Source organism: Yinghuangia soli (assembly GCF_021502675.1).
Classification (GTDB): Bacteria; Actinomycetota; Actinomycetes; order Streptomycetales; family Streptomycetaceae; genus Yinghuangia; species Yinghuangia soli.
In genome coordinates this window covers 1-55,999 of the sequence record NZ_JAKFHA010000050.1, presented here as the reverse complement: position 1 = coordinate 55,999, position 55,999 = coordinate 1, and the positions used below count along the sequence as shown (strand labels likewise).

General features: G+C 72.2%; 42 protein-coding genes, 2 tRNA genes and 1 pseudogene. 40 read left to right on the top strand and 5 right to left on the bottom strand.

Going from position 1 to position 55,999, the window contains the following annotated elements; genetic code table 11:
* Positions 1 to 81 precede the first annotated feature (81 nt).
* A tRNA-Gly gene (locus LZ495_RS40765) sits at positions 82 to 155 on the bottom strand.
* A gap of 146 nt (positions 156 to 301) precedes the next feature.
* Between LZ495_RS40765 and LZ495_RS40760 the strand changes: the two genes are divergently transcribed.
* From LZ495_RS40760 to clpX, 5 genes are all read left to right on the top strand, one after another.
* Positions 302 to 377 (top strand) — tRNA-Pro (locus LZ495_RS40760).
* A 104-nt stretch (positions 378 to 481) separates the two neighbouring features.
* On the top strand, positions 482 to 1,843 hold the full coding sequence (gene tig, locus LZ495_RS40755; protein ID WP_235058289.1) for a trigger factor: 1,362 nt from the start codon (positions 482 to 484) through the stop codon (positions 1,841 to 1,843).
* Between the two features lie 291 nt (positions 1,844 to 2,134).
* A complete protein-coding gene (locus LZ495_RS40750) occupies positions 2,135 to 2,836 on the top strand; it encodes an ATP-dependent Clp protease proteolytic subunit (protein WP_372498716.1) in 702 nt (233 codons plus the stop codon).
* A 62-nt stretch (positions 2,837 to 2,898) separates the two neighbouring features.
* Positions 2,899 to 3,573: an ATP-dependent Clp protease proteolytic subunit gene (locus LZ495_RS40745; RefSeq protein WP_235058288.1), complete on the top strand. Its 675-nt coding sequence runs from the start codon at positions 2,899 to 2,901 to the stop codon at positions 3,571 to 3,573.
* 210 nt (positions 3,574 to 3,783) lie between these two features.
* On the top strand, positions 3,784 to 5,058 hold the full coding sequence (gene clpX, locus LZ495_RS40740; RefSeq protein WP_235058287.1) for an ATP-dependent Clp protease ATP-binding subunit ClpX: 1,275 nt from the start codon (positions 3,784 to 3,786) through the stop codon (positions 5,056 to 5,058).
* A gap of 99 nt (positions 5,059 to 5,157) precedes the next feature.
* Here clpX and LZ495_RS40735 read toward each other — a convergent pair whose 3' ends face one another.
* From LZ495_RS40735 to LZ495_RS40725, 3 genes are all read right to left on the bottom strand, one after another.
* Positions 5,158 to 6,009 carry a flagellar basal body-associated FliL family protein gene (locus tag LZ495_RS40735; protein ID WP_235058286.1) on the bottom strand — a complete coding sequence of 284 codons (852 nt, stop codon included), beginning with the start codon at positions 6,007 to 6,009 and terminating at the stop codon, positions 5,158 to 5,160.
* A gap of 42 nt (positions 6,010 to 6,051) precedes the next feature.
* A complete protein-coding gene (locus LZ495_RS40730) occupies positions 6,052 to 6,696 on the bottom strand; it encodes a hypothetical protein (RefSeq protein WP_235058285.1) in 645 nt (214 codons plus the stop codon).
* 120 nt (positions 6,697 to 6,816) lie between these two features.
* Complete coding sequence (locus LZ495_RS40725; RefSeq protein ID WP_235058284.1) at positions 6,817 to 7,533, bottom strand: hypothetical protein; 717 nt, start codon at positions 7,531 to 7,533, stop codon at positions 6,817 to 6,819.
* Between the two features lie 306 nt (positions 7,534 to 7,839).
* Here LZ495_RS40725 and LZ495_RS40720 point away from each other — a divergent pair, with 306 nt between their 5' ends.
* The 35 genes and pseudogenes from LZ495_RS40720 (at position 7,840) to LZ495_RS40545 (ending at position 55,583) form a co-directional block, all read left to right on the top strand.
* On the top strand, positions 7,840 to 10,464 hold the full coding sequence (locus LZ495_RS40720; protein ID WP_235058283.1) for a valine--tRNA ligase: 2,625 nt from the start codon (positions 7,840 to 7,842) through the stop codon (positions 10,462 to 10,464).
* Positions 10,465 to 10,611: 147 nt separating this feature from the next.
* A complete protein-coding gene (gene folC, locus LZ495_RS40715; RefSeq protein WP_235058282.1) occupies positions 10,612 to 11,991 on the top strand; it encodes a bifunctional tetrahydrofolate synthase/dihydrofolate synthase in 1,380 nt (459 codons plus the stop codon).
* A gap of 3 nt (positions 11,992 to 11,994) precedes the next feature.
* Positions 11,995 to 12,318, top strand: coding sequence for a DUF4233 domain-containing protein (locus LZ495_RS40710; protein ID WP_235058281.1), 324 nt, complete (start codon positions 11,995 to 11,997; stop codon positions 12,316 to 12,318).
* A gap of 96 nt (positions 12,319 to 12,414) precedes the next feature.
* A complete protein-coding gene (gene ndk / locus LZ495_RS40705) occupies positions 12,415 to 12,825 on the top strand; it encodes a nucleoside-diphosphate kinase (protein WP_235058280.1) in 411 nt (136 codons plus the stop codon).
* 353 nt (positions 12,826 to 13,178) lie between these two features.
* Positions 13,179 to 14,198: a rod shape-determining protein gene (locus tag LZ495_RS40700; protein ID WP_284701878.1), complete on the top strand. Its 1,020-nt coding sequence runs from the start codon at positions 13,179 to 13,181 to the stop codon at positions 14,196 to 14,198.
* 115 nt (positions 14,199 to 14,313) lie between these two features.
* Positions 14,314 to 15,303, top strand: a complete 990-nt coding sequence (gene mreC / locus LZ495_RS40695) for a rod shape-determining protein MreC (protein ID WP_235058278.1) — start codon at positions 14,314 to 14,316, stop codon at positions 15,301 to 15,303.
* 3 nt (positions 15,304 to 15,306) lie between these two features.
* Positions 15,307 to 15,810 (top strand): annotated as a pseudogene (mreD, locus tag LZ495_RS40690) (rod shape-determining protein MreD); the annotation flags it as partial.
* A gap of 93 nt (positions 15,811 to 15,903) precedes the next feature.
* Positions 15,904 to 18,147, top strand: a complete 2,244-nt coding sequence (gene mrdA / locus LZ495_RS40685; protein ID WP_372498717.1) for a penicillin-binding protein 2 — start codon at positions 15,904 to 15,906, stop codon at positions 18,145 to 18,147.
* Positions 18,144 to 19,409 (top strand): rod shape-determining protein RodA, encoded by a 1,266-nt coding sequence (gene rodA / locus LZ495_RS40680; RefSeq protein ID WP_235058276.1) that lies wholly within the window; start codon positions 18,144 to 18,146, stop codon positions 19,407 to 19,409. Before mrdA ends, rodA begins: the two co-directional genes overlap by 4 nt.
* 263 nt (positions 19,410 to 19,672) lie before the next feature.
* Positions 19,673 to 22,195 carry a DegT/DnrJ/EryC1/StrS family aminotransferase gene (locus LZ495_RS45165; protein ID WP_308268858.1) on the top strand — a complete coding sequence of 841 codons (2,523 nt, stop codon included), beginning with the start codon at positions 19,673 to 19,675 and terminating at the stop codon, positions 22,193 to 22,195.
* Between the two features lie 103 nt (positions 22,196 to 22,298).
* Positions 22,299 to 23,228: an NAD-dependent epimerase/dehydratase family protein gene (locus LZ495_RS40665; RefSeq protein WP_235058275.1), complete on the top strand. Its 930-nt coding sequence runs from the start codon at positions 22,299 to 22,301 to the stop codon at positions 23,226 to 23,228.
* Positions 23,229 to 23,288: 60 nt separating this feature from the next.
* On the top strand, positions 23,289 to 24,539 hold the full coding sequence (locus LZ495_RS40660) for a glycosyltransferase family 4 protein (protein ID WP_235058274.1): 1,251 nt from the start codon (positions 23,289 to 23,291) through the stop codon (positions 24,537 to 24,539).
* Positions 24,526 to 25,182 carry an acyltransferase gene (locus tag LZ495_RS40655; RefSeq protein WP_235058273.1) on the top strand — a complete coding sequence of 219 codons (657 nt, stop codon included), beginning with the start codon at positions 24,526 to 24,528 and terminating at the stop codon, positions 25,180 to 25,182. Before LZ495_RS40660 ends, LZ495_RS40655 begins: the two co-directional genes overlap by 14 nt.
* Positions 25,098 to 25,796: an acyl-ACP--UDP-N-acetylglucosamine O-acyltransferase family protein gene (locus LZ495_RS45160; protein WP_235058272.1), complete on the top strand. Its 699-nt coding sequence runs from the start codon at positions 25,098 to 25,100 to the stop codon at positions 25,794 to 25,796. The genes LZ495_RS40655 and LZ495_RS45160 overlap by 85 nt, the downstream gene beginning before the upstream one ends.
* Positions 25,797 to 25,855: 59 nt before the next feature.
* On the top strand, positions 25,856 to 26,095 hold the full coding sequence (locus LZ495_RS40645) for an acyl carrier protein (RefSeq protein WP_235058271.1): 240 nt from the start codon (positions 25,856 to 25,858) through the stop codon (positions 26,093 to 26,095).
* On the top strand, positions 26,088 to 26,852 hold the full coding sequence (locus tag LZ495_RS40640) for an SDR family NAD(P)-dependent oxidoreductase (RefSeq protein ID WP_235058270.1): 765 nt from the start codon (positions 26,088 to 26,090) through the stop codon (positions 26,850 to 26,852). Before LZ495_RS40645 ends, LZ495_RS40640 begins: the two co-directional genes overlap by 8 nt.
* Positions 26,849 to 28,276, top strand: a complete 1,428-nt coding sequence (locus tag LZ495_RS40635; RefSeq protein ID WP_235058269.1) for an AMP-binding protein — start codon at positions 26,849 to 26,851, stop codon at positions 28,274 to 28,276. The genes LZ495_RS40640 and LZ495_RS40635 overlap by 4 nt, the downstream gene beginning before the upstream one ends.
* On the top strand, positions 28,273 to 29,439 hold the full coding sequence (locus tag LZ495_RS40630) for a LuxE/PaaK family acyltransferase (RefSeq protein ID WP_235058268.1): 1,167 nt from the start codon (positions 28,273 to 28,275) through the stop codon (positions 29,437 to 29,439). The genes LZ495_RS40635 and LZ495_RS40630 overlap by 4 nt, the downstream gene beginning before the upstream one ends.
* Entirely contained in the window at positions 29,436 to 30,701 is a 1,266-nt protein-coding gene (locus LZ495_RS40625; protein WP_235058267.1) for an acyl-CoA reductase, read from the top strand. The genes LZ495_RS40630 and LZ495_RS40625 overlap by 4 nt, the downstream gene beginning before the upstream one ends.
* Entirely contained in the window at positions 30,698 to 32,032 is a 1,335-nt protein-coding gene (locus tag LZ495_RS40620) for a lysylphosphatidylglycerol synthase transmembrane domain-containing protein (protein ID WP_235058266.1), read from the top strand. The genes LZ495_RS40625 and LZ495_RS40620 overlap by 4 nt, the downstream gene beginning before the upstream one ends.
* Positions 32,029 to 34,110 (top strand): hypothetical protein, encoded by a 2,082-nt coding sequence (locus tag LZ495_RS40615; protein WP_235058265.1) that lies wholly within the window; start codon positions 32,029 to 32,031, stop codon positions 34,108 to 34,110. Before LZ495_RS40620 ends, LZ495_RS40615 begins: the two co-directional genes overlap by 4 nt.
* Before the next feature lie 19 nt (positions 34,111 to 34,129).
* Entirely contained in the window at positions 34,130 to 36,208 is a 2,079-nt protein-coding gene (locus LZ495_RS40610; RefSeq protein WP_235058264.1) for a DUF1616 domain-containing protein, read from the top strand.
* A gap of 64 nt (positions 36,209 to 36,272) precedes the next feature.
* Positions 36,273 to 38,303: a hypothetical protein gene (locus tag LZ495_RS40605; protein WP_235058263.1), complete on the top strand. Its 2,031-nt coding sequence runs from the start codon at positions 36,273 to 36,275 to the stop codon at positions 38,301 to 38,303.
* Complete coding sequence (locus LZ495_RS40600; RefSeq protein WP_235058262.1) at positions 38,300 to 40,351, top strand: hypothetical protein; 2,052 nt, start codon at positions 38,300 to 38,302, stop codon at positions 40,349 to 40,351. Before LZ495_RS40605 ends, LZ495_RS40600 begins: the two co-directional genes overlap by 4 nt.
* Positions 40,352 to 40,576: 225 nt before the next feature.
* The gene (locus LZ495_RS40595) at positions 40,577 to 42,691 is read left to right on the top strand and encodes a hypothetical protein (protein ID WP_235058261.1); all 2,115 of its coding nucleotides are present in this window, start codon (positions 40,577 to 40,579) and stop codon (positions 42,689 to 42,691) included.
* A 5-nt stretch (positions 42,692 to 42,696) separates the two neighbouring features.
* Positions 42,697 to 43,266, top strand: a complete 570-nt coding sequence (locus LZ495_RS40590) for a GtrA family protein (protein WP_235058260.1) — start codon at positions 42,697 to 42,699, stop codon at positions 43,264 to 43,266.
* Between the two features lie 40 nt (positions 43,267 to 43,306).
* Positions 43,307 to 45,232 carry a TIGR03960 family B12-binding radical SAM protein gene (locus LZ495_RS40585; protein ID WP_235058259.1) on the top strand — a complete coding sequence of 642 codons (1,926 nt, stop codon included), beginning with the start codon at positions 43,307 to 43,309 and terminating at the stop codon, positions 45,230 to 45,232.
* Between the two features lie 206 nt (positions 45,233 to 45,438).
* A complete protein-coding gene (locus LZ495_RS40580) occupies positions 45,439 to 46,719 on the top strand; it encodes a hypothetical protein (protein WP_235058258.1) in 1,281 nt (426 codons plus the stop codon).
* An 88-nt stretch (positions 46,720 to 46,807) separates the two neighbouring features.
* The gene (locus LZ495_RS40575; RefSeq protein WP_235058257.1) at positions 46,808 to 47,605 is read left to right on the top strand and encodes a TIGR03936 family radical SAM-associated protein; all 798 of its coding nucleotides are present in this window, start codon (positions 46,808 to 46,810) and stop codon (positions 47,603 to 47,605) included.
* Positions 47,606 to 47,797: 192 nt separating this feature from the next.
* Positions 47,798 to 51,292 (top strand): Rne/Rng family ribonuclease, encoded by a 3,495-nt coding sequence (locus LZ495_RS40570; RefSeq protein WP_235058256.1) that lies wholly within the window; start codon positions 47,798 to 47,800, stop codon positions 51,290 to 51,292.
* Positions 51,293 to 51,755: 463 nt separating this feature from the next.
* Positions 51,756 to 52,070, top strand: coding sequence for a 50S ribosomal protein L21 (gene rplU / locus LZ495_RS40565; protein ID WP_235058255.1), 315 nt, complete (start codon positions 51,756 to 51,758; stop codon positions 52,068 to 52,070).
* 5 nt (positions 52,071 to 52,075) lie between these two features.
* Entirely contained in the window at positions 52,076 to 52,330 is a 255-nt protein-coding gene (gene rpmA, locus LZ495_RS40560; protein ID WP_235058254.1) for a 50S ribosomal protein L27, read from the top strand.
* A gap of 90 nt (positions 52,331 to 52,420) precedes the next feature.
* Positions 52,421 to 53,863 carry a GTPase ObgE gene (gene obgE, locus LZ495_RS40555; protein WP_235058253.1) on the top strand — a complete coding sequence of 481 codons (1,443 nt, stop codon included), beginning with the start codon at positions 52,421 to 52,423 and terminating at the stop codon, positions 53,861 to 53,863.
* Between the two features lie 58 nt (positions 53,864 to 53,921).
* Positions 53,922 to 55,052, top strand: a complete 1,131-nt coding sequence (gene proB, locus LZ495_RS40550) for a glutamate 5-kinase (RefSeq protein WP_235058252.1) — start codon at positions 53,922 to 53,924, stop codon at positions 55,050 to 55,052.
* Between the two features lie 93 nt (positions 55,053 to 55,145).
* A complete protein-coding gene (locus LZ495_RS40545) occupies positions 55,146 to 55,583 on the top strand; it encodes a DUF8830 family protein (protein ID WP_372498715.1) in 438 nt (145 codons plus the stop codon).
* A 162-nt stretch (positions 55,584 to 55,745) separates the two neighbouring features.
* Here LZ495_RS40545 and LZ495_RS40540 read toward each other — a convergent pair.
* On the bottom strand, positions 55,746 to 55,999 hold a 254-nt coding region (locus LZ495_RS40540), incomplete at its 5' end, for an AMP-binding enzyme (RefSeq protein WP_443732567.1).

Below are 55,999 nucleotides of genomic sequence, written 5' to 3'. Positions count from 1 at the left end.
GGGCACGCAGCCCGGTTAGACCCCGAGCAACGAAACAGGCCCAGACCAGGGAAAACGTCCCTGAGCTGGGCCCGACTCGTATGGAGCGGATGACGAGAATCGAACTCGCGTAATCAGTTTGGAAGACTGAGGCTCTACCATTGAGCTACATCCGCATGTGTCGCAACGCACCGCCGGGGGCAGTGCGCGTGGTCCATAGAGTACCGGATCGCACGAGGCGCATGCGGACAGGCGTGCAACGGCGTCGTCAGCAGGCAGTGCAGACTGTACCGTGGCGTCCTCTAGACTCTTCCGAGCGCCACGGGGCGTAGCGTAGTGGCTAGCGCGCCTGCTTTGGGAGCAGGAGATCGGGAGTTCGAGTCTCCCCGCCCCGACCATGTGTCCTGGTGACGGAGACCCCCAGCGCACTGCCACACAAACGTATCGCCCGTATTCGATCTGGCCGGAAGTTCTCAGCCGCCCGCAACAAGGAGACCCAACCGTGAAGAGCGCCGTGGAGACTCTGAACCCCACCCGGGTTCGGCTCACCGTCGAGGTTCCCTCCGAGGAGCTCAAGCCCAGCCTCGATGCGGCGTACAAGAAGATCAGCCAGTCGATCACGGTGCCGGGCTTCCGCAAGGGCAAGATCCCCTCGCGCATCATCGACCAGCGCTTCGGCCGCGAGGCCGTCTTCGTCGAGGCCTTCGACGACATCCTGTCCTCCTCCTACGGCAAGGCCGTCGAGGAGAACGAGCTGCGCGTCCTGGGCCAGCCCGAGGTCACCGAGGTCACCGAGGTCGGCGAGCTGTCCAACGGCGCGGACCTGAAGTTCGTGGCCGAGGTGGACACCCGCCCGGTCATCGAGGTGCCCGAGTACGACGGCATCGAGGTCTCGGTCGACGACCTGGCGGTCGGCGACGACGACATCGCCGAGCAGCTCGACCAGCTCCGCGACCGCTTCGGCTCGCTCAAGGTCGTCGAGCGCGCCGCGGAGAAGGACGACACCGTCGTCCTCGACCTGGAGGCCAAGGTCGACGGCGAGGTCCTCGAGGACGGCGTCGCCACCGGCATGTCCTACGTGGTCGGCAGCGACACGATGATCGACGGCCTGGACGAGGCCGTGACCGGCCTGTCGGCCGACGAGACCAAGACCTTCAGCACCGAGCTCAAGGGCGGCAGCGGCGAGGGCCAGAACGCCGAGGTCACCGTCAAGGTCACCTCTGTGAAGGTCAAGGAACTGCCCGAGCTGGACGACGACTTCGCGCAGCTGGCGAGCGAGTTCGACACGCTCGACGAGCTCAAGGACAGCATCAAGGGCCGCCTGGAGCACACCAAGGCGCACGACCAGATCAACGACGGCCGCGACAAGGTCCTCGAGAAGCTCCTGGAGCTCGTCGAGGTCCCGCTGCCCGAGAAGGTCGTCGCCGAGGAGATCGAGCAGCGCAAGGAGCAGCTCGGCCAGCAGCTCTCGATGATGGGCGTCTCGCTCGAGAAGTGGCTCGAGATCCAGGGTCAGACCGCCGAGGCCTACGACGCGGAGCTCGAGGAGACCGTCGCCAAGGGCATGCGCGTCCAGTTCCTGCTCGACGAGGTCGTCAAGAAGGAGCAGATCTCGGTCAACCAGGACGAGCTGACCCAGCACCTGATCGCCCGCGCGCAGCAGTCCGGCATGAGCCCGGACCAGTTCGCGCAGCAGGTCATGCAGGCCGGCTACGTGCCGGTGCTGGTCGGCGAGGTCGCCCGCGGCAAGGCGCTGGACATCATCGCCAAGGCCGCCAAGGCCACTGACGCGTCGGGCAACGAGGTCGACTTGGCCAAGGACCTGCACGCGGACGACGAGGGCCACGAGCACCACGACCACTGAGCACCGCAGGTCATCGGCGGCCGGGCCTGACGCCCGGCCGCCCGTGCACGCGGGCCCGGCCGCAGCGATGCGGCCGGGCCCTCGTGCATACGCGCCTGCCGGACCGCCCCGGCCGGGCAGGCGCGGTCTAGCCCATCGGTGCCGCTTCCCGCCCGGAAACCGGACCGATGCGCTGTGGGCGAACAGCCCGGCGTCGGGGATGGCCACGGCGGATCAGCGCGTTAGGGTCGCTGTACGAGGGGACATCACCAGGCAGCCGAGCCGCACTTGGGCCGGACTCGCCTCGATCGGATGGCCCCGCAAGGTCGACTTCAGGACGGCTCGGGTTGCCGTCGGAAACGAGCAGGTGGATACGTGACGAATCCGCAGATCGTGACTCCGGGACTCGCGGTGCCCGCCATGCGCGCACCCCAGGGCGGTATGGGGCTCGACGACCAGGTCTACAACCGGCTGCTGCGCGAGCGGATCATCTTCCTCGGCGCACCGGTGGACGACCAGATCGCGAACGCGATCTCGGCGCAGCTGCTGCTGCTCAACGCCGAAGACCCGGAAAAGGACATCTCGCTGTACATCAACTCGCCGGGCGGCTCCGTCACGGCGGGCATGGCGATCTACGACACCATGCAGTTCATCAGCAACGACGTCTCGACCGTCGCGATGGGCCTGGCCGCCTCGATGGGCCAGTTCCTGCTGACGGCCGGTGCTCCGGGCAAGCGCATCGCGCTCGCCAACACCGAGATCCTCATGCACCAGCCCTCCGCGGGCCTCGGCGGTGCCGCCTCGGACATCCGCATCCAGGCCGCGCAGCTGCTGCGGCTCAAGAAGCGCATGGCCGAGCTGATCGCCGAGCACTCGGGCCGCACCTACGAGGAGATCGACCGCGACTCGGACCGCGACCGCTGGTTCACCGCGCCCGAGGCCAAGGACTACGGCCTCGTGGACCACGTGGTCACCAGTGCCCGCGAGGTGCCGAGCAACGGCAGCGCGAGCTGATCCGACGGGCCCTGCCCCGCCGCCGAGCCACCAAGCAGCAGTCCCGGAGGATCCTGATTCCCATGACCGACCTGTCGTTCCCGTTCCCCCGGCCCGACGCCCAGTCGCTGTACACCGGGCGCCCCGACGGCCGCTACATCGTCCCGCAGTTCGAAGAGCGCACCTCGCAGGGCATCAAGCGGTACGACCCGTACGCGAAGCTCTTCGAAGAGCGCATCATCTTCCTCGGCGTCCAGATCGACGACACGTCGGCCAACGACGTGATGGCCCAGCTCCTCACGCTGGAGTCGATGGACCCGGACCGCGACATCTCCATCTACATCAACTCGCCGGGCGGCTCGTTCACCGCGCTGACCGCGATCTACGACACCATGCAGTTCGTGCGCCCCGACATCCAGACGGTGTGCATGGGCCAGGCGGCCTCCGCGGCCGCCGTGCTGCTCGCGGCCGGCACTCCCGGCAAGCGAATGGCGCTGCCGAACTCCCGCATTCTCATCCACCAGCCGTACAGTGAAACTGGACGTGCACAGGTGTCGGACCTGGAGATCCAGGCCAACGAGATCATGCGCATGCGTTCGCTCCTTGAGGACATGCTTTCCAAGCACAGCAATCGTCCGATCGACCAGGTCCGCGAGGACATCGAGCGGGACAAGATCCTCACCGCCGAAGAGGCGCTGGCGTACGGCCTCATCGACGAGATCACCTCCCCGCGGAAGTCCCCCCGGTCGGCAGGATGACGGCGGGCATCGGCCGGTCGGGTGTGTCGCGACCGGCCGATGGACCCTCCCGCGGGGCCGCGTGACCGTACGAGCCGGGGGCTGATCCCCTCAAATTGACGGCGGAGCGGGCAAAACCGGGGGACGGGCGATTGCGGCGGGGTACCGTCGAAAGACCAGGCACCAGGTCCGGTTCTCTACACCGGAGCCCAGGCGAAGGAGATGCACCTCGTGGCACGCATCGGTGACGGTGGCGATCTGCTCAAGTGCTCGTTCTGCGGGAAGAGCCAGAAGCAGGTGAAGAAGCTCATTGCCGGTCCGGGTGTGTACATCTGCGACGAGTGCATCGACCTGTGCAACGAGATCATCGAGGAGGAGCTCTCCGAGTCCTCCGAGCTGAAGTTCGAAGAGCTTCCCAAGCCGCGCGAGATCTGCGAGTTCCTCGACGGCTACGTGGTGGGCCAGGAGGTCGCCAAGAAGGCGCTCTCCGTCGCGGTCTACAACCACTACAAGCGCGTGCAGGCGGGGGAGAGCGGCAAGGGCGGCGACGGCGTCGAGCTGGCCAAGTCCAACATCCTGCTGCTCGGCCCGACCGGCTGCGGCAAGACGCTGCTGGCCCAGACCCTCGCGCGCATGCTCAACGTCCCGTTCGCGATCGCCGACGCCACGGCGCTGACCGAGGCCGGCTACGTCGGCGAGGACGTCGAGAACATCCTGCTCAAGCTGATCCAGGCGGCCGACTACGACGTCAAGAAGGCCGAGACCGGGATCATCTACATCGACGAGGTCGACAAGATCGCCCGCAAGAGCGAGAACCCGTCGATCACCCGCGACGTGTCCGGCGAGGGCGTGCAGCAGGCGCTGCTGAAGATCCTCGAGGGCACCACCGCGAGCGTCCCGCCGCAGGGCGGCCGCAAGCACCCGCACCAGGAGTTCATCCAGATCGACACGACGAACGTGCTGTTCATCGTGGGCGGCGCGTTCGCCGGTCTGGAGCGCATCATCGAGGGCCGGGTCGGCAAGAAGGGCATCGGCTTCGGCGCTCAGATCCGCTCGAAGCGCGACATCGACACCGCCGACGCGTTCGGCGAGGTCATGCCGGAGGACCTCCTCAAGTACGGCATGATCCCGGAGTTCATCGGCCGCCTCCCGGTGCTCACCTCGGTCCACAACCTGGACCGCGAGGCGCTCATCCAGATCCTCACCGAGCCGAAGAACGCGCTGGTCAAGCAGTACCGGCGGCTCTTCGAACTGGACGGCGTCGAGCTGGACTTCGAGATGGAGGCGCTGGAGGCCATCGCCGACCAGGCGATCCTGCGCGGCACCGGTGCCCGCGGCCTGCGCGCCATCATGGAAGAGGTCCTGATGTCGGTGATGTACGAGGTGCCGTCCCGCAAGGACATCGCCCGCGTCGTCATCACCCACGACGTCGTGCTCAAGCACGTCAACCCCACGCTGGTGCCGCGCGAGATCGTCAAGCGCGAGCGCCGCGACAAGAGCGCCTGAACCAGGCCGCGGACCGCATACGTCGGCCCCGTACCCCGCGAGGGGTACGGGGCCGACGTATGTCCGTGGGCAGGCCGGGCGCCGCGTCCGGCTGCCGGTTCAGGAGGCCTGGCCCAGGTAGATCTTCTCGAGCTGGCCGATGGTGTACGCAGGCGTCCGCACGCTGCTGACGTACAGCAGGTGGGCGTCGTCGCCCCACATGCACGCGACCGCCTTCTCGGTGGCCCAGCAGCGCGCCTTGCCCGGCTGCCGCCACGTGACGGTCTGCTCCTGCGCCCCGGTCTGCGGGACGAAGTCGCGCACGAAGTCGGACGGGCGCACGGACTGCTTCGTGCCGATGAGCGCGAGCATGCTGTCCGGGTTGTTGCGGGTCCCGTAGACCGACAGCTCCACATCGGCGAAGTCCCGGGCGAACACGTCCCGGACATCCGCGACCACGGAGGGCAGGTCGGACTCGGCCATCGGCCGCCGGCCGTCCAAGGTGGGCGGCAGCGCCAGTTGCCGGGCCGTCGGCCGCGCGGTCCCGGTCGGCCCGGTCGGCGTGCCGGGCGCGCCCGAGGAACCGAACCTGCCGGAGGTCGCGGAGTTTGTCGGGGCGGCCTTCCCGCTCTTCTCGTCGTCGTCCTTGAGCATGAACACCAGGATCAGCGCGGCCGCCACCACCACGACCAGCGTGCCGGCGAGCGCGGCGATGATCGCGGTCCGCTTCGCCGACGGCGGCCGCGGGGCGTTCGGGAACTGGTAGTTCCCGCCGCCCGGACCGAACGGCCCTGTCGCGCCGTACGGGTTCGTGGGCCCGACCGCCCCGGTGGGACCTGTCGGCCCGGCCGGATACCCGGGCGGCGGAGGACCGCCGTATCCGGCACCGGGCGGCACCGAAGGCGGATACGGCTGCGGTCCGCCGCCCGCCGGACCCGGCCAGCCGGGCGGTCCTGCGTCGTTTCCTGTCATGCCGGCACCCTCCCCCTTGCCCCTTCCCCCACCCGGGGGCGGCTATCGCACCGCCGCGAGATCGACGCGCATGTCCCGGGTGAGCCGGGCCAGTTCGTCGATCGAGCCGACGTTGTCCGCGCCGGGCAGGGCGACCACCGAACCAACCGTATGCTCGTCTGCCCAGACGCACATGTCGAGCGTGAGGTTCTGCACCGGGTAGACCACGGGATGGCATTGCAGCACACCGCGCCCCGGCCCGGGGTCCGCGCGCCGGAACTGCGCGGGGTCCACACGGGCTTCGGAGGAACGCAGTTCGGCGTAGAACCGGTCGAGTTTGCCGGCCGCCGCCCCGGACCTCCGGTCGGCCGCCACCACCACGATCACGTCCGCGCGCGCGGCCCCGGCCCGCCCGTACGCGGCGGCCGCACCCCGGTCGTCCAACCTGCCGCGCACCTGCGCCATGTCGACGGTCTCGTCCATGCGCACCAGCCCGGCCGCAGCGGGCGGCAGCACCAACTTCGGGGCCTCGGCGTCCGTTTCGGTGGCCCGGCCGATCAGCGCGACCAGCCCCAGGACCAGCGCGACGGCCCCGGCGATGCCCAGCACCGCGACGAGGCCCCCGTGCCGCCGCGTACGGCTGCGGAGCCCGGCATCCTCCGCGGCATCCGGAGGCGGGCCCGGCGCGGCCGGCGGTTCGTGCGACACGGGCACCTCGGAAGACGCGTGCGGGCAAGGACCGGAATGTCCTTGCCCGCGCACCGTATCCACCCGGGGCCGCCGCGCTCCACCACTGCGGGCCGCGTGCCCCGGACGTATGACTTCTCGTTACTTCTCCAGGTCGCTGCGCATCTCGACGAGCTTCTTCGCCGCCGCGTCCGCGGACAGCTTGTCGAAGTACGCGACCGCCACCGTGTTCTTGTCCGCCCACCCGCAGATCGCCGCCGGGTACGCGTCCTGCGCCGGCATGCACTCCAGCGTGCCGCCCAGCGGTCCGGGGTCGTACGACTTCATGGCGGCGCCCTCGGGCACGCTGCCGCCGTCCAGGTTCACGTACTCGATCATGCCGCGGATCATGTGCTCGAACCGCTTGCCGTCCATCGCGGTGAGCCCGCTGACGCCCTCGAACAGCACCTCGCGGTCGCCGGTCGGGGTCTTGCCGTACGCCGCCAGCACGACGTTCATGCCCTCGCCGATGTCGCCCGGGTCGACCGGCACCGAGAGCATGTCCTCGGTCAGCCGCTCGTACCCGCCGGTGCGCGCCGCGGAGACCAGGACGCGGGGTCCGGCCGTGCCCTGCTTGGTCGGCGCCGCGCTGGTCGGCCGCTTCGTGGCGGTCGGGTCCTTGGGCTTCGGGGACTCGGCAGGCGCGTCCGAGGCTTCCTCCGACGGCGCTGCGGACGGCTCCGCCGATGCGCTCTTGGACGCCTCGGCCTTCTTGTCGTCCTTGCCCGGGATCTCGCACGCGGTGAGCGCCAGCGAGGCGAACAGCGCGCCGACGAGAGCGGCCTTCTTGACTGCCGAGGCAGGAGTACGGGTACGCACGGTGGTTCCCCCCAGGGAATAGTGACGGTGTGCCGGCTCCACCCGACGCCCGTCCCATGGCCCCCCAGGGTCGGCCGTCCGTCCGGCTCGGTTCCGAACATTAGCGCTCCCACCAGCCGTTTTCCGCCAGCAGGGGGTCCGGTGACACGGCGGTGACACAGCGGTGACCGCACTGCCGCGACCGCGACGCGGACGATACGCGGCACCCTGCCCCGCACGCGCCCGGAGGCCGCTGCCGGGCGGCATCCACCGTGCGTGTGTATATGGTGCGAAGCAGGGCCACGGGCTTCCGTAGACTTGGGGACTGTGACCGAGACTTCTCCCCCCGCAGCCGCTGCCGAAGCGCAGACCCTCTCGTCCCAGTACGCCCCTACCGAGGTAGAGGCGAAGCTGTACGAGCGGTGGGTAGCCGCGGGCTACTTCGAGGCGGACGCGAAGAGCGAGAAGCCGGCCTACACGATCGTCATCCCGCCGCCGAACGTCACCGGGTCGCTGCACCTGGGCCACGCCTTCGAGCACACGCTGATCGACAGCCTGACGCGCCGCAAGCGCATGCAGGGCTACGAGACGCTGTGGCAGCCCGGCATGGACCACGCGGGCATCGCCACCCAGAACGTCGTCGAGCGCGAGCTGGCCAAGGAAGGCCTGTCCCGGCACGACCTGGGCCGCGAGGCGTTCATCGAGCGCGTCTGGCAGTGGAAGGCCGAGTCCGGCGGCAAGATCCTGGGCCAGATGCGCCGCCTCGGCGACGGCGTCGACTGGCGCCGCGAGCGCTTCACCATGGACGAGGGCCTGAGCCGCGCTGTCCAGACCATCTTCAAGAACCTCTTCGACGACGGCCTGATCTACCGGGCCGAGCGCATCATCAACTGGTGCCCGCGCTGCCTCACCGCGATCTCCGACATCGAGGTCGAGTACCAGGACGACGACGGCGAGCTGGTCTCGATCCGCTACGGCGAGGGCGATGCGAGCATCGTCGTGGCCACCACGCGCGCCGAGACGATGCTCGGCGACACCGCCGTCGCGGTCCACCCGGACGACGAGCGCTACCGGCACCTGGTCGGCACCGAGATCGAACTCCCGCTCACCGGCCGCCGCATCCCGGTCGTCGCGGACGCGCACGTCGACCCCGAGTTCGGCACCGGCGCGGTCAAGGTGACCCCCGCGCACGACCCGAACGACTTCGAGATCGGCCAGCGCCACGCGCTGCCGTCCATCACCGTCCTCGACGAGCGCGCGATCATCACCGCGCACGGCCCGTTCCAGGGCCTGGACCGCTTCGAGGCGCGCTCCGCGATCGTCGCCGCGCTGCGCGCCGACGGCCGCATCGTCGCCGAGAAGCGCCCGTACACCCACTCCGTCGGGCACTGCTCGCGCTGCAAGACCACCATCGAGCCGCGCCAGTCGATGCAGTGGTGGGTCAAGGTCGGCCCGCTCGCGCAGGCGGCCGGCGACGCGGTCCGCGACGGCCGGGTCGCGATCCACCCGAAGGAGATGGAGTCCCGCTACTTCGGCTGGGTCGACAACCTGCACGACTGGTGCATCTCGCGCCAGCTGTGGTGGGGCCACCGCATCCCGGTCTGGTACGGCCCCGAGGGCGAGATCGTCTGCGTCGGCCCGGACGACCAGCCGCCGGCCGGCGAGGGCTGGCGGCAGGACAACGACGTCCTGGACACCTGGTTCTCCTCCGGCCTGTGGCCGTTCTCCACGCTCGGCTGGCCCGAGCAGACCGCCGACCTGCAGAAGTTCTTCCCGACCTCGGTCCTGGTCACCGGCTACGACATCCTCTTCTTCTGGGTCGCCCGGATGATGATGTTCGGCCTGTACGCGATGGACGGCACCCCGCCGTTCCACACCATCGCGCTGCACGGCATGGTCCGCGACCAGTTCGGCAAGAAGATGTCGAAGTCCTTCGGCAACGCGGTCGACCCGCTGGACTGGATGGACGCCTACGGCACCGACGCGCTGCGCTTCACGCTGGCCCGCGGCGCCAACCCGGGCACCGACGTGCCGATCGGCGAAGAGTGGGTCCAGGGCTCGCGCAACTTCTGCAACAAGATCTGGAACGCCACCCGCTTCGCGCTCATGAACGGCGCGACCGTCGAGGGCCCGCTGCCGCCCGCCGAGGAGCTCTCCACCGTCGACCGGTGGATCCTCTCCCGGCTGGACGCCACCGTGGCCGAGGTCGACGCGCTGTACGAGGACTACCAGTTCGCGAAGCTCAGCGATGCGCTGTTCCACTTCGCGTGGGACGAGGTCTTCGACTGGTACGTCGAGCTGTCCAAGATCACCCTGCAGGCCGGCGGTGCCGAGGCCGCGGCCACCCGCCGCGTCCTGGGCCACGTCCTGGACGTCACGCTGCGCCTGCTGCACCCGATCGTGCCGTTCGTCACCGAGGAGCTGTGGACCACGCTCACCGGCGGCGAGTCGCTCGTCGTCGCGGCCTGGCCGCAGCCCGAAGGCCGCCGCGACGCGGCCGCCGAGGCCGAGATCGCCACGCTCCAGCAGGTGGTCACCGAGGTCCGCCGGTTCCGCGGCGAGCAGGGCCTCAAGCCGGGCCAGAAGGTCCCGGCCCGGCTCACCCTGGCCGGCACCGCGCTGGCCGCGCACGAGGCGCCGATCCGCACCCTGGCCCGGCTGGAGCCGGACGCCGAAGGGTTCGCCGCCGCCACGTCGTTCCCCATCGCGGGCGCGCTGGTGGAGCTGGACCTGTCCGGCGCGATCGACGTCCCGGCCGAGCGCCGGCGCCTGGAGAAGGACCGCGCCGCGGCCGAGAAGGTCAAGGAGCAGTGCACCAAGAAGCTCGCCAACGAGGGCTTCCTGAGCAAGGCGTCGGCCGAGGTCGTCGCCAAGGTCCGCGGCCAACTCGAGGCCGCGGAAGCGGACATCGAGCGCATCGGCGGCCAGCTGGACCGGCTGCCGCAGGGCTGACGGCGGTCCCCGGCACCGCGGCGACGCGGTGCCGGGGCCGTCCCGCCCCGGACTCACGTACGGCACGCCCGCACGGCCCCGCTGCAACACCTCCGTACGACCCCCGCGTACGGACCGCACCCGAAGACGACGAACCGGTGAACGCCCGTGACTGACCCCGCCGCCGACCTGCGCTCCGTGGAGGCCGAGCTGGTCGCCCGCTGGCCGGAGACCAAGATGGAGCCGTCCACGGACCGGATCGCCGCACTGATGGACGTGCTCGGCGAACCGCAGCGCTCCTACCCGGTCATCCACGTCACCGGCACCAACGGCAAGACCTCCACGGCCCGCATGATCGAGGCGCTGCTGCGCGCGTTCTCGCTGCGCACCGGCCGCTACACCAGCCCGCACGTGGAGTCGATGACCGAGCGGATCGGGCTGGACGGCGCGCCGATCAGCGCCGAGGGCTTCGTCGAGACGTACCGCGACATCCTCCCGTACGTGCAGCTGGTCGACGCCGCGCAGCCGCACCCGATGTCGTTCTTCGAGGTGCTCACCGGCATGGCGTACGCCGCGTTCGCGGACGCCCCGGTGGACGTCGCGGTGGTCGAAGTGGGCCTGGGCGGAACCTGGGACGCCACCAACGTCGCGGACGGCGCGGTCGCCGTGGTGACCCCGATCGCGGTCGACCACGCCGACAAGCTCGGCAATACGCCCGGCGAGATCGCCGGCGAGAAGGCCGGCATCATCAAGCCCGGCGCCCTCGCGGTGCTGGCCCAGCAGCCGCTGGAGGCCGCCGAAACGCTCCTGCGCCGCAGCGTCGAGGTCGGCGCCACGGTGGCCCGCGAGGGCATGGAGTTCGGTGTGGTGCGCCGCGACCTCGCGGTCGGCGGCCAGATGCTGACGCTGCGCGGCCTGTCCGGCGGCGAGTACGAGGAGATCTTCCTGCCGCTGCACGGCGCGCACCAGGCGCACAACGCCGCGGTCGCGCTGGCCGCGGTGGAGGCGTTCTTCGGGGTGGGCACCGGGCAGCGCGTCGGCCTGGACTACACCGGCAAGTTGGACATCGACATCGTCCGCGAGGCGTTCGCCGGCGTCACCTCGCCGGGCCGCCTGGAGATCGTCCGGCGCAGCCCGACGGTGGTCCTGGACGCCGCGCACAACCCGGCCGGGGCCCGCACCGCGGCCGAGGCGATCAGCGACTCCTTCGACTTCACCCACCTGGTGGGCGTGGTCTCGGCGATGGCCGACAAGGACGTGCGCGGCATCCTGGAGGCGTTCGAGCCGGTCTTCGCGGAGATCGTGGTGACCCAGAACTCCCTGCCGCGCGCCATGCCGGTGGACGAACTGGCCGCGCTGGCCGTGGAGATCTTCGGCGACGACCGCGTCGAGGTGGTGCCGCGCCTGGACGACGCGATCGACGCGGGGGTGCGGCTCGCCGAGGAGGAAGGCGACCTGGGCGGCGCGGCGGTGCTCATCACGGGGTCGGTGGTGACCGTGGGCGAGGCCCGCGTGCTGCTCACCGGCGGACGGCAAGGGAGGGGATGACCGGTGCGTGCACTGTGTTCGACGCATCTGATCGGCGAGGCCATCGTGATCTGCCTCGGTGCGCTGGTGGCGATGTCGCTGACCGACATCTCCACCGGGCTGCTGTGGGCGGTGGCCGGCCCGGCCGCACTGCTGTGCATCCTGCTGTGCGGCAAGCTGTCCGCGCCCTGGGCGGTACCGGCGGGCTGGGCCCTGCAGTTCGCACTGATCGCGGCCGGCTTCGTGGTCCCGATGATGTTCGTGGTGGGCGTGGTCTTCGCCGGCATCTGGTACGCGTGCGTCCGGGTGGGACGAACGATCGACGCCGCCAAGGCCGCCCGGGCCTGAAAAGAAGGCCCTTCGGCGCAAGGCCGCAGCGTGACCCCGGATAGGCTCGGCACGTTGGACTGAACACAACGTCGGCAACCGTTTAGGAGTCCCCCTGTGTCCGAGCGCACCCTTGTCCTGGTCAAGCCCGACGGTGTCGCGCGCGGCCTGATCGGCGAGGTCATCGGCCGGATCGAACGCAAGGGCTTCACCCTTGCCGCGCTCGACCTGCGGGTCATGGACCGCGAGACGATCGAGCGGCACTACGAGGAGCACGTCGGGAAGCCGTTCTACCCGAGCCTGGTGGAGTTCATGACCTCCGCGCCGGCCGTGGCCCTGGTGGTCGAAGGCGAGCGCGCCATCGAGTCGTTCCGCACCCTGGCGGGCGCCACCGACCCGATCAAGGCGGCGCCGGGCACCATCCGCGGCGACCTGGCGACCGTGACGCAGCAGAACATTGTGCACGGATCGGACTCCCCGGAGTCGGCCGCGCGCGAGATCAAGAACTTTTTCCCGGGCCTGGCGTAAGCGCCTCCGCACCGGTTTCGCCGCGCGGCCCGGAGGCGGCCGCGCGGGTCGACACGCGTCACCCGCGGTCCGGACGCGCCAGGGGTCTCAGCCTGCCCGAAAACCCGAGGGCAATGCGCCGTTTGAGCGACGATTAGGCACGAAAAATTAAGAAAGACACCATTGGCGAGCGTGGCGCAACTCTTTCTGTCCGATGATCACGTCATCGTGGTGGACAGGTGTTCCGCTCGGCGTGGCACGCCTACGATTGAGACCGGTCCCAGCCAGCGTGCAGCAGGCCGGTTCACGTCCTCACGGCTGAAACATGGCTGAAAAAAGCTCCGGAAGGCCCTGGTTGCTTCATGGCGAACAATTTGTCGTTCATCGGTCGTGACATGGCGGTCGACCTCGGCACGGCCAACACGCTGGTGTACGTCAGAGGCCGCGGCATCGTGCTGAACGAACCGTCCGTGGTGGCCAAGAACACCAGCACCGGGGGCATCCTCGCGGTCGGTGCCGAGGCCAAGAAGATGATCGGCCGCACGCCCGGCAACATCGTGGCGATCCGGCCGCTCAAGGACGGCGTCATCGCCGACTTCGAGATCACCGAGCGGATGCTGCGCTACTTCATCCTCAAGGTGCACCGGCGCCGCTACCTCGCGCGCCCGCGCGTCGTGGTGTGCGTGCCGAGCGGCATCACCGGGGTCGAGCGCCGCGCGGTGGTCGAGGCGTCCAGCCAGGCCGGCGCGCGCAGCGTGCACATCATCGAGGAGCCGATGGCCGCCGCGATCGGGGCCGGCCTGCCGGTGCACGAGGCGACCGGCAACATGGTCGTGGACATCGGCGGCGGCACCACCGAGGTCGCGGTCATCTCGCTGGGCGGTATCGTCACCGCGCAGTCGATCCGCGTCGCCGGCGACGAACTCGACCAGGCGATCATCAACTTCGTGAAGAAGGAGTACTCGCTCCTGCTCGGCGAGCGCAGTGCCGAGGAGATCAAGATGTCGATCGGGTCGGCCTACGACCTCGGCGACGACGCGCACAGCGAGATCCGCGGGCGCGACCTGGTCTCCGGCCTGCCGAAGACGATCGTCATCTCGACGGCCGAGGTCCGCAAGGCCGTCGAGGAACCGGTCAACACCATCATCGACGCGGTCAAGACCACCCTCGACAAGTGCCCGCCCGAACTGTCCGGCGACGTCATGGACCGCGGCATCGTGCTGACCGGCGGCGGCGCGCTGCTGCGCGGCCTGGACGAACGCCTGCGCTCCGAGACCGGCATGCCGATCCACATCGCGGACAACCCGCTCGACTCCGTGGCCCTCGGCGCCGGCAAGTGCGTCGAGGAGTACGAGGCCCTGCAGCAGGTCCTCGACGCGCAGCCGCGCCGCTGACCGCTCTTCCCGCCGCCGGCCGTACCGCCGGCCGCACGTCCGACTGCACTGCCGACCACTCGACACGTACGTCTCACAGGCCGCGAGGGCTGCGAGGAAAGGGGCGGGGTACATCGTGAGGGACACCCGCCGCAGCCGCATGATCCTCGTGCTGCTGCTCGCGATCTCCTTCGCCTTGATCACCGTGGACATCCGCGGCGGCCGCAACTCGCCCGTCTCGCATGTCCGGGACTGGGCGTCCGCGGTCTTCGGACCGGCCGAGGAGGCCACCGCCGACGCGGTGGACCCCATCGGCCGCGCCATCGACGCCGTACGCGATGCGGGCAGCCACGAGGACGAGAAGAAGAAGCTGCAGCAGGAGAACGCCCGGCTCCGCCAGGAGTTGGAGAACATCGAACTGGACCGCAACCGGGTCGCCGAACTCGACCGGCTCCTCCGGGTCGCCGCGGTGGGCCAGTACAAGATCAAGCCGGCCCGGGTGGTCGCGGTCGGGGCGGCGCAGAGCTTCTCCTGGACCGTCACCATCGATGCGGGCAGCGGCGACGGCATCAAGCCGGACATGACGGTGGTCAACGGCGAGGGACTGGTCGGCCGGGTCACCTCGGTCGGGCCGATGACCGCGACCGTGCTGCTCGCCACCGACCCCGGCTTCTCGGTCGGTTCGCGCATGGCCGGGTCGATGGAAATAGGGATCACCACCGGCCAGGGCGACCGGCCCATGAAGCTCTCGCTGCTCAACGGACAGGCGCAGGTGAAGACCGGCGACCGGCTGGTGACCTTCGGGTCGCAGGGCGGCCGGCCGTTCGTGCCCGGCGTGCCGGTCGGCGAGGTCACCGAGATCCGCGCCACCCCCGGCGCGCTCACCAAGACCGTCGAGGTCAAGCCGTTCGTGAAGTTCACCAGCCTGGACACGGTCGGCGTGGTGGTCGAACCGCCGCGCACCGACCCGCGCGACGCGGTCCTGCCGCCCGCGCCCGGCCAGCAGCAGCCGCCCGCTCCGGTCGCCCCCGCGGCCGCGACGCCGGCGACCACCCCGCCCGCAAGCGGCAAGCCGCAGGCGAACGGGCGTCCCCCCAAGAACGAACCCACGACCGGAAGGGACTGACCGGTGGGAGCCGCACGCGTGCTGTACGCCGCCGTCCTCATCGTCGTCGGGCTGGTCCTGCAGGTCAGCGTGCTGGCCCGGCTCGGGCTGCCGGGCGCGGTACCCGACCTGCTGCTGCTCGTCGTGGTCGGCATGGCCATGACGTACGGCCCGACCGCGGGCTGCGTCATCGGCTTCGCCGCCGGGCTGTGCGCGGACCTCGCGCCGCCCGCCGACCACGCCGCCGGGCGCTACGCGTTCGTGCTGTGCGTGGCGGGCTACGCGGCCGGCCTGTTCGCGAGCCGCAACCGCCAGTCGGCGCTCACCCCGATCCTGGTGGTCGTGGTGCTCGCCGCGCTGACCACCGTGCTGTACGCCGGAGTCGGCGCCCTGGTCGGGGACACCGCGGCCCGCGACGTCGGGCTCGGCCACCTCATGGTCACCTCGGTGGTCTACGACGCGGTGCTCGCACCGTTCGTGGTGCCGCTGGTGATGGCCGGGGCGCGCCGCACCGACCCGCAGCCGATGCTGCCGATCATCTGACCGGGCCGCACCCGCCCGGCCCGATCCGCACGACCTGTTCCGAGCTGCACCCGAGAGCGTGGGAGTGATACGCCGATGATGCCCAGCCTGACGAACGCGGGGCGTTCGCGCGGTGACGGGGCCCACGGTGTCCGGGCCCGACTGATCATCCTCCAGGTCCTGGTGCTGTCCTTGGTGGTCACCCTGTTCGGGCGGCTGTGGTACCTGCAGATCCGCCAGGGCGAGGAGTTCACCAAGGCGGCCACCAGCAACAACGTCCGCTCGGTGGTCACCAACGCGGTGCGCGGCTCGATCCTGGACGACAAGGGCCGCCCGCTGGTCGCGAACCGCACCGCGCTCGTGGTCTCGGCGAGCCGCACCGAACTGCTCAAGATGCCGGACAAGGGCAACGCGGTCCTGGAGCGGCTGGCCGGCGTGCTCGGCATGCCCGCCGAAGAGGTCAAGCTCAAGGTCCGGCTGTGCGAGAAGAACGTGCCGCAGCCGTGCTGGAACGGCTCGCCGTACCAGCCGATCCCGGTGACCCAGAGCGCCACCACCGAGCAGGCGCTGGCCATCATGGAGCACCGCGAGGACTTCCCCGGCATCACCGCCGAACCCACCGCGGTGCGCGCGTACCCGATGCCGGAAGGCGTCAACGCGGCGCACACCCTGGGCTACCTGTCGCCGGTCAGCGACGACGAACTCGCCAAGCAGAAGGAAGCCGGCAAGGACGACCTGCAGCGCTCCGACCAGGTCGGCCGCAGCGGCCTGGAGCGTACGTACGACGTCGACCTGCGCGGCAAGGCCGGGGTCACCAAGCTGGCCGTCGACAACCTCGGCCGGGTGACCGGCACCGTCTCGGAGACCCCCGCGAGCCCGGGCAACCACCTGGTGACGAGCATCGACGCGCGCATCCAGGCAGTCGCCGAACAGCAGTTGCTGGAGGCCCTGCAGCGGGCCCGCAACACCTTCGACGCGGGCAACACCAAGCGCAACTTCGCCGGTGACGCGGGCGCCGTCGTGGTGATGGACGTCAAGACCGGGCGCGTCATCGCCATGGCGAGCGCCCCGAGCTACGACCCGAACGTGTGGGTCGGCGGCATCTCGAAGCAGAACTACGAGGCGCTGACCAGCCCCAAGGCCGGCGTGCCGCTCATGCCGCGGGCCACCCAGGGGCAGTTCGCGCCGGGCTCGGTCTTCAAGGTGATCTCGACGTCGGCGGCCGCCGCGAACGGCTACTCGGTGAAGAGCAACTACGGGTGCCCGTCCTCGATCACGGTCGGCGGCATCACCTTCAACAACCTCGAGTCGGCGAGCCACGGCGACATCTCGCTGGCCCGCGCGCTCGAAGTCTCGTGCAACACGGTCTACTACGGCCTTTCGTACGACATGTGGCTCAAGCAGGGCGGCCTGAAGGGCAAGACCCACCCGATGGTGGACATGGCCCGCGCGTACGGCCTGGGCTCGCCCACCGGCATCGACATCCCCGGCGAGGTCGGCGGCCGCATCGTCGACCAGGGCGTGCGGCGCATGGAGTGGGAGAAGAACAAGGACACTTGGTGCAAGCTGTCCACCGACCCCAAGACGCCCGCCGCGGACAAGATCGTCTACCACGAGAACTGCCTGGACGGCTGGCAGTTCCGCGCCGGTGACGCGGTCAACTTCGCGATCGGGCAGGGCGAGACGCTGGTGACCCCGCTGCAGATGGCACGGGTGTACGCGGCCATCGCGAACGGCGGAACGCTGTGGGAGCCGACCATCGGCAAGGCGGTGGTGACCGCGGACGGCAAGCTGGTGCGCGAGATCCAGCCCGAGGTCAGCAACCAGCTGCCGATAGACAAAGCGACCATAAGCTACCTGCAGAACGCGCTGAAGGGTGTCTCGGTGAACGGCACCGCGGCCCGGGTCTTCGCCGGCTGGCCGCAGGACAAGCTGCCGATCGGGGCCAAGACCGGTACCGGTTCGGTGGCCAACAAGCAGTCCACGTCGTGGTTCGCCACGTACGGCGGGCCGGCCGACGGCGCGCAGTACGCCGTCGTGATGATGGTCAGCCAGGGCGGCACCGGCTCCGGCACCTCGGGCCCCAGCGTCCGCAAGATCTACGACGCGCTGTTCGGGGTCGACGAGAAGGGCAACATCGACCCGGCCAAGGCGCTGCTGACCGCACCGCCGACCGTGCTGCCGCAGATCAACCCGGACGGCTCCGTCGTCCCGGCCGCGGTGTACTCCTTCGAGGCGCCGGGCGTGCCGGCCCCGGACGGGGCGCGCACCGCGATGGCCGCCGCGCAGACCGCGGCACTGCCGCCGGAGCGGGTGCCGTACCGCGGGGGGAGGTTCGTGTGAACCTCGGGCTGAAGATGCGCAACAGCCGGCCCAAGGCCTTCGGGCTGGGCGGGCCGCCGACCCTGCAGAAACTGTCGCCCGCGTTCGCCGAGCAGCGCCGCTCGCTGGCCACCCGGGCGCTCGAACGCGACGCCCCGGTACGCCGGCTCGACTGGATGCTGTTCGGGGCGGCCCTGGCCCTGTCGGTCATCGGATCGCTTCTGGTGTGGTCCGCGACCAGGCCGCGCACGCACCTGACCGGCGGCGACCCGCAGGCGTTCCTCAAGAAGCACCTGCTGAACCTCGCCATCGGGCTGGTGCTGTTCGCCGGCGTCGCGGTCCTCGGGCACCGCAGACTGCGCGTCCTGGTGCCGTTCGTCGGCATCCTGGCGATCCTCGGCCTTCTCGCCGCACTGAGCCCGCTGGGCGCCACCATCAACGGCCAGAAGGCCTGGATCCTGCTGCCCGCGGGCTTCTCGCTGCAGCCCGCCGAGCTGGCCAAGATCGGCGTCATCCTCGGCATGGCCATGCTGCTGGCCGAGCGCGTCGACACCGGCGACGTGGAACGCCCGGGCAACCGCGCGGTGTTCTGGTCGCTGGTGATCGCGATGATGCCGATCGGCATCATCATGCTGATGCCCGACCTCGGCTCGGCGATGGTGATCTGCGTGATCATCCTCGGCGTGCTGCTCGCCTCCGGGGCGCAGGCGCGCTGGATCGGCGGCCTGGTCGGGCTGGGCGTCATGGGCGCCCTCGCGGTGTGGAAGCTCGGGATACTGAGCCAGTACCAGATCGACCGCTTCGCGGCGTTCACCGACCCGACCCTGGACCCCGCGGGCGTGGGCTACAACGTGGCGCAGGCCAAGATGGCCGTCGGCTTCGGCGGGCTCTTCGGCACCGGCCTCTTCCAGGGCCCGCAGACCCAGGGCCAGTTCGTGCCCGAGCAGCAGACCGACTTCGTCTTCTCGGTGGCCGGCGAGGAACTGGGGCTGGTCGGCTGCTCGGTGATCCTGTTCCTGTTCGGCGTGCTGCTGTGGCGCGGCATCCGCATCGCGGTGAACGCGGACGACCTCTTCGGCACGATCATCGCGGCCGGGGTGGTGGCCTGGCTGGGCTTCCAGATGTTCGAGAACGTCGGCATGAACATCGGCATCATGCCGGTGGCCGGCCTGCCGCTGCCGTTCGTCAGCTACGGCGGCTCCTCGATGTTCGCCATCTGGATCGCCATCGGCCTGCTCCAGTCCGTGCACATGCGCGGCGCGCGCAGCCTGACGCGCGCCTGAGACGCTCCCGACCGGCGGCCCGCGGGGCGGCCGCTGCGCCCCGGCCGCGGCTGCCGCCTCTGCTGCTGCCCGGCCCGGCGTAACCGGACCGGACGTGCGGGAGTTGTCCGCGTGTGGATCCGGAACACACCGCAGGGCCGGCCGCCCGGCGACCGGGGGGTGTGCTCGACGGGCCCCGGGGGCCGGCCGGGCCCGACACGGCGTCCGGCGACCGGCCTGTCGGCGCGCCGGATCCCGGTCCGCGGGCGGCGCGGGCGTCCGCGGTGTGGCCCTGGCTGGTGCTCGCCGGTTCACTTCTGCTGTACGCCTTCCTGGCGGACCGGCAACAGGGCCTGCCGTGGCGGCTGGTCGACGCCGGCATCTACCACGACGCAGCCCGCTCCCTCGGGCACGCTCCGGGCGACCTCTACACGACCGACTTCACGGGCTATGAGCTTCCCTTCCTCTACCCGCCGTTCGCCGCCTGGCTTTTCCGGTGCGGGAGCGCGGGCGGTCCGGAAGCGCTGGCCTGGGGCCTGACCGTCGCGTCCCTCGTCGGCCTGTACGCGATCGTCTGGTGCGCCGCGCACCTGAGCGGCCGCCGGAACCGCGCGCGGACCGCAGCCCTGGCCGCCGCGGGCGCACTCTGGCTGGAGCAGGTCCAGCACAACCTCTTCGTCGGGCAGATCAACCTCGTCGTCGTCGCCCTGGTGATCGGCGACTTCGCGCTGCCGCGCGGGCACCGGGCCCGGGGGATCGGGATCGGCCTGGCGGCCGGCCTCAAGCTCACCCCGGCGGTCTTCGCCCTGTACCTCCTGGCGACCGGCCGCCGACGCGCGGCCGGCACCGCGGCCGCGGTCTTCGCGGCGACCGTCGGAATCGGCTGGCTGGTCCTGCCGGAGGCGGCCGCGGCCTACTGGCTGCACGGCGGAATCGCCGGAACCCGCCTGGCGCCCGAGGCGATGAGCAGCATCTGGAACCAGTCGATCCTGGCCGCGTCGCACCGCCTGATGGACGACCCCGGTACCGCACGGGCGGTGTGGGCGGCCGCGTCCGCGATCGTGCCGGCCGCGGGACTCCTGGCGGCCCGCCGCTTCGGCACCGAGGGCCGCGACCTGCCCGGGGTGCTCACCGTCGCGCTGGCCGGACTGCTGGTCTCGCCGATCTCCTGGACGCACCACTGGGTCTGGGCCGCCGTCGCGCTGGTGTGCTGCGCCGGGACGTCCCGGGCGGCCGCGGCCCGGACGGCCGCGCTGCTCGCGCTGTGCGTCGCGCTGCCGTTCGCGGTCACCCCCGGCGGCGTCGTCCTGGCCGCGGTGCCGCAGCCGCTGTGGGGGATGGCGGCGCAGTACGCCGCGCTCGTCCCCGGTGCGGAACCCCTGGGTGTGATCGCGGCCAATGCTTATGTCTTCGGCGGCGTCGTTCTACTCCTCTGCCTCGTGCGATCCCGAGGCAAATCGCTCCTTCGGGTGAGTAACCCCCCGGGGGTGGGGCCGGTTAAGACAACGGAGCCCCGGGTCGCGGGTGCCGTCGTGCCGACCATCGTCATCGGGCTTGTGCCTCGTGCCCGGGCCCAGGCGGCACGCGGACGCATCGGCGCACAGCCCATGGGCCCGAAGACAGACGACGCAGAAGCAGACGCAGAAGCAGGAGACGCCATGGCGGGGAATTCCGGTACGCACGGTGCCGTGCCGCTCGGGCGGCCGAGCCTCGGTGCCGAAGAACTCGCGGCGTTGGAGGAGGTGTTCCGCTCCGGCTGGGTGGCCGGCGCCGGACCCGCCTGCCGGGCCTTCGAGGAGGAGTTCGCGCAGGCCTGCGGAGTCGGGCACGCGGTCGCGGTCGCCAACTGCACCGCCGCCCTGCACCTGGCGCTGCTCGCGCGCGGGGTCGGACCGGGCGACGAAGTGATCGTCGCCGACTACACGTTCCCGGCCACCGGCCACTCGGTGCTCTACACGGGCGCCACCCCGGTGTTCGCCGACGTCCGCGCCGACCTCGGCACCGTCGACCCGGCCTCGGTGGCGGCGCTGGTCGGCCCGCGCACCGTCGGCATCATCGCGGTGGACGCGGCCGGCATGCCCGCCGACTACGCCGAGCTGACCGCGATCGCGGACCGCCACGGCCTGTTCCTCGTGGAGGACGCCGCCTGCGCCGCGGGCTCCACCTACCAGGGCCGGCCGGCCGGTTCGCTGGCCCCGGTGGCCGCGTTCAGCTTCCACGGCCGCAAGGGCATCACCTGCGGCGAAGGCGGTGCGGTCGTCACCGACGACGCGGTGCTCGCCGCCAAGGTGCGCAAGCTGGCCTCGTTCGGCCTGGAGAGCGCCTGGAGCCGCGCGGCCAGCACCGAGCTGCCGATCCCGGTCTTCGACGAGGCGGGCTACAACTACAAGTTGTCCGACCTCGCCGCCGCCGTCATGCGCGTCCAGCTGCGCCGCCTGCCCGAGCTCGTCGGCCGCCGCCGCGCGGCCGCCGACCGGTACGCCGAACTGCTCGCCGGCGCCGAGGGCCTGACCCTGCCGGCCGAGCCCGCCGACCGCACCACGAGCTGGCAGTCGTACCTGCTCACCCTCGCCCCCGAGGTCGACCGGGGCCGCACCGCCGCGCTGCTGCGCGAGCAGGAGATCGGCTGCAACTTCGGCACCTACGCCTCGCACGTCCAGCCGGTCTACGGCGACACCCGGGAATGCCCGGTCTCCGCCGACCTCTTCCGCCGCCAGCTGGCCATCCCGATGCACAGCGAGCTGACCGACTCCGAGGTCGAGCGGGTCGCCATCGCGGTGCGCAAGGCCGTGGAGAACAGCAGCTGACCTGCGGCCCGGCCGCGCGGGGAGCCCGCCCGGCCGGGCCGCCCGCAGAACGTCCCAGCGCCCCGCAAGACCGCCAGATCAGCGCCAGCCCCAGGAGTGCAGTGTGTCCGTCCCCACCGTGTTCTTCTCCGGCGGAGCCGGCTTCATCGCGAGCCACACCATCCCGATCCTCCTCGAGCGCGGCTACCGCGTCCGGATCTTCGACAACATGCTGCGCGGCGACCGCGCGATGGTCGAGGAGCTCGCCGCCACCGGCATGGTCGACCTCGTCGAGCAGGACGTCCGCTACGGCGGCGCCGTGCAGAACGCCATGAAGGGCTGCACGCACGCGATCCACTTCGCGACGGTGTCCATCAACAAGAGCATCGCGGACCCGTACGAGAGCATCGACATCAACGTCACCGGCAACCACAACGTGTTCGCGGCGGCCGCCGACCACGGGGTCAAGCGCCTGGTGTTCGCCTCCTCCGCGTCGGTCTACGGCGACCCGGAGAAGCTCCCGATGCACGAGGACGACCGGCTCGACCCGCTGACCCCGTACTGCATCAGCAAGCGCATGGGCGAGGACCTCCTCGGGTTCTACCAGCGCACCAAGGGCCTGTCCTGGCTCGCCCTGCGGTTCTTCAACGTGTACGGCGAGGGCCAGAAGATCGAGGCCTACTACACCTCGGTCATCAACACCTTCCTGCGCCGCATCCGCACCGGCGAGCCGCCGGTCATCGACGGCCGCGGCGAGCAGTCCATGGACTTCGTGCACGTGCGCGACATCGCGCGGGCCGTCGTGTCGGCCCTGGAGTCCGAGCGCGACAACATGCCGATCAACATCGGCACCGGCATCGACACGTCCATCGCCCAGCTCGCCAAGATCCTCATCGCCGCGGTGGGCGTGGACATGGAGGCGCAGTTCAACCCGCGCGACGTCCTCGTGTCGCGCCGCGCCGCGGACATCAACCGGGCCCGCGAGGTCCTGGGCTGGGAGCCGGCCGTCTCGGTCGAGCAGGGCATGGCCGAGTTGGTCCGCAACGCGCGCTGACCGTCCGACTCCCCTCGTCCCACTGGTCCGCCCGGCAACTCCGAAGGTCTCCGCCACAGCATGCGTATCGCCGTCGTCAACAACTTCTTCCCTCCGCGCGTGGGCGGCAGCTCCCACCTGTCGGCCGCACTGGCCCAGGAGTACGCGGCGCGCGGCCACGAAGTGGTGGTCCTGACCGCCGCGTACCGGGGCGCGCCCGCGTACGAGGTGGTCGACGGGGTGGAGATCCACCGGCTGCCCGCGATGACGATGCCCAAGCTCGGGCTCTCCATCGACTTCGACATCACCTTCACCACCGGGCCGCGCAACCTGCGCCGCGTCTTCCGGCTGCTCGACGGCTTCCGGCCCGACGTGATCCACCAGCACGGCCAGTTCCTGGACCTGAGCTGGCTCACCGGGCAGTACGCCAAGAAGCGCGGCGTGCCGGTGCTGCTGTCCGTGCACACCCGGCTGGAGAGCCCGCGGGCCTTCTACGCACGCGCGTTCAAGACCCTGGACCGGACGTTCCTGCGCCGCGTGCTGCGCCGCTACGACCCGCGCTACGTGATCATGGACGAGCTGGCCGCGACTTACTGCGAGGACCGCTACGACGCGACCGTCCAGCGCTTCGACTACATCCCGGTGGCCGTCGACCCGACCCGCTTCGACGGCCCGCCGGCCCGCGACATCCGCGCCGAACTGGGCCTGGGCGACGGTCCGGTCATCGTCTCGGTCGGCCACGTCATCCCGCTGCGCGACCGCAAGCTCCTGATGGACGCGCTGCCCTCGGTGCTGGGCAAGTACCCCGACCTCAAGCTCGTCGTGGTCGGGACCGTCTACTACGACGCCTTCCTCGACCGGGCCCGCGAGCTCGGCATCGAGAAGGCGGTGGTGTGCGTCGGTGCGGTGCCCAAGGACGACGTGCCCTCGTACTTCGCGGCCGCGGACATCGAGGTGCACGACCTGTCCGGCGGCGGCTGCGGCACCGCGAGCCTGGAGGCCATGGCGGCCGGCCGCGCGACCGTCGTCGCGGTCCGGGAGAGCAACTTCCCCGGCATCCGGCTGCAGAACTGGGAAAACGCCGTCCTGGTCTCGCCCACCGACGCCGACGAACTGGCCCGCGCCCTGCTGCGGCTGCTCGACGACCCCTCCGAACGGGAGGCCATCGCGCAGCGGCAGCGTGAACTTGTCCGAGAAAACTTCACTTTGTCGCGTGTCACCGAACAGCACTTGGAGGTCTTCCGGCAGATGCTGGACGGGACCGCGGGCAGTTCCGCCGCGGCGCCCAGCCTCGCCGCCGCCCCCGGGAAGGCCGCCGATGTTCCACGATGACGACCGCAGCAACCGGTTGCGCCCGGCCATCCTGACCGACCTGGTCGGGCAGTACATGAACGACAGCGAGCGCGCCGCGCTGCTCGGCCTGCCGCCCACCACGCGGATCCGCGAGCGCGCCAAGATCGTGAACCCGGAGCGGCTGGAACTCGGCGAGCACTGCTGGATCGGCGAAGGCGCGGTGCTCGATGCGAGCGGCGGGCTGAGCATCGGCGCGCACACCAGCATCGGTCTCAACGTGCTGGTGTTCACGCACTCGAGCTGGCTGGCCAACATGGCGCTGGAGAACCACTCGGGTTCCGACCTGATCGAGCGCAAGCCGATCCGCATCGGCAAAGGCTGCTTCATCGGCGGGAACAGCGTGATCATGCCGGGCGTCGTGATCGGCGACTTCGTCACGGTCCAGCCGCTGTCCGTCGTGTTCAAGGACGTACCCGACCGGTCCATGGTCGGCGGCAATCCCGCACGGGTGTTCCAACGGATCGACGAGGAGCACGTCGAGGCCGAAGTGCGCCGGGTCCGTGCGGTGGCAGAAACCACCCATAGTCAGGAATCACCGTGGCCAACCGCATCCACCCCACCGCTGTCGTCGGTGACGGCGTCGTCCTCGGCGACGGCAACGTCATCGGACCGTACAGCGTGATCCTCGGGCCGTGCCGGATCGGCGACGGGAACTGGATCGGCCCGCACGTCACCATCGGCACCCCCGGGGAATGGCGCGGCGGGCCGCACCCGGTCGCCTGGGAGGGCGAACTCGAGGGATGCGGCGTGGCGGTCGGCGACCGCAACTTCGTCCGCGAGTACGTGACCCTGCACCAGGGCACCAAGCGGACCACCCGGGTCGGGGACGACTGCTACCTGCTGGCGCGCAGCCACGTCGGCCATGACGTGGCGCTCGCCGACGGCGTGACCCTGGCCTGCTCGGCGCAGCTCGGCGGCCACACCGAAGTGGGCGCGCACGCCAACATCGGCATGGGCGCCACCATCCACCAGTACGGCCGGATCGGCCCCGGCGCGATGGTCGGCATGGGCGCCTCGGTGCGCCGCGAGGTCGGCCCGTTCTCCATCGCGGTCGGCAATCCGGCGCGCACCATCGGCGTCAACGAGATCGGCCTCAGCCGCTGCGGCATCGAGGGCGCCACCGCCGAGGCGATGGGCGAGTACGTCAAGGGCCGCAGTCCCGTGCCCGAAGGCCTGCCCGCGGAGATCGCCGAACTGCTGGCGGAATGGGAGCGGTCGGCGCCCGCTCCCGCATGACCACCGCAACGCAACCGAATCCCGACGACCAGCCCCTCGGCGGGCGAGAAGGGGGACGCATGTCCACCAAGGAAAGGCTGAAGGGCGTCTTCGCGCACGCGCTCGACCTGGACCCCGACACGAAGATCGAGGACCTGCGCTACCGCGAGATCGACAAGTGGGACTCGCTCGGCCACATGGCCCTGGTCGCCGCGATCGAGGACGAGTTCGACGTCCAGTTCGACACCGACCAGGTCATCGACATGAGCGCCTTCAAGGTGGCCTACGACATGCTGCGGGAGATGGGCCTCGGTGACTGACAGCCGGACTGCGGCGCCGCTCGGCGGGCGCATCTGCGTGGTGACCGGAGGCACCCGCGGCATCGGTCTGGCGACCGTGCGCGCGCTGGCCGAGGCCGGCGCGTCGGTCGTCCTGACCGGTCGCGACGAGGCGGTCGCCAAGGAGCGCGCCGCCGAGGTGGCCGCCGAGTCCGGCGCGGTCTGCGCCGGGTACGGCCTGGACGTCACGGACTCCGCCGCCGTGCGTGCGCTGTTCACCTCGGTGGCCCGCGAACACGGCACCGTGGACTGCCTGGTGGCCAACGCCGGGGTGCTCGAGGACGCGCTGGTCGGGATGATCCGCGACGAGCTGGTCGACCGCATGCTCGGCACCAACGTGGCCGGCACCCTGTCCTGCCTGCAGGCGGCCGCCCGGGTCATGATGCGCAAGCGCAGCGGGTCGATCGTGCTGCTCGCCTCCATCGTGGGCGAGCGCGGCAACGCCGGCCAGTGCGCGTACGCGGCGTCCAAGGGCGCGGTCAGCGCGCTGACCAAGTCGGCGGCCAAGGAACTGGGCCGCTACAACATCCGGGTCAACGCGGTGGCCCCCGGGGTCATCCGCACCGACATGATCGCGCACCTGCCGGACGACCTGGTGGCCGCGCGGACCGCCGACACCGCGCTCGGCCGGGTCGGCACGCCGGAGGACGTCGCCAAGGCGATCCGCTTCCTGTGCGGCCCCGACGCGGACTTCGTGACCGGCCAGATCCTCGGCGTCGACGGAGGGTTGGTGCTGTGACGCACGCGTCCGAGCCGCGGGCCGACGCGCGGTCCGTGGTCGACGAGCTGGTCCACCCCGGCGCCGCCCTGGTCGACGGGTCCGACGGCACCCGGCTGGCCGGCGCCGACCTGGCCGCGGGCATCGCCGGGCACGCCGAACGGCTGGCCGGCCTGCCCGTCGGCATGCTGTTCGCGCTGACCGCCCAGGACGTGCCCGGAGTGCTCCGCTACTTGGGCGCACTGGCCGCCGGGCGGCCCGTGCTGCTGCTCGACCCGGCGCTGGACCGCACCGCCCTCGAAGGCCTCGTGGCCCGCTTCCGGCCGGCCGCGGTGACCGGTGCGGACGGCCCCACCCCGCACGGCTACCAGGCCGCCGACGGGCTCGGCTGGGTGCGCACCGCTGCGGACGGCGTGGCCCCGCACCCCGACCTCGCGGTGCTGCTCACCACCAGCGGATCGACCGGCAACCCCAAGCTGGTCCGGCTGTCCGGGACCGCGGTGCTGGCCAACGCCCGCTCCATCGCGCTCGCGCTGGCGCTGGGCCCTTCCGAGGTCGCCCCCACCACGCTCCCGCTGCACTACAGCTACGGCCTCTCGGTGCTCAACAGCCACCTCGTGGTCGGCGCCACCGTGCTGGTCGAAGGCACCGGCGTGCTGGCCCGCACGTTCTGGCAGGCGGTCGACGAGCACCGCGCCACCAGCTTCGCGGGCGTGCCGTACCACTACGAGATGCTGCGCCGCATCGGCTTCGCCCCCGGCGACCACCCGGCGCTGCGCACCCTCACCCAGGCCGGCGGGCGGCTGCGCGGCACGCTGGTCCGGGACTTCGCGGACCGCATGGAGGCGGTCGGCGGCCGGATGACCGTGATGTACGGCCAGACCGAGGCCACCGCCCGCATGGCGGTGCTGCCCCCCGACCGGCTCGCCGACAAGCTCGGCACCGCCGGACAGGCCATCCCCGGCGGCGCGTTCGCCATCCGGCCGCTCGACGACGGCGCGGCCGACCCCGAAGGCGTCGGCGAAGTCGTCTACACGGGCCCGAACGTGATGATGGGCTACGCCGAATGCGAGGAGGACCTCGCGCGCGGCGACGAGCTCGGCGGCGTGCTGGCCACCGGCGACCTCGGCCGCCTGGACGACGAGGGCTTCCTGACCATCACCGGCCGCCTCAAGCGGATCGGCAAGGTCTTCGGCACCCGGGTCAGCCTCGACGACCTCGAGGACCTGCTGCGCGGCCACGGCGTCGCGGCCGCGGTGCCCGGTGACGACCGCATCGTGGTGTGGCTGGAAGGCGCCGACGGCGAGTCGTGCCGGGAGGCCGGCCGCACCCTCGCCGAGCGGCTGCGCGTGCACGCCTCCGGATTCGACGTGCGCACGCTGCCCGCGCTGCCGCTGCTGGCCAGCGGCAAGGTCGACTACCGCGCGCTGGAGGCCTCGGTATGACCGCCGACCCGAGCACCGGCCCGAGCACCGGCCCGGGCACCGACTCTGCCGGGGCAGCCGAGGACTTCGTGTTCGGCCGCACCCAGGCCGAGCGCGAGGAGATCCTGCTGCCCGAGCTGCAGCAGCTGACCGAGCACCACCGCGCCAACTGCGCCGGCTACGACCGGATCCTGGGCGCGCTCGGCATCAAGCCCGGCGGGGCCGGCGGCACCATCGCCGAACTCCCCTGGCTGCCGGTCCGGTTGTTCAAGCACCACGATCTGGCCAGCATCCCGCCGGACGAGATCTTCAAGACCCTCACCTCGTCCGGCACCACCGGCGCCGAGGTCTCCCGCATCCACCTGGACAAGGCGGCGGCCGGCGACCAGACGCGCGCGCTCAGCCGGACCCTGCAGGCCGTCCTCGGCAAGCAGCGGCTGCCGATGCTCATGGTCGACACCCCGTCCGTGGTCAAGGACCGCAGGTCGTTCTCGGCGCGCGGCGCCGGCGTGCTGGGCATGGCCGGCTTCGGCCGCGACCACACGTACGTGCTGGACGCCGAGGGCCGCCCGGACCCCGAGGCGGTGCGCGCCTTCCTCGCCGCGCACGGCGATGCGCCCTTCCTGGTCTTCGGGTTCACCTTCATGGTGTGGCAGTACCTGTACGAGGTCGCCGCCGAGCACCGGCTCGACCTGTCGCAGGGCATCCTCGTGCACTCCGGCGGCTGGAAGAAGCTCGCCGACCGGGCGGTGGACAACGCGGAGTTCCGGGCCCGCTTCGCCGCGGACACCGGCCTGACCCGCATCCACAACTACTACGGCATGGTCGAGCAGATCGGCACCGTCTTCGTCGAGGGACCGGACGGCGATGCGCTGTACTGCCCGGACTTCGCCGACGTCGTGGTGCGCGACCCGCGCACCTGGCGCGAGCAGCCGGTGGGCACGCCGGGCGTCATCGAGGTGGTCAGCACGCTGCCGAAGTCCTACCCGGGGCACGTGCTGCTCACCGAGGACCTCGGCGTGGTGCACGGCATCGACGACGGCCACTGGCCCGGCAAGCGCTTCTCGGTACTCGGCCGGCTGCCCCGCGCCGAGGCGCGCGGCTGCAGCGACACGTATGCGGAATCCGCAGCGGGCCCGGCAGAGGCCGCATCAGCAGATCCCCAGGGGGAACAGGCCGCATGATCATCAGTCCGCGCTTCCCGGCAGGACCGGACCGCAGCCTGACCGGGTTGCTGGACGAGATGTCCGGGGACGTGCCGGGCGGCCCGCTCGCGGTGGGCGACCCGCGCATGGTCGACTTCCTGACCGCGTTCGGGCGCACCCTGCTCGACCCCGCGCTGATCCGGCGCCATCCGGAGCTCGCGCCGCTCGGCTTCTTCCTGCGCCGCGCCGAACTGGACGCCCAGCTCGCCCGGTTGGCCGAACCGGGCACCGGAAGCACCCGGGTGCTGCGCTTCCCGCGCGGCCTGGTGTTCCACATCCCGCCCGCGAACGTCGACACGATCTTCGTGTACGCGTGGGCGCTCGCGGCGCTCACCGGCAACCGCAACGTGGTCCGCATCTCGCCGCGTTCCGGACCGGCCGCCGAACTGATCCTGGAGCGCCTCGCGACCGCGCTGCAGGACGCCCACCCGGCGGTCGCCGCGACCCAGCGGATGATCACGTACGACCGCGACGACCGCATCACCGAGGCCCTCTCCGCGGCCTGCGACCTGCGCGTGGTGTGGGGCGGCGACCACTCGGTGGCCTCGGTGCGCCGGGCGCCGCTCGGCCCCGCGGCCCGCGACCTGACCTTCCCGGACCGGGCGTCCTTCGCGGTGGTCGGCGCGGACGGCTGGCTCGCCGCGGACCCCGCCGCACGCGACCAGGCGGTCGTCGGCCTCTACAACGACAGCTACTGGTTCGACCAGGCCGCCTGCGCCTCGCCGCGCGCGCTGTACTGGGTCGGCGATCCGACCACCGCCGCGGAGGCCCGCACCGACCTGTTCGAGCGGCTCGCCGCACTGCTCGCCGCGCGCGGCGAACTCCCGGACCCGGCCATGGCCGTGCACAAGCGGGTGGCCGCCTACGGGGAAGCGGCCGCCGGGCGGGCCGCCGCACTCGGCTTCGCCGCCGACGAGGCGCTCGCGGTGCTCGACCTCGCCGACCCGCTGGCCGCCCCGCGGACCTGGCTCGGCGCCGGGACGTTCCCGACCGCCACCGTGGCCCGCCTCGCGGACCTGGTCCCGATGCTCGGTCGGCGCGACCAGACGCTCAGCCACTTCGGCATCCCCGAGGACGAACTCGCCGATTTCGCGGCCGCCTTGGCCGGCCGCGGCATCGACCGCATCGTGCCGTTCGGCGCCGCGCTGTCGTTCGCGCCGCTCTGGGACGGCTACGACCTGCCCCGCGAGTTCACCCGGCTGACCACCCTCGGCACCGTTCCCGCCCAGGCACGCCGGTGACCGGTCCTGCGGCGGACCGCGGCGAGCCCGGCGGACCGGACCGCGGCCGCGCGGAGCACGACGGCTTCGTCGGGGCCCTGGAAGAGGCCGTCGAAGAAGCGGTCGCCGAAGCCGTCGCGGAGAACGTCCCGGGCGGCGCACCGCAGGCCGCACTGGGCACTGCCGACCCGGACGCCGAGGCGGACTCCGACCCGGACCGCGACCCGGACCGCGGCGTGGCGACCGGCCCGGGCGGGCCCGCGGACGCCGGGACCGCTGCCGCCGCCGGTGCCCCCGGTCCTGCCGAAGGCGCCGCGGCCGGCACCGAGGCCGCGGCCGCCCGCAAGAAGGTCTGGATGCGGCGCATCGGCCGCCTGGTCGCGTGGCTGCGCCCGGTCCTGCTGCTCCTCGCGGTCGGCGGCATCGCGTACGTCGTCCTGAAGCACTGGAACGACGTCGCCGCCACGCTGCGCGAACTGCCCTGGTACGCGGTCGCGGCCAGCGGCCTGGTGCTCATGATCGGCATGGTGACCGGCACGCTCGCGTGGCAGGTCGTGGTCGACAGCATGGGCAAGCCGATCGGGTTCCGCAAAGGCGCCCAGATCCAGCTGGTCAGCCAGCTGGGCAAGTACGTGCCCGGCTCGGTGTGGAGCTACGTCCTGCAACTGGAGCTGGGCCGCAAGGCCCAGGTGTCCCGGGCCCGCTTGTTCACCGCGTCCCTCCTGCACGTCGCCATCGCGATCGTGACCTCGATGCTGCTGGGCATCCTCGCCCTGCCCGTCATGCTCGACGACGCCCCGGGCGCGGCCTGGGTCTTCGTGCTCCTGCCGCTCGGCTTCGTCGGGCTGCACCCGAAGTTCCTGGCCTGGGCGGGGGAGCGGACCCTGCGGTTGCTGCGCCGCCCGCCCGTCAAGCTGCGGCTGACCTGGGCGCTGGTCGCCCGGGTGGCCGGCCTCGCCGCGCTCAGCTACACGCTGTTCGGCCTGCACCTGTGGCTGCTCGCGCGCGCGGTCGGACCCGCCGACTTCAAGCAACTGCTGCTGTGCATCGGCGCGATCGCGGTCGGCCTCACCATGGGCGTGTTCGCGTTCGTCCTGCCGTCCGGCGCGGGGGTCCGCGAGATCGTCATCGTCGCGACCCTGGCGACCACGATGCCGCGCGGCCAGGCGGTCGCGCTCGCCCTGGTGTCCCGGCTGCTGTTCACCGTCGCCGACCTGGTCTCGGCCGGCATCGCGGCACTCCTGGCCCGGAAGGTGCTGGCCGAGTCCGCCGCGACCGCCCCGCCCCGGGAAGAAGACGCGCCGCTCTCGATGGCCGCGCAGGGTGTGAGCCCCGACAAGAGCACGCAGTGAACGCCGAACCGGATCCCGCGCAGCGCCCGGCGCGTACCGCCCGGAGGATCCCGGCGCCGGCCGCCTGGGCGGCCGCGGTCGCGGCGGCCTGGTTCATCCCCGACCTGACGCATGTGCTCGGCGCGGACCTGCTGCTGGTCGCGCTGGTGGTCCTGGGACTCGCCTCCCTGCTGCGGGCCGGCGGCAACCTGGTCGACCGGATCATGCTGGCGGTCGGATTGGCCGGCGGCCTGGCGATCGCCGGCGGCCTGGTCTTCTCGGTGTGGCCCTGGCACCTCGAACCGGTGCCGATCGCGCGCTGCGCCCTGCTGGGGCTGGTCGGCACGGCCTGGCTCACCGGACGCCGGCCCCGGCTGCCCAAGCGCGTGCTGGGCAGCGACCTCATCCTGATCGGGGCGGCCGCCGCCGCCTGGCTGAGCATCGCGTGGCCGACGCTGGGCCGCACCTTCGAGGAGAACCTCGACCAGTTCCCGCTCGGCTGGGGCGGCGACCGGCTGCGCCACTACGGGCTGTACGACGCGATCCAGCACGTCGGCGGCTACACCTTCCTGCACGCCGAAGCGGCCCGCCCGTTCGTGCACGAGGGGATGGAGACGAACTACCCGAGCGGCGCGCACTACCTCTACACCCTGCTGGACCACTTCCTGCGGTCGACGGCGGACCCGGGCACCTCGACCGCCGAATTCGCCCACTACTACTGGTACACGACCGTCGGCCTGGCCTTCCTCGTGCTGGCCGTGGTGTGGTCGGTGCGCTGGGCGGCCGGGCCGCTGCTCGCCGGCTGGCCGCGCGCGCTCGTGTGCGCGGGCGTCGGCGCGTACATGGTGACCGGTCCCATGATGTCGGTGTTCCCGCTCGAGTCGGACGCCGAGACGATCGGCCTGGCCTGGCTCGCGATGCTCACCGCGGTACTGGCCCGCCCGCCCGCACGCACCCGCGAGCAGATCGTCCTGGTCGCCGCGCTCGTCGTGGCCACCGCCTTCTCGTACAGCATGTTCCTGGCCGTGGCGGCCGGCGGCGTGCTCCTGGCCGGATACACCTACCGGCGGCGGCTGGTGCGGCACCGCGTGCTGCTCGCGGTGTCCGCAGTGGTCTCGGTGCCGGTCGCCGCGCTGCCCATCCTGGTCCCGCGCTTCGTCGGGCACATGGACACCGGCCGGCACCTGCTGCTGCCCGGCGGGACGGTGAACCTGGACCGGCGGCTGCTCCTGGCGCTCCTGGCCGTGCTGGCCATCTGCATGGCCGTCTCCCCGGCCCGCCGGATCCCGCCGCTGCGCCTGGTCTTCGGCCTCGCCGGTCTGACGCTCGCCGGGCTGGTCGCCTTCTGGGCGTTCCAGACCTTCCAGATCGGCCGGACCGTCTACTACTTCGAGAAGGCACTCCACGCCTGGCTGATCGTCATGCTGGTGGGCACCGGGGCGATCGGCATCGCGATCCGGCGGATCGCCGAGCCGCCGGTCGTCGCCCGGCGGCTCGCGCCGCCGCTGCGCCGCACGGCTGCCGCCGCCACCGCCGCCGCGCTCGGCGTGCTGCTGGTCGGCGGCATCAGCTGGGGCAAGGTGCAGCCGTGGTCCGGCACGCCGAGCCCCGGGACCACCTGGGCGGCGTCCTGGCGGGCCGGGAGCTTCGAGACGCCCTACAAGCGCAGCATCCAACTGCTGTACCACCACGGCCTGCTGGCCGACGGGAAGCCGACGCTGGTGCTGCTCGACCGGTCGTACTGGAACAACCTCTTCGCGTCGATGTTCGTGGCCGACCTCAACCACGGGCTCGGCGTGATCCGCCCGCAGATCTCCGCGCTGGAGCACGTGAAGGACATCGCGCCGCCGCGGGGGAAGGGCGAGCCCGCGCCGTGGACCGGCAACACCGGCGAACAGTGCACGAAGATGCGCGGGATCGTCGCCTCCACGCCGGTGCCGCTGCGGATCGTCCTGTCCGACGGGCCGCTTGCCGACTGCCTGGCCGAGTGGTCCGTCCGGCCGGAGGCCAACCGGCTGCACCTGGTTCGCCTGAACGTCTGGTCGGGGATGCCGGCCGCCGAAGATGCCGCCGCGGCGGCATCAGGCCGTCCGCGATGAAGGAATTGAGGAAGTCGGCATGCTGTATCGGCTTACCGGGTGGCGGCATCATGCGCGCAGGCTCGCGAACGCGGACGTGACCCGCTGGCCATGGCATCTGTGGACGGCACTGCTGGCCGGCGCCTGGCTGCTGGCCTGGGCGCTGCACGCGGTGCGGGCGGACGTCGTCTCCGCCGCCCTCGCCGTGCTGGGCACCGCCGCGCTGCTGCGCACCGGGAGCACGCTGCTGGACCGCTTCGTCCCGGCCCTCGGGCTGCTGTGCGGGATCGGCATCGCGTTCGGCCTGGTGGTCTCCGTATGGCCGTGGGGCATGGCGCCGTTCCCGATCGCCGGCTGCGCGTTCACCGGGCTGCTGGCCGCCGCGAAGCTGAGCCGGCGGACTCCGCGTCTGCCGCGCAAGTGGCGGTGGTCGGACAGCGCGATGGTGCTGGCCGGCGCCGCGGCCGGGGCCACGCTGGCCTGGCCGACGCTCGGTGGCGGGGCGTTCAAGCAGGTGCTGCCCTACATGCTCGCGGTCGGCCAGGGCGACCGGATGCGGCACTTCACGCTGTTCGACGCGATCCAGCAGTCGGGCGGCTACACCTTCGTGGACGTCGACTCGGTGCGCGACATCCTGCAGCCCGGCATGGAGAGCAACTACCCCAGCGGGATGCACTTCCTGTACGCGCTCGCGGATACGTTCGTCCGGTCGGGGCGCCCGCCGGGAGCAGCCACGACGCAGTGGTACCACTACTACCTGCTGGCCATCGCGGGCTACGTCTTCTTCGTGGTCTGCACGGTGTGGGCGTGCCGCTGGGTGGCCGGCCCCGTCGTCAAGGACCGGCTGCGCACGATCGTGTGCCTCGGCGTCGGCACCTACCTGTGCACCGGTGCCCTCATGGCGCAGTTCTGGAACGAGTCGGACGCCGAGATCCTCGGACTCGCGCTCTTCGCGCTGCTCGCCGCCTTCATCGCCCGGCCGCCGGTCCGGCCCGCCGAACACGCCATTCTGGTCGCGGCGCTGTTCGTCGCGGTGGCCTCCACGTACTCGCTGTTCGTGGTGCCCGCCGCGCTGTGCATCGTCGTCGGCCTGGTCTGCTACCGGACGCGGGTGCGGCGTTCGTGGCAGGCGTACCTGTGGCCCGCGGTCGTGGCGCTGCCTTTCGCGCTGGTGCCGGTCGTGGTGCCGCGGCTCATCGGCACGCTGGACGTGGGCGGGCACCTGCTGCTGCCCGGGCCCATCACCCGCATGCAGCGCCGGTTCTTGATCCCGCTCGGCATCGTGGTGGTCGTCGGGCTGCTGTGGCGGCGGACCCGCAGGTCGACGGTGTACCAGGCGATGCTCGGCCAGATCCTGGCCGCCACCGCGGCGCTGGTCTGCTTCTGGGGCTACCAGATGATCACCGCCGGCCACACCCTCTACTACTTCGAAAAGGCCCTGCACGCCTGGGCGGTGCTGTGCCTGATCGGGATCGCGCCGATCGTGCTGCGGTGGCGCCGCGATCCGGAGCCGCGCACGCGCCCGGCCGGCCGCGGATGGCGTACGGCCGTCGCGGCCGGGACGGTGGTCGCGGTGGTGGCCGTGGCCGGCGGACTGCACTGGGGCCGTGCGGAGTACGCCGCCGGGCGTCCCGTGCCGGATGCGAACTGGGGGGCGACGTGGGCCTCCGGGGAGATCAAGTACCCCTACCCGCTGACCATCCGCAGTGTGGCGGTGCTGTCCGACGCCGGGTTCCTCGGCGACGGCGTCCCGACGCTTTCCCTGCTGGCCGACGACCCGTGGCGCAATGTCGACGCCTCGAACATCGCCGCGGTCCTCAACCACCAGTACGGACTGCTGAAGCCGGTCATCGACGACCTGTCCAAGATCCGGGGCATGGCCCCCGGCCCGCCCCGGCGGCCCGCCCCGACCGGTGTCGCCGAACCGGTGGGCCCGCTGTCCCGCGAGGCCCGCGTAGGACTCGCCCGCCTGAAGAACCTGATCGAGGAAAGCCCGGTGCCGCTGCGGATCGTGGTCTGGGACCCCTCGGTCGAGCGGGCACTCCGGGCGTTCGCCGAGACCCGGCCCGAGCTGGGACTGACGGTCGTGCGGGTGGACCGCCTCGGCGACGTCGTGTGACCGGGCCCGCACTCGCGGGCTCCGGTGCGTGTCTCCCGGCCCTAGGCCGTGTCTGGAGGACCAGGTGCTCGACACCGTTCAGGCAGCGGAATCACCCGGCCCGGCCGGCCCGGACGAAAAGGCCGGGCGGCTGCCGCGCGGCCGCACACCGGTGGCGCTCGCGGTGCTGGCCGCCGCGTGGGCATTGACGTCGGCCGCCCATCTGGCCGGTGCGGACGCGGTGCTGCCGCTGCTCGCGGTGCTCGGCGCCGCAAGCCTGCTGCGGGTCGGCGCGACCCTGCTGGACCGGCTGGTCGTCGCCGTCATGGCGGTGGCCGGCGCGGCTCTGATCGGCGGCCTGCTGTTCTCGGTGTGGCCGTGGGGACTCCATCCGGTCGCCGTGGCCGGGACCGCGTTCACGCTGCTGGTCGCGGCCGGTTGGGCGCTGCGCCGCCGGCCGCGCCTCCCGCGGCGGCTGCAGGCGAGCGACCTGGTCGTCGCGGGCACCGGGCTCGGCGCGTGGCTCATGGTCGCGTGGCCCACGCTCACCCGGCCGCTCGTCGAGCGGATCGGCTACTTCGCCGGCAACGACACCGGCGACCGGCTGCGGCAGTTCAGCCTGTTCGACGCGATCCGGCAGATCGACGGCTACGCCTTCATGTCCCCGGACCAGGCGCACGACATCCTCATCCCGGGGATGGCCACGAACTACCCCAACGGGGTGCACTTCCTCTACGCGCTCGCCGACTCGTTCCGCCTGTCCGGCGCACCGGTCGGCAATGGCCTCGCCGCCGCGCACCGCTACTACGCCCTCCTGCTGCTCGGGTACGGGCTGTTCGCGCTGGTGGTGGTGTGGGCGGCCCGCTGGGTGGCCGGGCGGCGTGCCGACGGGTGGCGCGGCATTCTCGTCCTGAGCGCGATCGGCACGTTCCTGGCCACCGGAGTCCTGGTGTCCTGGGTGTGGTTCGGCTTCGACTCGCAGGTCTTCGGGCTGGTGTTCGCGGTCTTCGGTGCGGCGCTGATGATCCGCTGCCCGGACCGCCCGGTGGAGCAGACCGCGCTGGTCGGACTCGCGCTGGCCGGAGTGGCGTTCACCTATCCGCTGTACGTGCCGGCCATGGCCGCGGGGGCCGCGGTCTCGCTGTGGGTGTACCGCAAGCGGCTGCTGCGGCGCCGGATCGCGGTCGGGGCGGTGGCCGCGGCCGCGGTGGGGCTCACCCTGCTGCCGGTGCTGTGGCCGCGCCTCGCCGGGGACTTCCAGGCCGGCGACCACCTGCTGCTGTGGGGGCCCATCGTCCGGGTCCCGCGCCGCCTGCTGCTCGCCGTGACCGTGATCGTCGTGCTCGCCCTGGCCGTCACCCGCGCGCGCCGCTCGCCGGTGCAGCGGCTCGCCGCGGTGCAGGTCGGGATCGCGGCGGCGGTCGCGCTGGGCCTGTACGCGTACCAGGAAATCCGCATCGGCACGTCCTCGTACTACTTCGAAAAGCTGCTCTACGCCTGGCTGGTGCTCGCCCTCGTCGCCCTCGGCGGGGCCGCGGCACTGCTGCCGAGACTGCGGACCGCCCGCCCGGTGGCCGCCGCGGTGGCGGCGGCCATGGCCGGCGTGCTGCTGGCCGGGGGCGTCAGCTTCGGCAGGACCACGTACTCCGACGGGCGGCCGGGCCCCGACAACACATGGGCGGCGGTCTGGGCCGACGGCCGCATCGTCAGCCCCGCGCAGAACGAGCTCATGGCGATGCAGCGCCGCGGCCTGCTGGGCGACGGCCGGTTCACGATGGTCGTGCTGCGCAAGGGCAAGTCCGCCTGGCAGAACGCGCTGACCACCATGCAAGCCGCCGTGTTCAACCACCAGTTGGGCAAGCTGGAGGCCTACGTGGCGGCCATGCCGCTGGTGCCGACGCCCGGTGAGGACCCCCGGTCCGCACTCGACCCGATGTGGTACGTCAGCCGCAACTGGACGGAGAACCTGGCCGTCTACAGCCGGACCAGCCGCGAGCCGCTGCGCATCGTCTCGTTCGACGCCGAGGCGACCGCCGAACTCGCCGCCGCGGCGGCCGGGAACCCCTGCCGCTGCGTCCAGATCGTGCCGCTCGGCCCCGGCGCCGTCGCACGATGACTCCGGCCACCGCAGGCGCCTGCACGGCGGCCACCGCGGTCGTCCTGGCCGCGGCGCTGCTCGGCACCGCTGCCCTGGGTGCGCGGCGGGCGAGCGACGCGGCCACCGTGGCGCTCTCGCTGTTCCTGCTGGAACTCACCTGGCTGGTCAAGCTCCTGCTGCTCGCGGGGGTGTTCCGGCCGGCCGGCGCGATGGGCGGCGCGCTGCTGCTGCTCGCCGCGACCGCGGGAGCGGTCCTCGCCGGGCGCGGCAGCCGCCGGCGGATCGCCGCGCTGTGGCGAGCGGTCCGGCAGCGGCTGCGGGGCGCTCCGCGGCGGTCCTTCGCGGGACGCCGGCCGAGCCCCTTCATGCTCCCCGCGGTGGTGCTCGCGGCGCTCGCGGTCCTGGTGCACGCCCGGTCGCTCGCCGTCGCGCTGCGGCTTCCGCCGCGCGACATCGACAGCCTCTGGTACCACCTGGTCGCCGTGGCCGCCTGGGTCCGCACCGGCGAACTGGCCCCGGCCATCGAGAACTTGTCCAAGGACGGCGACCTGGGCTGGACCGTCGCCGCGGAGACCTACCCGCGCGACGCCGAGACGGTCAGCGCCTGGCTGTCGGTGTTCACGCACGACACCTCGCTCGCGGGGCTGACCCAGTTCCCGTTCCTGCTCCTGATGGCCGCGGCGGTCTTCGGGATCTGCCGGCGGCTGCGGGCGGGCCGCGGCCCGGCGGTGTGCGCGGCCGCTTTGGCGGTGCTCGCGCCGACCGTGGTGTCGCAGGCGTACATGGCGTACAACGACATCGCCCGGGCCGGCGTGGCCCTCGCGGTCTGGCATGTGCTGCTGATGGCCTACCCGGAAGCGGACGACCGGGCCCGGACGCTGCCGCCGCGCACCGCGTTGGTCCTGGCCGGGGCGCTGCTCGGGCTCGGCATCGGCATCAAGGCGGCCACCGTCTACCTGCTGCCGGCCGCGATCGTGTCCGGGCTGGTGTTGCGGCGTGCCGCCGACCCGGCGACGCGGCCCGGCAAGGCGGCGGGCCTCGCGGGACTGGTGCTGCCCGCGGCCGCGGTCGGCGCGTTCTGGTACGTCCGTACCTGGATCGGCTGGGGTTCGCCGCTGTGGCCGGTCGCCTTCGGGCCCTTCGACGGCCCGCGCACGATGGACGAACTCGTCGAGTCGGCCCGGCCGCCCGCCTGGCAGGGCGAGCCGGCCGCCCTGGTCGTGCTGCGCTCGTGGTGGTCCGCGGTCGGACGCACCGGCGACGCGCACTGGTACGTCGAATGGACCGGCCAACTGGGCCTGGTCTGGCTGGCCGTCCTGCTGCCCGCCGCCCTTCTGCTGCTCGGTGCCGCGCTGCTCGGCCGCCCGGCCGGCGACCGGGGCCGCTACCGCAGGGCGGCCTTCGGTGTCGTCCTGCCGGTCGCCGCAGCCACCCTCGCGGCGCCCGGCGCGTGGTACTCGCGGTACACGATGCCGCTGCTCGGCGCGGGGGCGGTCGCGCTCGCGGTGCTGGCCGGCCGGACCGTCGCGCGGCTGCCCGCACGCCGGGGCCGGGCCGCGGTGCTCGCCGTGACGCCGCTCGTGGCCGCCGCGGTGTGCGCCGGGCTGGCCGGGCAGTTCCGCTATTCGACGTTCCGGCCGATGGAGGATCCCGGGCAGGCCGGATTCCGCGCCTCGGTCCGGCTGCTCGCCGCACCGGCGGGGGAGCGCGCTCTTGAAGGGGTGTGGGGGCCGTACCGCGGGGTGGACCGGCTGGCCGCCGGGACGCGCATCGGATTCTGCGCCGAGGACACTCCGCAATATTGGATTCCGCTGGTCCTCATCGGCCGCGAATACCGGCGGATTCTGGTCGATCTCGGAAGCTGCACGACCGCCTCGCGCATCCCCGCGCTGATGCGCGCGGCGGACGTCACACACCTGTGGACATCACGCGACAGCGACATCGCTGAACGCGTCCGCAGTACTTCCGCGTACACCGGATTGCGGGACATGCGGATCGCCGAATTCCGGTCCGAGTACGGCTGGCAATTGCAGCTCTACACGCTTGCCGGACCCGTCCGCCGATGACGCGGCGGCAACCCAAACTGCTTGGCAAGGTATGGTAATGCGCCGGAGCCGGGGGGACTGCGGCAACCACATATCGGCTTGACTACGTCCTCCGCGGCGGTCGAATCGGTGCCGTACGGTACCGGGGTCGGCCGCCTTTGTGCGTGCGTGCGGGTTTCGGACCACAGGTCGATGAATGACCGTGGGCACGCCGCCCTCGTACATGGATGGGATGCCTAGGTGCTCGTGCTCGCAACAGTGTTTGTCCCGGCGACGCTGTGTCTTCTCGCCGCAGCCGTCATCGGAACGCTGGCGCTGGGGGTCCGCGGACTCGCGGACCGCATCGCGGTCACGCTGTGCTTGTCCCTGTTGGCGGTGAGCTGGCTGGTCAAGGCCCTCCTGGTGGCCGGCGCCTTCACCAAGGTGGGAGCCGCGCTCGGCGCCGGCGCCGTACTGGCCGCCACCGTCGGCCTCGTGTGGTGGTCGCCGACGCTGCGCACCCGGGTGACCGGCATACGCCTGCGGCGGCCGGCCCGTGCGGCCCGGGACGCCGGACGGCCCCGCGACCCCTTCAGACTTCCCGCGTTCGTGCTGCTGGCCATCACCGGCCTGGTCTATTTGCGCAGCCTCGTCATCGCATTGTGGCTGCCGCCGCGGGACATAGACACCCTCTGGTACCACCTCGTCGCGGTCGCCGGCTGGGTCCGCACCGGCGGTATGGACGCCCCGATCGAGGGCCTCTCCAAGGCGGGCGACCTCGACTGGGTCGTGGTGTCCGACACGTACCCGCGCGACACCGAGACGGTGACCGCGTGGCTGTCCGTCTTCACCCACAACAGCGACCTCGTGGGGCTCACGCAGTACCCGTTCCTGGTGCTGATGTTCGTGTCGACGTACGGCATCTGCCGCCGGCTCGGCACCGGGCGGGGGCTGGCGCTGAGCGCCGCCTCGGTCGCGGTGCTCGCACCGACCGTGGTGTCGCAGTCGTACATGGCCTACAACGACATCGCCCGGGCCGGCGTCGCGGTCGCGGTGTGGCACCTGCTGCTCATCGCCTACCCGCAGCGCGGCATATCCGCGGGCGGGCCGTCGCCCAAGGCCATGCTGGTGCTGACCGGTGCGGTGCTCGGGCTCGGGCTCGGCGTCAAGGCCGGCAACGGCTACCTGATCCCGTTCGCGGTGCTGTCCGCGCTGGTCCTGCGCTACACCGCCAAGCGCGGCCGCGCCGCCGAGGCCGGCGCCGCGGGGACCCCGGAGAGCTCGGAGACCGCGGGGGCCCCGGCCGCCGGGGACGACAAGAGCCCCGGCTGGAAGTTCGCGTCCGCCGCCCTGATCGTGCCGGCCGCCGTGCTCGGCTCCTTCTGGTACCTCATCACCTGGGCCCGCTGGGGCTCCCCGTTCTGGCCCATCAAGATGGGCCCCTTCGAGGGCCCCGAGACGATGGACTTCCTCGTCGAGTCGGCCCGGCCGCGCGAGTGGCAGGGCGACTCGATGCCGGTCGTCGTCTGGAAGTCCTGGTGGTCCGCGATCGACTGGGTCGGCGACCGGCACTGGTACGTCGAATGGACCGGCCAACTCGGCCTCACCTGGCTGCTGGTGCTGCTGCCCAGCGTGGTCGTCCTGGCCGTGCTCGCCGCCTGGCGCCGCCGCCACCTCGCGGCCGCCTTCGGCGTGGTCCTGCCGCTCATGGCGGGCACGCTGATGGGCCCCGGCGCCTGGTACTCGCGCTACACGATGCCGCTGATGGCGGCCGGCGCGGTCGCCTTCGCGGTGCTCGTGCAGGCCTGGCTCGACAAGCCCAAGCCGCGGACGCACCGCATCGCCCGGCGGGCCGCCCCCGCACTCGCACTCGCCGTCGCCGTGGCCGCCTGCGTCAGCCTGACCGGCCAGTTCCGGCACCCCACGTTCAGCCTCGACGAGGACCCGCACCAGCGGAACGCCGCGTCGACCAACAAGGTGCTCACCGAGTCCGCCTCGGTCCGCGACCTCGAAGGCATCTGGGGGCCGTACGCCAAGATCGACGAGCTGCCCGACGGCTCCCGCATCGGATTCTGCGCGGACGACTCTCCGCAGCAGTGGATCCCCATGGTCCTGATCGGGCGCGACTTCCGCCGCGTCCTCGTCGACCTGGGGGAGTGCGGGGACCCCGCCGGCGCCGCGCGGCTCATGGCCGAGAAGAACGTCCCCTACTTGTTCACCTACCGGGATTCGCCCATGGGCGAAGGAGTACTGGCCGAAGCCGGCGACCTGGGACTGGCCGACCTCGACGTGGTCGACAAGAGCGCCCCCCAGGCCTGGATGATCCAGTTGTTCCACGCGACGCCCGGCGCCCACGACTTCCCTTCGAGCGACGGGTCCTGATTGCCGTGCTGCGTCAACCCATCCAGCGGCTGCGCGCCCACCCGATGTTCCCCGAACTGGCGAAGTTCGCGGTCGTGGGCGGGACGGCCTACACGTCCGACGTCATCCTCTTCAACATCCTGCTCACCCAGGCAGACCTCGGCCCGCTGTCCGCGAAGGCAATATCCCTGTGCCTGTCCATCGTGGTCGCCTTCATCGGCAACCGGTACTGGACCTACGGCGAGCGCAACGGCGGCGAGGCCGCCTCCGAGGTCTCGCGGCAGGGCCTCTTCTTCGTGGCGATCACCCTCGTCGGCATGTCCATCCAGCTGGCGTTCCTGGGCTTCTCGCACTACGTGCTCGACTTCACGTCGCGGCTGGCCGACAACATCTCGGGCAACCTCGTCGGCATGGGCGTGGCCACCATCTTCCGCTTCTGGGGCTACCGCACCTGGGTGTTCCGGCATCAGCCCGCGGCCGCCGAGGACGCGGAACTGCCTGCCCAGGCGTCCTCCGAACCCGTGGCACCCGGGGCAAGCGGGACGGATGAGGACCCTGCGCCGGACGAGGTCTTGGAGCACTCCCGCAGGCATTAAGCTGGGAGGCTGTTCCCCCACCCCTGCCGGAGGCTGCGCCATGCCCGTCGAGTCGGTGTTCCCGCGGTTGGAGCCGCTCCTGCCCAAGGTGCAGAAGCCGATCCAGTACGTGGGCGGCGAGCTCAACTCGACCGTCAAGGACTGGGACGCGGCGGCCGTGCGCTGGGCGCTCATGTACCCGGACGCGTACGAGGTCGGCCTGCCCAACCAGGGCGTCATGATCCTGTACGAGGTGCTCAACGAGGTCGCGGACGTCCTCGCCGAGCGCACGTACGCGGTGTGGGGCGACATGGAGAAGCTCATGCGCGAGCACTCCGTACCCCAGTTCACCGTGGACGCGCACCGCCCGGTCGGCGCCTTCGACGTCTTCGGGGTGAGCTTCTCCACCGAGCTCGGCTACACGAACCTGCTCAACGCCCTCGACCTGTCCGGCATCCCGCTGGAGGCCAAGGACCGCGGCCTGGACGACCCGATCGTGCTGATCGGCGGGCACGCCTCGTTCAACCCCGAGCCCATCGCGGACTTCATCGACGCCGCGGTGGTCGGCGACGGCGAGCAGGCCGTCCTGCAGATCACCGACGTGATCCGGGCCTGGAAGGCCGAGGGCCGCCCGGGCGGCCGCGACGAGCTGCTCTTCCGCCTCGCGGTCACCGGCGGCGTCTACGTGCCGCGCTTCTACGACGTCGACTACCTCGAGGACGGCCGCATCCAGCGCGTCGCGCCGAACCGCTCCGGTGTGCCGTGGCGGGTGTCCAAGCACACCGTCATGGACCTCGACGAATGGCCGTACCCCAAGCAGCCGCTCGTCCCGCTCGCCGAGACCGTGCACGAGCGCATGTCGGTGGAGATCTTCCGCGGCTGCACCCGCGGCTGCCGCTTCTGCCAGGCCGGCATGATCACCCGCCCGGTGCGCGAGCGCAGCATCACCGGCATCGGCGAGATGGTGGAGAAGGGCCTCAAGGCCACCGGCTTCGAAGAGGTCGGCCTGCTGTCCCTGTCCTCGGCGGACCACACCGAGATCGCCGAGGTCGCCAAGGGCCTCGCGGACCGGTACACCGAGGACAAGATCGGCCTCTCGCTGCCGTCCACCCGCGTGGACGCGTTCAACATCGACCTGGCCAACGAGCTGACCCGCAACGGCCGCCGCAGCGGCCTGACGTTCGCCCCCGAAGGCGGCAGCGAGCGCATGCGCAAGGTCATCAACAAGATGGTCAGCGAAGAGGACCTGATCCGCACCGTCGCCACCGCGTACGGCAACGGCTGGCGCCAGGTGAAGCTGTACTTCATGTGCGGCCTGCCCACCGAGACCGACGAAGACGTGCTGCAGATCGCCGAGATGGCCAAGAAGGTCATCGCCAAGGGCCGCGAGGTCTCCGGCAGCCGCGACATCCGCTGCACGGTCTCCATCGGCGGCTTCGTGCCCAAGCCGCATACGCCGTTCCAGTGGGCCCCGCAGCTCGACCACAAGACCACCGACGAGCGCCTGCAGAAGCTCCGCGACGTCATCCGCGCCGACCGCCAGTACGGCAAGTCCATCGGCTTCCGCTACCACGACGGCAAGCCCGGCATCGTCGAAGGCCTCCTGTCCCGCGGCGACCGCCGGGTCGGCAAGGTCATCCGCGCAGTCTGGGAAGACGGCGGCCGCTTCGACGGCTGGAGCGAGCACTTCAGCTACGACCGCTGGATGCGCTGCGCCGAGACCGCCCTCGCCGGCGACCCCGTCGACGTCGACTGGTACACCACCCGCGAACGCGAGTGGAACGAGGTGCTCCCCTGGGACCACCTCGACTCCGGCCTCGACAAGGACTGGCTCTGGGAGGACTGGCAGGACGCCCTCGACGAGGTCGAGGTCGAGGACTGCCGCTGGACCCCGTGCTTCGACTGCGGCGTCTGCCCCCAGATGGACACCGAGATCCAAATCGGCCCCACCGGCAAGAAGCTCCTGCCTCTCTCGGTAGTGAAGTAGAAGCAACAGCACCCCCGAAGGCCCGGCCCCCAAAAGGAGCCGGGCCTTCGCCGTACCCGGACTGCTCGGCGCCCGCACCCGCCGGGCCCACCGGCGCCACAGCGCTTTGTGTCCTCCGCGCGGGTTACCGTCTTCGTTCCTGGTCGGAACCGTCCGTCCGGAGGGTGCGTCTTGGCGCGCATCGGGGCGTTCACGGGGAGGGGCACATGGGCGGCGACACCGGCAGGTCTCACCGCGGGTCGGAGGCGCCTGCGCCGGTGCGGCTCGAAAAGCGGAGCGGGCGTGATGCTGCCGAAGGCGGCTCGCCGGAGCCGGAGTCGGCAGCACCGGAGGCGAGTGCGCCGGGGTGGCTCGTCTGGCCGTTGCGGATCCTGGCGTTCGTGGTCGTCGTGCCCTTCCAATTGGTCGCCACTGCCCTGGCCGCAGTCTGGGCGGTCTTGTGCCGTTTCGGCCGTGCGATCCGCAGCCGCTTCGCGCGGTTCTTCCGCTTCCTCGGCCGCGGCCTCGCATGGCCGTTCAAGAAGCTCTGGCTCGGCCTCTGCGCCGTCGGCCGCGGACTTGCTTGGCTGTTCGGATACATAGGCCGCGGCCTCGTATGGGTTCTCAGGTACGTCGGTCGCGGACTCGCCTGGCCGTTCCGCCATCTGTGGCGCGGCCTCAAAGCGCTCGGCCGCGGCCTCGTCTGGCTGTTCGCCCGTCTGGGGGACGGGCTCGCCTGGCTCGGCCGCATCCTCGCGTGGCCGTTCGTTCGCATATGGCCTGTCCTGCGCCGTTTCTTCCCCTGGCTCGGCCGCATCCTCGCCTGGCCGTTCGTGCAGCTCTGGCGCGGGCTTGCCTGGCTGGGGCGCCACTTCGGACGGGGACTGCACCGGCTCGGCACCTGGCTCGTGGTCGGCCTCGTTTGGCTCGGCCGCATCCTCGCGTGGCCGTTCGTCCAACTGTGGAAGGGCCTGGTGTGGATAGCCGGTCCGGTGGGCCGCGTACTGGCCTGGGCCGGCCGGGCCACCGCTGCCGGGCTGCGGGCCGTCGGTGCGCTGCTGGCGTGGCCGCTGGTCCGGTTGTTCCGCGGGATGCGCTGGGGCGGCGGCCGCCTCGGGCGCGTGATCGGCACGGTCGGCCGGGCATTCGTGCAGGCCTGCATATGGGTCGGCACCCGTACGTGGCGCGTCGTGGCCTGGATCTTCATGATCCTGGCCTGGCCGTTCGTGGCCGCGTGGCGGTACGTCCTGGTCCCGGTCGGCCGGGCCGCACGCGACGCCCTGCGCTGGGCCGGCCGCGCCCTCGCCGCCCTCGGGCGGATCCTCGCGGTGCCGTTCGCCGCGCTCTACCGCTCCGTCCTCACCCCGGTCGGGCACGGCTTCCGCGCCGCGGGCCGGGCGACGCGCCAGGCCGCCGCGGAGACCGCCCGCGCGCTGCGCACCGCCCGGGCCGGTGTGGCGGCGACGCTGCGCGATGTCGGGCGGTCGCTGGGCCGAGGCGGCCGATGACGCGAGGGTGCGCGCTCCCCGTACCCTGGATCCGAGAGTCATCACTACTTCGCAGCATCCAAAGGACTGAGTAGCCCTGGCACGCCGAATGCCCGAAGGACCGCCGCCCGCTCCGGCCGTCCAGAAACTGCGCCTGCGCTACGCCAAGCGCGGCCGTCTGCGGTTCACCAGCCACCGCGACTTCCAGCGCGCGTTCGAGCGCGCGCTGCGCCGGGCCGAGGTGCCGATGGCGTACTCCGCCGGTTTCACCCCGCACCCCAAGGTGTCGTACGCCGGTGCCGCACCGACCGGTGTGGCGAGCGAGGCGGAGTACCTCGAGCTGTCGGTCGCCCGCCGCTGCGAGCCGGCCGAGCTGCGCGCGCTGCTGGACACGTCGCTGCCGCCCGGCCTGGACGTGCTGGACGTGGTCGAGGCCGCACCCGGCAACCTCGCCGAGCGCCTGCAGGCCTCGGTCTGGGAGGTCCGGCTGCCCGAGGTCGAGCCGGAGACCGCCCGCAAGGCGGCCGAGGCGTTCCTGGCCGCGGACTCGGTCGAGGTCGAGCGCATGACCAAGAACGGCCTGCGCACATTCGACGCGCGCGCCGCGGTCGCCGCCCTCGAGGCGGTCGACCGGTCCGATGATGAGATTGACGCAGGTCACCAGGGTGTCGATGGGAGCAGCGACCGACCCTGTGCGATACTGCGACTGGTTGTACGGCACACCACACCCGCCGTCCGACCCGACGACGTTCTGTCCGGTCTTCGCCTGGTCGCCGACCTCGCGCCGCCCGTACCCGCCGCGGTCACCCGCCTGGCGCAGGGGCCGCTCGACGCCGAGACCGGTGCGGTGACCGATCCGCTCGCGCCCGAGCATGCGGTGACCTCGACGGGGAACGAGGAACTGTAGGCGGGCTGTGGGGCGGGGCCGAAGCAACGGACCGCCGTCGACGCCTCCTCCGCCCGGATCGACCGGGCGCCAGAGGCGCATTCCGACAGACTTTCGTCGGCCCCGCCTGGTGCGGGGCCGGCGAGCGAGAGACGAGCTTCTGTGCGGCGCCCTCCTTGGAGCGCCCGGAAGCGTGACGGGAGACAGACCCGCATGCTCGAACACGAGCCGAACGGTGCGGCGTCCGACGACGCCCAGCCGCACGACACCGCCACGTCCAACGACGCCGCGTCCGGCGCGGACACGGGTGCGGCACCTGCCGCAGCCGAAGCCGCGCCGCCCGCGCGGCGCCGCCGCCGGGCCGCGAGCCGGCCGGCCGGCCCGCCGCAGGTGAGCGCCGAGACCCCCGAGCCGGAGAACACGCCGGCCATGGCGGCCGACGAGCCTGCCGCCCCCGCGGCAGCTGCCGAGCCCGCCGCCGACGCCGAGGCGCCGGAGGAGGAGACCGAGGCAGAGGCCGCCGAGGAGACCCCCGAGGCCGCCCCCGAGCCGGAGCCGGAGCCGGAGCCCGAGCCCGCGCCGCGGCGCGCCCGGCGTACCCGCAAGCGCGTGGCCGCCGAGCCGGAGCCGGTCGCCGAAGCCGCCCCCGCGGCCGAGGAGCCGGCCGCCGAGGCCGCCGCCGAGACCCCGGCCGCGGTCGAAGCCGCCGAGCCGGAGCCCGAGCCCGCGCCGCGCCGTACCCGGCGCACCCGCAAGCGCGTGGCCGCCGAACCGGAGCCGGTCGCCGAAGCCGCGGCCGACGAGAAGCCCGAGACCCCCGCCGAGCCCGCCGCCCCCGCGGCCGAGGAGCCGGCGCCCGCCGCCGAGCCGGAGCCCGCGGCCGAGGAGCCGGTCGCCGAGGCGCCGCCCGCGCGCGCCCGCCGGGCCGCCCCCGCGATCTTCCAGCCGCTGTTCCAGGCCCCCGAGGCCGGCGCGCCGCGGTTCGCCGCGCCGTCCGCCGCGCCCGCCGACGAGGCCGACGCCGACGACGAGCCGGCCGAGGAGCCGCGCACGCGCCGCCGCCGGACCCGCCGCAACCCGGCCGCCGAGGCCGCCGCCAGCATGACCGGCGTGACCGTCGCCGGTCCCGGAGCCGGCCAGGCCCGGATCGAGGACGACGAGGCCGACGCGGACGCCGAGTCCGCCGACCTCGACGCCGACGGCGAGGACACCGACGAGTCGGGCGACCGCCCGGCCCGCCGCCGTCGCCGGGGCGGCCGCCGCCGCCGCGGCCGCGGGGACGCCGAGCGCGCCGAGGGCGAAGGCGCCGACGACGCCGAGGACGCGGACGAGGACGCCGAGTCCGCGGACGCCGAGGCCGGCGACGACAGCGACGACGAGGACGGCGCGAGCACCACCAGCCGACGCCGGCGCCGGCGGCGCCGCCGCGACGGTGCCGACGCCGAGGCCCCGGGCGCCGACGACCCCGAGCGCACCGTGGTCAAGGTCCGCGAGCCGCGCCGCCGCAGCGACCGCGACTCCGCGGGCGAGGACGCCGGCGACGGCGTGCAGAGCGTCAAGGGCTCCACGCGCCTGGAGGCCAAGAAGCAGCGCCGCCGCGAAGGCCGCGAGCAGGGCCGCCGCCGCGTGCCGATCATCACCGAGGCCGAGTTCCTGGCCCGCCGCGAGGCGGTCGAGCGCGTCATGGTGGTCCGGCAGACCGGCGAGCGCACCCAGATCGGCGTGCTCGAGGACGGCGTGCTCGTCGAGCACTACGTCAACAAGGAGCAGGCCACCTCGTACGTCGGCAACGTCTACCTGGGCAAGGTCCAGAACGTGCTGCCGTCGATGGAGGCCGCCTTCGTCGACGTCGGCAAGGGCCGCAACGCGGTCCTGTACGCCGGCGAGGTCAACTTCGACGCGGGCTCCCCGCGCCGCATCGAGGCGGTCCTCAAGGGCGGCCAGTCCGTCCTGGTGCAGGTCACCAAGGACCCGATCGGCCACAAGGGCGCCCGGCTGACCAGCCAGGTCTCGCTGCCCGGGCGCTACCTCGTCTACGTGCCCGAGGGCACCATGACGGGCATCAGCCGCAAGCTGCCGGACACCGAGCGCGCGCGCCTGAAGACCATCCTCAAGAAGATCGTCCCCGAGGACGCGGGCGTCATCGTGCGCACCGCCGCCGAGGGCGCGAGCGAGGAGGAGCTGGCCCGCGACGTCACCCGGCTGCAGGCGCAGTGGGAGGACATCAAGAAGAAGGCGGCGACCGCGAACGCCCCGGCGCTGCTGTACGGCGAGCCGGACATGACGGTCCGCGTGATCCGCGACATCTTCAACGAGGACTTCACCAAGCTCGTCGTCTCCGGCGACGAGGCCTGGGAGACCGTCCACGACTACGTGTCGCACGTCGCCCCCGACCTGGCCCCGCGCCTGTCGAAGTGGACCGGCGAGGTGGACGTCTTCGCGACGTACCGCATCGACGAGCAGCTGATGAAGGCGCTGGACCGCAAGGTCTGGCTGCCCAGCGGCGGCTCGCTGGTCATCGACCGCACCGAGGCGATGGTCGTGGTCGACGTCAACACCGGGAAGTTCACCGGGCAGGGCGGCAACCTCGAGGAGACCGTCACCCGCAACAACCTGGAGGCGGCCGAGGAGATCGTCCGCCAGCTGCGGCTGCGCGACCTCGGCGGCATCATCGTCATCGACTTCATCGACATGGTGCTGGAGAACAACCGCGAGCTGGTGCTGCGGCGCCTGCTGGAGTGCCTGGGCCGGGACCGGACCAAGCACCAGGTCGCCGAGGTGACCTCGCTGGGCCTGGTCCAGATGACCCGCAAGCGGGTCGGCCAGGGCCTCCTGGAGGCCTTCTCGGAGACCTGCGACAAGTGCAACGGCCGCGGCGTGCTGGTCCGCATGGACTCGCCCGAGCAGAAGTCGGGCGGCGGCGGTTCGAGCCGCCGCCGGCGCGGCAAGGGCGGTTCGGGCAACGGCAACGGCAACGGTGCCGCCGAGCACACCCACGACACGCACGACGAGCACGCCGAGCTCCCGGCGTCCGCCGACGAGGCCGAGGCAGTGGACACGGCCGAAGAGGTCGAGCCGCTGGAGGTCGTCGAGCTGGTCGAGGTCGTGGCGGACGACGAGACTCCCGAGGCCGTCGTGATCGCCGAGACCGTGGTGGCCGAGGAGCCCAAGGCCGCCGAGCCCGCCGCCGAGGAGACCGCCGAGGCAGCGGACGAGGCCCAGGCCGAGCCCGAAGCCGAGACCCCCGCGGACGCCCCGACCGAGGCAGCCGCCGAGGCCGAGGCGGAGACCGGGACAGCGACCGAGGCAGAGGCAGAGGCAGAGGCCGAGCCGAAGAAGGCCGCCAAGCGCGCCCCGCGCAAGACGGCCGCCAAGAAGACCGCGGCGAAGAAGACCGCGGCCAAGAAGACGGTCGCCAAGAAGACCACGCGCAAGGCCGCTGCCGAAGCGGCCGAGGCCGAGGCCGGGGACGCCCCTGCGGCGCCTGCCGAGGCTCCCGAGGAGGCTCCGGCACCCGCAGAGGCCCCCACGGCCGCTGCGGACGCCCCCGCGGCGCCCGCCGACTCCGCCGAGGCCCCGGCCCCGGCGAAGCGGGCCCGCAAGGCACCGCGCCGGGCCACCCGCCCGGCCGGGGCCCCGGTGACGGACGGTACGGCCGCCCCGGCCGAGTCCGCCCCTGAGCCGGTCAGCGCGTCCAGCTCGAAGTAGTACCGCAACAGGCAACAGTCACCCCGTCGCGGCGCCCGGCAAGGTATCCGGGCACGGCGGCGGGGTGACTTGCGCCTGCCGCGGCACGTGGCCGGGGGCAAGAGGGCTCGGGACGCCCGGCGCAGGCCCGGCGCAGGCCCCGGCGACAGGTGCAGGGCACCGAGTTCCGAAGGGCGCGATCTGCTCGGCGTCCGCGTGGCCGGTGCTGCGCCGACGTGCAGGTCAGGCCGCCGGTGCCCGGCTCCGCGGCAGGTCGCCGGCCGCCGCTGCCGTCCCGGTCCTCGGGACGGACGGGGGCCGGTTTGACCCCACCCCGACACGGTCCGTACTGTTGACCCTCGGCATGTTTATGCCAAGCCTCTGAGCACCCACCTCCCGGCGGTCGCCGCCGGGGGAGGCCGCCCGGCATCGGTCGGGGTCGGCTGGCGTCAGGGGTTCCGATCGAACAGAGAGCGAGTTCGCGGTGTACGCGATCATTCGCGCCGGTGGCAGGCAGCACAAGGTTGCCATCGGTGATGTTGTCCAGGTCGACCGCGTCCAGGACGCGGCCGGCGAGACCGTCGAGCTTCCCGTGCTCCTCCTGGTCGACGGCGAGTCCGTGACGAGCGACCCGTGGGTCCTCGCGGGTGTGAAGGTGACGGCCGAGGTCGTCGACCACACCAAGGGCAAGAAGATCGACATCCTGAAGTACAAGAACAAGACCGGCTACCGCAAGCGCATGGGTCACCGCCAGCAGCACACCCAGCTGAAGGTCACCGGCATCGAGACCGGGAAGTAGAGGACATGGCACACAAAAAGGGCGCATCGTCCACCCGTAACGGCCGTGACTCCAACGCCCAGCGCCTCGGCGTGAAGCGCTTCGGCGGCCAGCTGGTGAACGCGGGCGAGATCATCGTCCGCCAGCGCGGCACGCACTTCCACCCGGGTGCCAACGTCGGCCGCGGCGGCGACGACACCCTCTTCGCCCTCTCCGCCGGTGCGGTGGAGTTCGGCACGCGCCGCGGTCGCCGCGTCGTGAACATCGTCCCGGCGGCCTGACGCCCGAGGGACCACCTTGCATGACCCGAAGGCGGACCGGACACCGGTCCGCCTTCGGGCTTTGTCGGCAACACCAGCTGGAGGTACAACGTGACCACCTTCGTCGACCGCGTGGTACTGCACGTCTCCGCGGGCAACGGAGGCCACGGCTGCGCCTCCGTGCACCGGGAAAAGTTCAAGCCGCTCGGCGGTCCGGACGGCGGCAACGGCGGCCGCGGCGGCGACGTCTCGCTGGTCGTCGACCCGAACGTCACCACGCTCCTGGAGTACCACCACTCGCCGCACCGCAAGGCCACCTCCGGCAAGCCGGGCGCGGGCGGCAACCGCAGCGGTGCCGACGGCAGCGACCTGGTGCTTCCGGTGCCCGACGGCACCGTCGTCAAGCGCCTGCTGCCCGGCGGCAAGGAAGAGGTCGTCGAGGACCTCGTCGGCAACGGCACCCGCTTTGTGCTCGCCCAGGGCGGCCGCGGCGGCCTCGGCAACGCCGCGCTGGCGTCCCCGCGCCGCAAGGCCCCCGGCTTCGCGCTGCTCGGCGAGCCCGGCGAGGGCGGCGACTACGTCCTGGAGCTCAAGACCGTCGCCGACGTGGCGCTGGTGGGCTACCCGAGCGCCGGCAAGTCGTCGCTGATCGCCGCGCTGAGCGCGGCCCGCCCCAAGATCGCCGACTACCCGTTCACCACGCTGGTCCCGAACCTGGGCGTGGTCACCGCGGGCGACACCGTCTACACCGTCGCCGACGTGCCCGGCCTGATCCCCGGCGCGAGCCAGGGCAAGGGCCTCGGCCTGGAGTTCCTGCGGCATGTCGAGCGCTGCAAGGCGCTCGTGCACGTGCTCGACTGCGCGACGCTGGAACCCGGCCGCGACCCGATCAGCGACCTGGACACCATCGAGGCCGAGCTGGCCGCGTACGGCGGCCTGGACGACCGGCCGCGCATCGTCGCGCTCAACAAGACCGACATCCCCGACGGCCGCGACCTCGCCGACCTGGTGCGCGCCGAGCTCGAGGGCCGCGGCCTGAAGGTGTACGAGGTCTCCGCGGTCAGCCGCGCCGGCCTGCGCGAGCTGTCCTTCGCGATGGCCGGCCTGGTCATGGACGCGCGCAACGCCGCACCGCCGGCCGAGGCGACCCGCATCGTGCTGCGCCCGGCCGCGGTCGACGACAGCGGCTTCACGGTCACCCGCCGCGACGACGCCTTCATCGTGCGCGGCGCCAAGCCGGAGCGCTGGGTGCGGCAGACCGACTTCTCGAACGACGAGGCGGTCGGCTACCTGGCCGACCGGCTGGCCCGCCTCGGCGTCGAGGAGGCCCTGTTCGAGGCGGGTGCCCGCCCGGGCGCCGAGGTGGTCATCGGCGACGACGAGAGCGGCGTGGTCTTCGACTGGGAGCCGACCGTCGCCACCGGTGCCGAGATGCTCGGCCGCCGCGGCGAGGACCACCGGTTCGACACGCCGCGCCCCGCGGTGCAGAAGCGCAAGGAGCGCGAGTCGATCGCCGAGCAGTACGAGGAATTCGATCCCTTCGCCAACGAGTGACCCGAAGTCACGGCAGGGACCAGCGGCCTGACGACACGTCAGGGGAGTGGAGTACGGCATGGCAGTCCCGGACCGGCGTGCCGACGTCACGTCCGCGCGCCGCATCGTGGTCAAGGTCGGCTCGTCGTCCTTGACCACCGCGGCGGGCGGACTGGACGCGGACCGCGTCGACGCCCTCGTCGACGTGCTCGCCGCCAAGCGCGCGGAAGGGGCCCAGGTCGTCCTGGTCTCCTCCGGCGCGATCGCGGCCGGTCTCGCGCCGCTGGGACTCGACCGCCGACCGCGCGACCTCGCCACCGCGCAGGCCGCGGCGAGCGTCGGCCAGGGCCTGCTGGTGGCCCGCTACACCGCCTCGTTCGCCCGCTACGGGCTGCGCGTCGGCCAGGTGCTGCTGACCGTCGACGACATGACCCGGCGCACCCACTACCGCAACGCGTACCAGACCCTGGACCGGCTGCTCACCATGGGCGCGATGCCGGTCGTCAACGAGAACGACACGGTGGCGACCGAGGAGATCCGGTTCGGCGACAACGACCGGCTCGCCGCGCTGGTCGCGCACCTGGTCCGCGCCGACCTGCTGGTGCTGCTGTCCGACGTGGACGGCCTGTACGACGGCGACCCGGCCAAGCCCACGTCCTCGCGGCTTGCCGAGATCCGCGGCCCCGAGGACCTGGCGGGCGTGGAGATCGGCAAGGCCGGCAAGGCCGGCGTGGGCACCGGCGGCATGGTGACCAAGGTCGAGGCCGCCCGGATCGCCACGACGGCCGGCATCCCGGTGGTGCTGACCGCCGCCCGGCACGCCTCCGAGGCGCTGACCGGCAAGGGGACCGGCACGTTCTTCCACCGCACCGGCGCGCGCGGCGCGGACCGGCTGCTGTGGCTGGCGCACGCGACCACCCCCCGGGGCCGCTTGGTGCTGGACGCCGGCGCGGTCGGCGCGGTCGCCGAGCGCGGCAAGTCGCTGCTCCCGGCGGGCATCACGGCCGTCGACGGCGGCTTCGCGGCGGGCGACCCGGTCGACCTTGTCGACGAAAACGGCAACATCATCGCCCGCGGGCTGGTCAACTTTGATGCAAAGGAACTCCCCGGACTCCTCGGCCGCTCCACCCACGAGCTGGCCCGGGAGCTGGGGCCGGCGTACGAGCGCGAGGTGGTCCACCGGGACGACCTGGTGCTGTTGCGCCGCTGACGTACGCGACGCGGGACCGGCACTGTGCAGGCCCGACGGCAACGACCAGGCCGCCGGGACGCCGCCCTGCGTCACCGACGGGAGGCGGACCGGGTGCAGGGACGTGGCAGGGAACTGCCCTGGGAGACCGCGCCTGCGGTGCGGGCCGAGGTGGACGGCGGTCCCGAGACGGGTGAGCCCATCCGGATCGAGGAGACCCGGATGTGGCACATCACCCTGACCGTGGCAGGCCGCGCGGTGCCGCCCGACGACATCCGCCGTGCCCTGGAACAGCTCGCGCACGACCACCCGTTCCTCCTGGCCGGCCGCTTCGCCGCGGACCATGCCGAGATCCGGTACTGGGAAGAGGCCCGCGACCTCCAGGATGCGGCGGCGCTCGCGCTGCGCCTGTGGGGCGAGCACCGCCGCTCGGCGGGTCTGCCGCCCTGGGAGATCATCGGCCTGGAGGTCGTGGACCGGGGGACGTGGCAGCAGCGCGCGAAGTCCCCGGGAGCCATGCCGATAGTGCCGGGCGGCGTCCAGCCGTTCTGACGCGGCCTGTGGACGACCGGGCGCCTGGAGACGCCGCCCGGGCACCTGGGGACCACGGCCGGGCGCCTGTGGACGACGCCCGGCACTGAGCCACACGCTTCTGCTAAACCCCCAGGTGGGGGCCTGTGGCGCCGGTCATATCGTCGTACCGAGCGAGCCCGGTCACGACTCGTCGGCCAAGTGCGCGTAGGTGCCCCGCAGTTCGCGCTTGAGGATTTTGCCGCTGGGGTTCTTCGGCAGGGCTTCGGTGATCACGACGTATTTGGGGACTTTGAACCCGGCGAGGCGCTCGCGGCAGTGCGCGGTGATCTCGTCGGGTTCGATCTTCTCGCCGGGCTTGGGGACGACGACGGCGGTGACGGCTTCGATCCAGTACGGGTGGGTGATCCCGAAGACGGCTGCCTCGGCGACGGCGG

Bases quoted from the DNA above. Each gene is read 5' to 3' on its own strand.
- LZ495_RS40580 (WP_235058258.1), top strand. From the start codon at position 45,439: ATGGGCGGCGACACCGGCAGGTCTCACCGCGGGTCGGAGGCGCCTGCG.
- LZ495_RS40655 (WP_235058273.1), top strand. From the start codon at position 24,526: ATGTTCCACGATGACGACCGCAGCAACCGGTTGCGCCCGGCCATCCTG.
- mrdA (WP_372498717.1), top strand. From the start codon at position 15,904: ATGCCCAGCCTGACGAACGCGGGGCGTTCGCGCGGTGACGGGGCCCAC.
- LZ495_RS40745 (WP_235058288.1), top strand. From the start codon at position 2,899: ATGACCGACCTGTCGTTCCCGTTCCCCCGGCCCGACGCCCAGTCGCTG.
- LZ495_RS40585 (WP_235058259.1), top strand. From the start codon at position 43,307: ATGCCCGTCGAGTCGGTGTTCCCGCGGTTGGAGCCGCTCCTGCCCAAG.
- LZ495_RS40610 (WP_235058264.1), top strand. From the start codon at position 34,130: ATGCTGTATCGGCTTACCGGGTGGCGGCATCATGCGCGCAGGCTCGCG.
- proB (WP_235058252.1), top strand. From the start codon at position 53,922: ATGGCAGTCCCGGACCGGCGTGCCGACGTCACGTCCGCGCGCCGCATC.
- LZ495_RS40735 (WP_235058286.1), bottom strand. From the start codon at position 6,009: ATGACAGGAAACGACGCAGGACCGCCCGGCTGGCCGGGTCCGGCGGGC.
- LZ495_RS40600 (WP_235058262.1), top strand. From the start codon at position 38,300: ATGACTCCGGCCACCGCAGGCGCCTGCACGGCGGCCACCGCGGTCGTC.
- LZ495_RS40660 (WP_235058274.1), top strand. From the start codon at position 23,289: ATGCGTATCGCCGTCGTCAACAACTTCTTCCCTCCGCGCGTGGGCGGC.
- rpmA (WP_235058254.1), top strand. From the start codon at position 52,076: ATGGCACACAAAAAGGGCGCATCGTCCACCCGTAACGGCCGTGACTCC.
- LZ495_RS40645 (WP_235058271.1), top strand. From the start codon at position 25,856: ATGTCCACCAAGGAAAGGCTGAAGGGCGTCTTCGCGCACGCGCTCGAC.
- LZ495_RS40625 (WP_235058267.1), top strand. From the start codon at position 29,436: ATGATCATCAGTCCGCGCTTCCCGGCAGGACCGGACCGCAGCCTGACC.
- LZ495_RS40750 (WP_372498716.1), top strand. From the start codon at position 2,135: ATGGCCCCGCAAGGTCGACTTCAGGACGGCTCGGGTTGCCGTCGGAAA.
- LZ495_RS40570 (WP_235058256.1), top strand. From the start codon at position 47,798: ATGCTCGAACACGAGCCGAACGGTGCGGCGTCCGACGACGCCCAGCCG.
- LZ495_RS40630 (WP_235058268.1), top strand. From the start codon at position 28,273: ATGACCGCCGACCCGAGCACCGGCCCGAGCACCGGCCCGGGCACCGAC.
- LZ495_RS40575 (WP_235058257.1), top strand. From the start codon at position 46,808: ATGCCCGAAGGACCGCCGCCCGCTCCGGCCGTCCAGAAACTGCGCCTG.